Origin of the sequence: Photobacterium marinum (genome assembly GCF_000331515.1) — a bacterium.
Lineage (GTDB): Bacteria > Pseudomonadota > Gammaproteobacteria > Enterobacterales > Vibrionaceae > Photobacterium > Photobacterium marinum.
Genome location: NZ_AMZO01000006.1, coordinates 173,015 through 230,685, shown reverse-complemented (window position 1 = coordinate 230,685; position 57,671 = coordinate 173,015). Strand labels below are relative to the sequence as shown.

Annotated in this window: 47 protein-coding genes and 1 pseudogene (1 of these 48 cut by a window edge); 23 read left to right on the top strand and 25 right to left on the bottom strand. The window is 46.9% G+C overall.

Annotated elements, in window-relative coordinates; all coding sequences use genetic code 11:
• On the top strand, positions 1–1,855 hold the 3' portion of the coding sequence (locus C942_RS05580; protein WP_007463433.1) for a cytochrome c peroxidase. It extends 473 nt beyond the left edge of the window; 1,855 of the gene's 2,328 nt are visible here — the last part of the coding sequence; its start codon lies beyond the left edge, outside the window; the stop codon is at positions 1,853–1,855.
• A 70-nt stretch (positions 1,856–1,925) separates the two neighbouring features.
• Here the strand turns inward: C942_RS05580 and C942_RS05575 are convergent, their stop codons facing one another.
• Together C942_RS05575 and C942_RS05570 are read right to left on the bottom strand one after the other, a co-directional pair.
• Positions 1,926–2,840, bottom strand: coding sequence for a 3'(2'),5'-bisphosphate nucleotidase CysQ family protein (locus tag C942_RS05575; protein ID WP_007463431.1), 915 nt, complete (start codon positions 2,838–2,840; stop codon positions 1,926–1,928).
• Positions 2,837–3,841: a phosphotransferase gene (locus C942_RS05570; protein WP_007463429.1), complete on the bottom strand. Its 1,005-nt coding sequence runs from the start codon at positions 3,839–3,841 to the stop codon at positions 2,837–2,839. Before C942_RS05570 ends, C942_RS05575 begins: the two co-directional genes overlap by 4 nt.
• Positions 3,842–4,032: 191 nt before the next feature.
• On the opposite strand from C942_RS05570, the gene xdhA reads away from it, so the two are divergent.
• The 4 genes from xdhA to C942_RS05550 all read left to right on the top strand — a co-directional run bounded on the left by xdhA (position 4,033) and on the right by C942_RS05550 (position 9,983).
• Positions 4,033–5,475: a xanthine dehydrogenase small subunit gene (gene xdhA / locus C942_RS05565; protein ID WP_007463427.1), complete on the top strand. Its 1,443-nt coding sequence runs from the start codon at positions 4,033–4,035 to the stop codon at positions 5,473–5,475.
• A complete protein-coding gene (xdhB, locus tag C942_RS05560; protein ID WP_007463425.1) occupies positions 5,468–7,828 on the top strand; it encodes a xanthine dehydrogenase molybdopterin binding subunit in 2,361 nt (786 codons plus the stop codon). Before xdhA ends, xdhB begins: the two co-directional genes overlap by 8 nt.
• A gap of 68 nt (positions 7,829–7,896) precedes the next feature.
• The gene (gene xdhC, locus C942_RS05555) at positions 7,897–8,697 is read left to right on the top strand and encodes a xanthine dehydrogenase accessory protein XdhC (RefSeq protein ID WP_007463423.1); all 801 of its coding nucleotides are present in this window, start codon (positions 7,897–7,899) and stop codon (positions 8,695–8,697) included.
• Positions 8,694–9,983, top strand: coding sequence for a nucleobase:cation symporter-2 family protein (locus C942_RS05550; RefSeq protein WP_007463421.1), 1,290 nt, complete (start codon positions 8,694–8,696; stop codon positions 9,981–9,983). Before xdhC ends, C942_RS05550 begins: the two co-directional genes overlap by 4 nt.
• Positions 9,984–10,047: 64 nt before the next feature.
• On the opposite strand, the gene C942_RS05545 is transcribed toward C942_RS05550, so the two are convergent.
• Positions 10,048–11,097, bottom strand: coding sequence for an alpha/beta hydrolase (locus C942_RS05545; protein ID WP_007463419.1), 1,050 nt, complete (start codon positions 11,095–11,097; stop codon positions 10,048–10,050).
• A 539-nt stretch (positions 11,098–11,636) separates the two neighbouring features.
• Here C942_RS05545 and C942_RS05535 point away from each other — a divergent pair.
• The gene (locus C942_RS05535; RefSeq protein WP_007463415.1) at positions 11,637–12,098 is read left to right on the top strand and encodes a tetratricopeptide repeat protein; all 462 of its coding nucleotides are present in this window, start codon (positions 11,637–11,639) and stop codon (positions 12,096–12,098) included.
• Positions 12,099–12,254: 156 nt separating this feature from the next.
• On the opposite strand, the gene C942_RS05530 is transcribed toward C942_RS05535, so the two are convergent.
• From C942_RS05530 to C942_RS05510, 5 genes are all read right to left on the bottom strand, one after another.
• Entirely contained in the window at positions 12,255–13,025 is a 771-nt protein-coding gene (locus tag C942_RS05530) for an ABC transporter permease (RefSeq protein WP_007463413.1), read from the bottom strand.
• Complete coding sequence (locus tag C942_RS05525; protein WP_007463412.1) at positions 13,018–13,650, bottom strand: ABC transporter ATP-binding protein; 633 nt, start codon at positions 13,648–13,650, stop codon at positions 13,018–13,020. The genes C942_RS05530 and C942_RS05525 overlap by 8 nt, the downstream gene beginning before the upstream one ends.
• A gap of 193 nt (positions 13,651–13,843) precedes the next feature.
• Positions 13,844–16,501 carry a M14 family zinc carboxypeptidase gene (locus C942_RS05520; RefSeq protein WP_007463410.1) on the bottom strand — a complete coding sequence of 886 codons (2,658 nt, stop codon included), beginning with the start codon at positions 16,499–16,501 and terminating at the stop codon, positions 13,844–13,846.
• A 9-nt stretch (positions 16,502–16,510) separates the two neighbouring features.
• Entirely contained in the window at positions 16,511–17,950 is a 1,440-nt protein-coding gene (locus C942_RS05515; protein ID WP_007463409.1) for an ATP-grasp domain-containing protein, read from the bottom strand.
• Positions 17,947–18,945 carry an ATP-grasp domain-containing protein gene (locus C942_RS05510; protein WP_007463407.1) on the bottom strand — a complete coding sequence of 333 codons (999 nt, stop codon included), beginning with the start codon at positions 18,943–18,945 and terminating at the stop codon, positions 17,947–17,949. Before C942_RS05510 ends, C942_RS05515 begins: the two co-directional genes overlap by 4 nt.
• A gap of 180 nt (positions 18,946–19,125) precedes the next feature.
• Between C942_RS05510 and C942_RS05505 the strand changes: the two genes are divergently transcribed.
• The 3 genes from C942_RS05505 (at position 19,126) to C942_RS05495 (ending at position 24,188) form a co-directional block, all read left to right on the top strand.
• Entirely contained in the window at positions 19,126–20,244 is a 1,119-nt protein-coding gene (locus C942_RS05505; RefSeq protein ID WP_007463405.1) for a M20 family metallopeptidase, read from the top strand.
• A gap of 515 nt (positions 20,245–20,759) precedes the next feature.
• A complete protein-coding gene (locus C942_RS05500; RefSeq protein WP_007463402.1) occupies positions 20,760–21,986 on the top strand; it encodes a response regulator in 1,227 nt (408 codons plus the stop codon).
• Between the two features lie 369 nt (positions 21,987–22,355).
• Entirely contained in the window at positions 22,356–24,188 is a 1,833-nt protein-coding gene (locus C942_RS05495) for an ABC transporter ATP-binding protein (RefSeq protein WP_007463400.1), read from the top strand.
• Here the strand turns inward: C942_RS05495 and C942_RS24305 are convergent.
• Positions 24,144–24,539 carry a hypothetical protein gene (locus C942_RS24305; protein ID WP_051035732.1) on the bottom strand — a complete coding sequence of 132 codons (396 nt, stop codon included), beginning with the start codon at positions 24,537–24,539 and terminating at the stop codon, positions 24,144–24,146. The two genes, C942_RS05495 and C942_RS24305, sit on opposite strands and share 45 nt — an antisense overlap.
• A 263-nt stretch (positions 24,540–24,802) precedes the next feature.
• Positions 24,803–24,925 (bottom strand): annotated as a pseudogene (locus tag C942_RS25725) (helix-turn-helix domain-containing protein); the annotation flags it as partial.
• A 1,225-nt stretch (positions 24,926–26,150) separates the two neighbouring features.
• Here C942_RS25725 and C942_RS05485 point away from each other — a divergent pair.
• From C942_RS05485 to C942_RS05465, 5 genes are all read left to right on the top strand, one after another.
• The gene (locus C942_RS05485; protein WP_007463394.1) at positions 26,151–27,008 is read left to right on the top strand and encodes a hypothetical protein; all 858 of its coding nucleotides are present in this window, start codon (positions 26,151–26,153) and stop codon (positions 27,006–27,008) included.
• 15 nt (positions 27,009–27,023) lie between these two features.
• On the top strand, positions 27,024–28,166 hold the full coding sequence (locus tag C942_RS05480) for a cysteine desulfurase family protein (RefSeq protein ID WP_007463392.1): 1,143 nt from the start codon (positions 27,024–27,026) through the stop codon (positions 28,164–28,166).
• Complete coding sequence (locus C942_RS05475; protein ID WP_007463390.1) at positions 28,163–29,380, top strand: MFS transporter; 1,218 nt, start codon at positions 28,163–28,165, stop codon at positions 29,378–29,380. The genes C942_RS05480 and C942_RS05475 overlap by 4 nt, the downstream gene beginning before the upstream one ends.
• Positions 29,352–30,605: an ATP-grasp domain-containing protein gene (locus tag C942_RS05470; protein ID WP_007463389.1), complete on the top strand. Its 1,254-nt coding sequence runs from the start codon at positions 29,352–29,354 to the stop codon at positions 30,603–30,605. Before C942_RS05475 ends, C942_RS05470 begins: the two co-directional genes overlap by 29 nt.
• A 625-nt stretch (positions 30,606–31,230) precedes the next feature.
• Positions 31,231–34,074, top strand: a complete 2,844-nt coding sequence (locus tag C942_RS05465; RefSeq protein ID WP_007463385.1) for an AMP-binding protein — start codon at positions 31,231–31,233, stop codon at positions 34,072–34,074.
• A gap of 7 nt (positions 34,075–34,081) precedes the next feature.
• Here C942_RS05465 and C942_RS24995 read toward each other — a convergent pair whose 3' ends face one another.
• Positions 34,082–34,273: a hypothetical protein gene (locus tag C942_RS24995; protein ID WP_007463384.1), complete on the bottom strand. Its 192-nt coding sequence runs from the start codon at positions 34,271–34,273 to the stop codon at positions 34,082–34,084.
• 193 nt (positions 34,274–34,466) lie between these two features.
• Complete coding sequence (locus tag C942_RS05460; protein WP_007463382.1) at positions 34,467–34,769, bottom strand: hypothetical protein; 303 nt, start codon at positions 34,767–34,769, stop codon at positions 34,467–34,469.
• Between the two features lie 651 nt (positions 34,770–35,420).
• On the opposite strand from C942_RS05460, the gene C942_RS05455 reads away from it, so the two are divergent.
• The 4 genes from C942_RS05455 (at position 35,421) to C942_RS05440 (ending at position 40,233) form a co-directional block, all read left to right on the top strand.
• Entirely contained in the window at positions 35,421–35,621 is a 201-nt protein-coding gene (locus C942_RS05455) for a cold-shock protein (RefSeq protein WP_007463380.1), read from the top strand.
• Positions 35,622–35,696: 75 nt separating this feature from the next.
• The gene (locus tag C942_RS05450) at positions 35,697–36,569 is read left to right on the top strand and encodes a LysR substrate-binding domain-containing protein (protein ID WP_007463377.1); all 873 of its coding nucleotides are present in this window, start codon (positions 35,697–35,699) and stop codon (positions 36,567–36,569) included.
• A 598-nt stretch (positions 36,570–37,167) separates the two neighbouring features.
• The gene (locus C942_RS05445; protein ID WP_007463376.1) at positions 37,168–38,451 is read left to right on the top strand and encodes an FAD-dependent oxidoreductase; all 1,284 of its coding nucleotides are present in this window, start codon (positions 37,168–37,170) and stop codon (positions 38,449–38,451) included.
• Between the two features lie 243 nt (positions 38,452–38,694).
• Positions 38,695–40,233: a bifunctional GNAT family N-acetyltransferase/carbon-nitrogen hydrolase family protein gene (locus C942_RS05440; RefSeq protein WP_007463372.1), complete on the top strand. Its 1,539-nt coding sequence runs from the start codon at positions 38,695–38,697 to the stop codon at positions 40,231–40,233.
• A 2-nt stretch (positions 40,234–40,235) separates the two neighbouring features.
• Here C942_RS05440 and C942_RS05435 read toward each other — a convergent pair whose 3' ends face one another.
• Entirely contained in the window at positions 40,236–41,300 is a 1,065-nt protein-coding gene (locus tag C942_RS05435) for a DUF2955 domain-containing protein (protein WP_036798856.1), read from the bottom strand.
• Positions 41,290–42,471, bottom strand: a complete 1,182-nt coding sequence (locus tag C942_RS05430) for an HlyD family secretion protein (RefSeq protein ID WP_007463368.1) — start codon at positions 42,469–42,471, stop codon at positions 41,290–41,292. The genes C942_RS05435 and C942_RS05430 overlap by 11 nt, the downstream gene beginning before the upstream one ends.
• A gap of 244 nt (positions 42,472–42,715) precedes the next feature.
• Here C942_RS05430 and C942_RS05425 point away from each other — a divergent pair, with 244 nt between their 5' ends.
• Positions 42,716–43,003 carry a hypothetical protein gene (locus tag C942_RS05425; protein WP_007463366.1) on the top strand — a complete coding sequence of 96 codons (288 nt, stop codon included), beginning with the start codon at positions 42,716–42,718 and terminating at the stop codon, positions 43,001–43,003.
• Positions 43,004–43,084: 81 nt separating this feature from the next.
• Positions 43,085–44,092, top strand: a complete 1,008-nt coding sequence (locus C942_RS05420) for a helix-turn-helix domain-containing protein (protein ID WP_007463364.1) — start codon at positions 43,085–43,087, stop codon at positions 44,090–44,092.
• Between the two features lie 28 nt (positions 44,093–44,120).
• Here the strand turns inward: C942_RS05420 and C942_RS05415 are convergent, their stop codons facing one another.
• Both C942_RS05415 and C942_RS05410 read right to left on the bottom strand, forming a co-directional pair.
• Positions 44,121–44,639, bottom strand: coding sequence for a GNAT family N-acetyltransferase (locus C942_RS05415; protein WP_007463362.1), 519 nt, complete (start codon positions 44,637–44,639; stop codon positions 44,121–44,123).
• A gap of 64 nt (positions 44,640–44,703) precedes the next feature.
• On the bottom strand, positions 44,704–45,360 hold the full coding sequence (locus C942_RS05410) for an epoxyqueuosine reductase QueH (protein ID WP_007463361.1): 657 nt from the start codon (positions 45,358–45,360) through the stop codon (positions 44,704–44,706).
• Between the two features lie 202 nt (positions 45,361–45,562).
• Here C942_RS05410 and C942_RS05405 point away from each other — a divergent pair, with 202 nt between their 5' ends.
• Positions 45,563–46,483, top strand: a complete 921-nt coding sequence (locus tag C942_RS05405; protein ID WP_007463359.1) for a VirK/YbjX family protein — start codon at positions 45,563–45,565, stop codon at positions 46,481–46,483.
• 82 nt (positions 46,484–46,565) lie between these two features.
• Here C942_RS05405 and C942_RS05400 read toward each other — a convergent pair whose 3' ends face one another.
• Entirely contained in the window at positions 46,566–47,840 is a 1,275-nt protein-coding gene (locus C942_RS05400) for a metal-dependent hydrolase family protein (protein WP_007463357.1), read from the bottom strand.
• A 43-nt stretch (positions 47,841–47,883) separates the two neighbouring features.
• Positions 47,884–49,344 (bottom strand): pyridoxal phosphate-dependent decarboxylase family protein, encoded by a 1,461-nt coding sequence (locus C942_RS05395; RefSeq protein ID WP_007463354.1) that lies wholly within the window; start codon positions 49,342–49,344, stop codon positions 47,884–47,886.
• A gap of 180 nt (positions 49,345–49,524) precedes the next feature.
• On the opposite strand from C942_RS05395, the gene C942_RS05390 reads away from it, so the two are divergent.
• The gene (locus C942_RS05390; RefSeq protein WP_007463352.1) at positions 49,525–49,983 is read left to right on the top strand and encodes a DUF3429 domain-containing protein; all 459 of its coding nucleotides are present in this window, start codon (positions 49,525–49,527) and stop codon (positions 49,981–49,983) included.
• Positions 49,984–50,024: 41 nt separating this feature from the next.
• On the opposite strand, the gene C942_RS05385 is transcribed toward C942_RS05390, so the two are convergent.
• The 6 genes from C942_RS05385 to C942_RS05360 all read right to left on the bottom strand — a co-directional run bounded on the left by C942_RS05385 (position 50,025) and on the right by C942_RS05360 (position 56,102).
• The gene (locus tag C942_RS05385) at positions 50,025–50,516 is read right to left on the bottom strand and encodes a hypothetical protein (RefSeq protein WP_007463350.1); all 492 of its coding nucleotides are present in this window, start codon (positions 50,514–50,516) and stop codon (positions 50,025–50,027) included.
• Between the two features lie 300 nt (positions 50,517–50,816).
• The gene (gene melA / locus C942_RS05380) at positions 50,817–52,184 is read right to left on the bottom strand and encodes an alpha-glucosidase/alpha-galactosidase (protein WP_007463348.1); all 1,368 of its coding nucleotides are present in this window, start codon (positions 52,182–52,184) and stop codon (positions 50,817–50,819) included.
• Between the two features lie 10 nt (positions 52,185–52,194).
• Positions 52,195–53,178 (bottom strand): ABC transporter permease, encoded by a 984-nt coding sequence (locus tag C942_RS05375; protein WP_007463347.1) that lies wholly within the window; start codon positions 53,176–53,178, stop codon positions 52,195–52,197.
• Complete coding sequence (locus C942_RS05370; RefSeq protein ID WP_007463346.1) at positions 53,175–53,933, bottom strand: ATP-binding cassette domain-containing protein; 759 nt, start codon at positions 53,931–53,933, stop codon at positions 53,175–53,177. The genes C942_RS05375 and C942_RS05370 overlap by 4 nt, the downstream gene beginning before the upstream one ends.
• Positions 53,933–54,946 carry a sugar ABC transporter substrate-binding protein gene (locus C942_RS05365; RefSeq protein ID WP_036798853.1) on the bottom strand — a complete coding sequence of 338 codons (1,014 nt, stop codon included), beginning with the start codon at positions 54,944–54,946 and terminating at the stop codon, positions 53,933–53,935. The genes C942_RS05370 and C942_RS05365 overlap by 1 nt, the downstream gene beginning before the upstream one ends.
• Positions 54,947–55,169: 223 nt before the next feature.
• Positions 55,170–56,102, bottom strand: coding sequence for a LysR family transcriptional regulator (locus C942_RS05360; RefSeq protein ID WP_007463343.1), 933 nt, complete (start codon positions 56,100–56,102; stop codon positions 55,170–55,172).
• Positions 56,103–56,350: 248 nt separating this feature from the next.
• Between C942_RS05360 and C942_RS05355 the strand changes: the two genes are divergently transcribed.
• Positions 56,351–56,911 carry a cyclase family protein gene (locus tag C942_RS05355; RefSeq protein ID WP_007463341.1) on the top strand — a complete coding sequence of 187 codons (561 nt, stop codon included), beginning with the start codon at positions 56,351–56,353 and terminating at the stop codon, positions 56,909–56,911.
• A 93-nt stretch (positions 56,912–57,004) separates the two neighbouring features.
• Here the strand turns inward: C942_RS05355 and C942_RS05350 are convergent, their stop codons facing one another.
• Entirely contained in the window at positions 57,005–57,397 is a 393-nt protein-coding gene (locus C942_RS05350; protein ID WP_007463339.1) for a glycine zipper family protein, read from the bottom strand.
• Between the last annotated feature and the right edge of the window lie 274 nt (positions 57,398–57,671).

Here is a 57,671-nt window from a genome sequence, read left to right as displayed (position 1 = left end):
TGATGTCTCCTCTTCTCAAGGTGTCTTTGCCTCCACCTTTATTGATTTATCAGGAAACAGTTACCCGAAAGAATTTGATGATGGCAGCGAAAACTGTACAACAGATGCAGATATTTTCAGTATCAGCCATGTTGCATTACGAAAAGTCGAACCACGAAATACGCCGACGGTAATTAATGCTATTTTCAATTTCCGTAACTTCTGGGACGGCAGGGCCAATAACGTCTTTAACGGTGTCGATCCGTTCGGTTTGCGAAATAAAAACGCTCATGTACTCCGTTTTGATAAGAAAACCGCCAAACTGGTTCCTCACAAAGTAGCTCTGATTAACTCCAGCGCCGCCTCCCAAGCTGTAGGTCCGGTAGTCAGCACATTCGAAATGGCCTGTAAGGACAAAACATTCAAAATCACGGGCCGAAAACTTATCGATGCTAAACCTCTTGCTTTGCAAGAAGTCGATAAGTATGACAGCCGTCTGGGTACCTTGAGTGCTTATCCGGGCAAAGGCCTGACAACAACTTACCGCTCAATGATAATGAAAGCCTTCCACGATGATTTCTGGATGAGTAAGGAAATGACCGATGGCTTTACCCAGATGGAAAACAACTTTTCTCTGTTCTGGGGACTCGCCATCCAGATGTATGAAAGTACATTAGTGTCTGACGACTCTCCGTTTGATCGTTATATGGCAGGTGATTCATCAGCGCTCAATGAATCAGAGCTGAAAGGCATGGCTCTTTTCATTGGGAAAGGAAATTGTGCAAATTGTCACAGCGGTCCTGAATTATCCAAAGCGGCAACTCACCTGATAGGGGAAGAAGAGGAAGAAGGCCTGGTTGAAAGGATGTTCATGGCAGACGGCAACATCGCACTCTATGATAACGGCTTCTACAACATCGGCGTTCGACCAACGAAAGAAGACATTGGTCTTGGCGGAAAAGACCAATGGGGTAACTCATTATCCTTTACCGAACAAGCCAAAGAGATAGCCGCTGGCAAAAATGTACCTGACAACTTCCAGGTAGACCCGTCAACCTTCGAAGAAGGGAAAGGTATACCGGTTGATCCGAATGAACGAGATGCTGTATTTGGTTCATTCAAAGTTCCTGGACTACGTAATGTTGCGCTGACCGCCCCGTACATGCACAACGGCGGGATGTCATCTCTGTTGCAGGTTGTAAACTTCTACAACCGTGGCGGTAACCGCTTCGGCGATCACTCCAATGATTCAACAGGTTTTGACGGTAACAGCTCAACATCGAACCTGGATCCGGATATTCGCGAGCTGGAGCTAACCCATGAAGAAAAACTTCACTTGGTTGCCTTCATGGAAGCACTGACTGATGACCGCGTTCGTTGGGAGAAAGCTCCTTTTGACCGTCCACAGCTTTTCGTTCCAGTAGGCGGATTTGGTGACGAAAAAACCGTGACTGATGATGGTACAGGTCGTTCAGTTGAAGAATGGCTGGAGCTTCCGGCTATTGGTAAAAAAGGCCGTTCAGCTAAAAAGCTACCAGAGCTTAAGCCATTCCTTGGCGGCGGTGAAGTTGATGATCATGGCGAACCAGTGAAAGCCACGGTAGCTGTGGATGATCACATCACCGACTCATACCTTGGCGGCATCACAGTCAATGTTCTCAGCAATGATATTGCCGGTGCGCACCCAATTGATGCAGGTTCAGTTGTTGTCGTCGATGGGCCGGATGCTCGCTATGGTGAACTGACCAATAATGGCGACGGTACCTTCCACTATCGCGTGTTCTTAGTGAAAGACGCAACTTTCACTTATAAAGTGATGGATGAAAAAGGTAATGTCTCAAATGTTGCGACAGTAAACATCAAAGTAACGTTCTAAGAAATAATATTGGTAATCATTAAACAGGACGAGGCCTCACGGCCTCCGTCCTTTCATTTCATGACATGTCTTACTGGTCGCATTCCTGAGCCAGTTGCAGCACAGCTTGGTGGTTTACGCCGCTGCTGTAAATTGCCCCTTTGTGATTCATAAAGTTTGAATCTCTGCGATTCAGATCCAAGGATGCACCGAAAACATCTGTAGCACTGACGGCACCGCAAGCCTGAGCGATCGCCGCCGTCGCACTGAAGTCCCACAGGCTGCCACCGCCTTTACACGGCTTGGGTAGTTTGAAATAACAGGCAGGCGCATTTTCCATCACCCCAATCGCGTTCATCACCGCACCGCAGGTATTAACCACTTGCATACCATCCAAACCCTGTTGATGAACCAGAGCTTCGAGCTGTTCGATACAAACCGGATAGCGCGGATCAGACTGAAAACTGCGATCGACAAACAAGGTAAAAATACAGTTGTTCTCTTTGCCCAGCCAAAGCTCACCGTTTTTCAGCACCAGTCTTTTCTCCGGTGCATTAAGCGGATTAAGCGCTTGATAGAGATCCCCTGTCGCCGGATTGTAAATCACACCAAGCACCGGCCAGCCAGACTGCGCCACCAGAGCAATGGAAACCGCAAAACCATCTGAACCTTCAATAAAAGGCAAAGTGCCATCAAGAGGGTCGATACACCAGAAATGCGATTTTCTGAATCGGGCATGCCCGGAGACATCATTCTCGCTGGCATTTTCTTCACCCAATAGCGCTAAATCGTACTTTTCAATACCCGGCTCAAGTACTTCAAAAATGAGCTTTTGACTATCCAGATCAACCTGAGTCACTACCTGAGCGCTCAAACTGGTTCCGCCAGCTTTATGGTTAACTTGCAACTGCGTCCGGTCAAAGCCGGCGATAAATTTACCGGCTTTTAACGCGGCTTCTGTTGCCTGTTCAAGTAACAACTCAAGATCATCAACCATTAAAATCATAACAACACTCCCAGTTGCACCAGAGCCTGTCGGGTCAACGCTTCAGTATAGGGATTGATTTTCCAGTGATCCGGGCACCAACCTTTAACGAATCGTTGAAAATCGGCCCATGCCACGCAATAGAGCGGCCGCCATTCCTGCTCAACCTGATTCGGCTCAACCTGCGGCTGAAAGTCAGCCAGTGCTCGTTTTAGCTCATCGAAATAGTGATCCAACAGTGACGGAACACGCTGCGGGCATTCTTCAAACGGCACACTGCTGCTGATGAACAAAATCACGTCTTTCATTCCACAACCTTTACCGACATATTGAAAATCGACCGCCGCAACTTTGCTGCCGTCAGGAGTAAAACAAAAGTTCGCCAGCTTGGCATCACCATGAACCAGAGTCTGATAACGGCATTGCTTCAAAGACTGGTCAATCAACCCGGCGGCTTGTTTAAGAGGCTCATCCATCAATGCTTTCAGCTCATCAGGGCGGGTCTCCAGATGCCAATAGGTTCCGGTCTGCCACAATCCGTCAGGCTCAATGCCCAGGTGTTGTGCATGAAAATGTGCCAACCAGCTCAGACAGGCTTTTACCTGCACAGAGTTCGCAGCTTTGTGAACCTCACTGAAACCAAGTGTTCCGAGATCCTCCAGAACCAGTAAGATTTCCTCATCCTGCGCTTCAACAAACAGACAACGAGGCACCGGACACTCAGGTGCACACTGATTAGCAAACTGCTGATACCAGTTCACCTCAACCTGATAAGAATGCAATTTTCGCTGGTGAGAAAGAGCGGTATTCCATCCGCGCGGATGATTTTCCGGTTGAGGCAACCTGATGTGTTTTACGATCACTGACGCGTAGCGTCCACCAGTTAGGGTTGCACGAAATAACTCACCATAGCCCCCCCAGAGCGACTGGATAACTTGGGTTTGCTGTATGCTTTCGGCATCAACAGCCTGAACAACTTTTTGCAAGATCTCTGCTCGCAAAATCTCTGCCGGGATTGCCATGCTTTACCTTCATTTGTGAAAAACCGGATTTATGGAAAAACCGGAGCTGAAAAACATTGGTGACAGTGTACTAAACCTCGCATTTATCACCCATAAGATCTTCCACCAGTCGGCCTGATACTGCCCGTAAAACTGCCATACTTGTGTAAGTCAAAAATGAATGCCAACTAAGCCAGATCCAAGGAGTTCTCTTGATTAAGTTCTTACTCAACCATGAACTTCGGGAAGAAGAACAACTCCCGCCCGAAATGACGGTATTGAATTACCTGCGAACACAGATCCATAAAATCGGCACCAAAGAGGGATGCGGTTCAGGTAATTGCGGAACCTGCACTGTGGTACTGGGCGAACTGGTCAACGGCAAACTTTTTTACCGTGCGGTCAATGCATGCCTGGTTTTTGTTTCCGCCCTCCACGGCAAACAATTAATCACGGTTGAAGGGCTAAAAGAACAAGATGGCTCACTCCACCCAATTCAGCAGGCACTGCTTGATCATCACAGCTCTCAATGCGGCTTTTGCACACCAGGCGTAGCGATGTCGATGTTTGCGCTGTGTAAAAACACTCCCCGCCCTAAAAGGCAAGACGTTATCTCAGCATTGGCCGGAAACCTCTGCCGTTGTACCGGTTATCGTCCAATCCTTGATGCAGCACTATCGGCAGGTGAAAGGGCTCCTTTTGACGATCACTTTGACAGAAAGATGCAATCCACTGTCGGTATTCTCAGCAGCATTCAAAATGAGCCCGGCAGCATCGAACAGGACAATCGATTCTGTTATATCCCCACCTCCACCGATGAGCTGGCAAAACTACTCCTGATGGAGCCACTGGCAAAGATTGTCGCCGGAGGTACAGATTTGGCTTTGGAGGTCACTCAACGCCACCGTGAAATCGCTCCCCTGATCGATATCAGCCAGGTAGCTGATATGAAAAACATTATCGAAACAGATGATCAGATCATTATCGGAGCCAATGTCCCACTCAGTGACTGCTACGACATCCTTAAAAAATATTATCCCGATTTCGGTGCGATGCTCGACCGCTTTGCCTCACAGCAGATCCGCAATCTTGGCACCTTAGGCGGCAATATCGCCAATGCCTCTCCGATTGGTGATACCCCGCCGCTGCTGATCGCACTCGGAGCCGACATTACCCTGCACCGGGACATAGAATCACGGACACTGCCGATTGAACGCGCTTTCATGGGATATAAAAAAACCGCAGTTTTACCCTCGGAATTTATCGAAAAAATCAGCATCCCAAAACCAAACGGACCAAGTGAATTCCGAGCCTACAAAGTATCGAAACGCCTTGGCGACGATATTTCAACTGTCTGTGGCGGCTTCAATATCGGCATCGAAAACGGCATCGTCACTTCAGCCTGTATTGCCTTTGGCGGCATGGCCGAGATCCCCAAACGCGCCCGCCATTGTGAAAAAAAGCTCGTCGGCAATAGCTGGAGCCATGAAACCATCAACGAAGCAATTCACGCGCTGGATTCCGATTTCAGTCCAATTTCAGACCTGCGGGCCAGTGCCGCCTATCGTCGAGAAGTCGCCGCTAACATGCTCTGGCGCTTCTTCATCGAACAACAGCATCGCCAAACTGAAATCAGGGTGACCAATTATGGCTAGTCGCAAACATTCTCCCTCAGAGGCTGACAGCCTAGCCTCGGGAAGTGAGCAACAATTATCGACCGGCGTCGGCCACAGCGTCCGCCACGAAAGTGCCGTCAAACATGCCAGCGGCGAAGCGATTTATGTTGACGATCGCCCTGAGTTTCCCGACCAACTCCACCTCTATGCCCTACTCAGTCCCCATGCCCATGCTGAAATCACAAGAATAGATACCAGCCCCTGCTATGATTTTGAGGGCGTGGAAAAAGTAATCAGTGCCAGTGATATTCCCGGAGAAATCGATATCGGCACCATTTTCCCCGGCGACCCTCTCTTAGCTGACGGTAAAGTAGAATACGTTGGTCAGCCCGTACTGCTTGTAGCTGCCACTGATCCCGAAACAGCTTATTTAGCCGCTCAGGAAGCCATTATCGAATACCAGCCGCTTCCTGCAATTCTCGATATCAAAACCGCCCTGGCGAAAAATCACTTCGTTAACGACAGCCACTGGCAAAAACGGGGAGATGCGAAAAATGCGATTAGCAAAGCTCCCCATATTCTGAGTGGTGAAATTCACATCGGCGGACAGGAACACCTCTATTTAGAGCCCCATGCCAGCTTTGCTGTGCCAACTGAGGACGGCGGCATGGTGGTTTACGCATCAACCCAAAACCCGACCGATGTGCAAAAACAGGTCGCCAAAATTTTGGGCACTCCAATGCGTAACGTGGTTGTCGATACCCGCAGGATCGGCGGTGGCTTCGGAGGCAAAGAGACTCAGGCGGCGGGGCCCGCCTGTATGGCGGCTTTAGCTGCTCACCTCACCGGGAAGCCGACGAAAATCCGTCTTTACCGAACCGAAGATATGATGATGACAGGAAAACGCCATCCTTTCTGTAATCACTACACGGTTGGTTTCGACGATGATGGCAGGATCATAGGCGCTGACATCACACTGGCGAGCAACTGCGGTTACTCGCCGGATCTCTCGGCAGCCATTATCGACCGCGCCATGTTCCACTGTGACAATGCTTACTATCTGGGTGACGTCAGCATTACCGCCCACTGCTGCAAAACCAATATCGCTTCGAATACCGCCTGCCGTGGATTTGGAGCACCTCAGGCTATGGTCACCATTGAAACGGTTATGGACGAAATTGCCAGCAGGCTTGGCAAAGATCCGCTCGAAGTCCGCAAGTTAAATTATTACGACGGCGAAGGGCGCAATATCACCCACTATGGCCAGGAAGTAAGACATAACTTGCTAAATAAAATTACCGAACAATTAGAAACCAGCAGTGACTATCATGCCCGGCGCAAAGCAATCAGCGATTTCAACAAAAACAGTCCGATACTGAAAAAAGGGCTGGCGCTCACCCCTGTCAAATTCGGTATTTCCTTTACAGCCTCTTTCCTAAACCAGGCCGGTGCCCTGATCCATATCTATACCGATGGCAGTATCCATCTCAATCACGGCGGGACAGAAATGGGGCAGGGGCTGAACACCAAAATTGCCCAGATTGTGGCGGAAGAATTTCAGGTCGATATCAACCAGATCCAAATCACGGATACCGCCACCGACAAAGTGCCGAATACCTCGGCAACAGCGGCTTCCTCCGGTGCCGACCTAAACGGCAAAGCGGCACAAACTGCCGCCAGAGCGATTAAACAGCGCCTGATCACATTTGCCGGTGAACATTTTCATGTCGCAGAAGAACAAATCAGCTTCCGCAATGGATCAGTTCACATCGACAAGCAGGTGATGCCTTTTGCCAACCTGATAGCACTGGCGTACCTGCATCAGATTTCGCTATCAAGCACAGGCTTTTACCGCACACCCGGCGTTCACTACGATGAAAACACAGCACAGGGACATCCTTTTTATTACTACGCCTTTGGGGCCGCCTGCTCCGAAGTCATTATTGATACCCTGACAGGTGAATACAAAATATTACGCGCAGATCTGTGCCATGACGTTGGCTCATCGCTGAACCCGGCGCTGGACAAAGGTCAGGTAGAAGGCGGATTTATCCAGGGGGTCGGATGGCTCACATCAGAAGAACTCATCTGGGATAAGCATGGCAGACTAAGCACCAACAGCCCGGCCAACTACAAGATCCCGACTATTGCCGATATTCCCGTCGAATTTCGAACACAACTACTGGAGCATAACACCAACCCGGAAGAAACCATTTTCCATTCCAAAGCGGTCGGGGAACCTCCTTTCATGCTGGCGATCTCGGTGTTAAGTGCACTGAAAAATGCGATTTCCTATACTTCCGAAAGTGGTGAAATCCCTAAGCTCGATACTCCAGCAACCCCGGAACGCGTGCTGTGGGCGATCAAAAGTCTGCAAAAACCCAAGACATAACCCAGCCACTGTTACTGACCATGCAGATCTGCTTTTCTATTTAGGCTAACGGACTCAAGGATTTTGCTATGCCTGATGATAACTGGATATACGAACTCGCCAGTTTTTATGACCAGGGTCTGGCATGTGTGATAGTCACAGTGCTGGAAAACAGGGGCTCGGTACCAAGAGATATCGGGGCGAAAATGCTGGTCACCCAGGATTCTGTTATTGCTTCTGTCGGTGGCGGCCGACTGGAATTCAAGGCGATAGAAATTGCGCGGGAGATGCTGGAGGAAGGAGAAAACCAATTAAAACTGGAAACATTCAACCTCAGTGCCCGCCTCGGACAGTGTTGCGGTGGTATCACGACACTGAGTTTCGAACCAGTCGTCCGAAACCACTTCCATCTGGCATTATTTGGAGCAGGGCATGTAGCCAAAGCACTGATAAAAATCATTTCAACGCTGCCATTTCAGATCACCTGGATTGACTCGCGCAGCCATGTGTTTCCCGAACATATTCCAACAAGTGTGACAAAGTCGGTCAGTGATGATCCGGTTACCGAAATCAGCCAAATACCGACTGCAAGTTACTATCTGGTAATGACCCACAACCATCAGCTGGATTTCGAGATCACTAGAGCCATTCTCAAGCGCAATGACTTTGCTTATTTCGGTTTAATTGGCTCTGCGACCAAATGTGAAAGATTTCGTCACCAACTCAGCCAGAGTGGTTTCAGCCAGGAGGTAATAGATAAGATAACCTGCCCTGTCGGCCTTAATGCAGTCAAAGGCAAGCATCCGTCGGAAATTGCCGTCTCAATTGCCGCTCAGCTGATCGTTCATTACCAAAATCAACCTCAACACCAACAAATAAGCGACAAATGAAACTGCTTTATGGCCTCAATGATCTCCCGCCTCCCGGCCAGATGCTCATACTGGCCATCCAGCATCTGCTTGCATCTATTGGGGGCATCATGGCTGTTCCACTGCTCGTCGGCAGCGCCATAGGCCTTCCCTCCGACGAAATCATTACCTTAATTAATGCCTCGCTACTGGCATCTGGTATCGCAACCATCATTCAAAGCCTTGGCCTCGGCCCTATCGGGATCCGCCTGCCTGTCGTCATGGGCTCCAGCTTCGCCTTTATCGGCGTCGCCATTGCGATTGGCAAGGATGGTGGTGCCAACGGCATTATGGGAGCAGCACTTGTCGGCTCACTGATTGTCATAGGAGCAGGCTTCTGCATGGATAAAGTCCGCCAGTTGTTTCCCACACTTGTAAGCGGTGTCGTGGTCACTCTCATCGGCCTGACTATCCTCCCGGTCGCCGTCAACTGGATCGGCGATGCACCGGCCACCCATGCCGAATTTGCATCTATACCTAAACTGGCGCTGGCCGCCGTATCGCTCACCATTGTTATTCTTGTTTCGGTTTTCTGCCGCCAGACAGTTTCCGCAGCAGCTATTGTTACCGGCCTGGCAGGAGGCTATTTAACAGCACTGATAACAGGAATGGTTGAGCCGGAAGCTCTTTTCCAAACACCCTGGTTCAGCAGACCGGAGCCCATGAAATATGGTTTCTCGTTCTCCGTCGAAGCCGTTATCGCGATGAGCCTGGTATATCTTGTTGTGGTCGCTGAGGCCGCCGGTGACTTCATTGCGCTGGGCAACAACTGCCATGTTTCCGTCAGCGGCCGAGACCTTAAACGGGGAGTTACTGCCGATGGCCTGGGAAGCACCATTGCTGCACTGTTAACAGCAATGCCGCTGGCCTCTTTCAGTCAGAATGTCGGTATCGTTGGCATTACCGGCGTTGCCAGCCGATATGTGGTTGCCACCACCGGCGGATTGTTGATCTTAGCCGGCTTCATCCCCAAACTGGCCGCTCTGGCCATCACCATCCCAAAACCTGTTATTGGCGGAGTTGGCCTGATAATGTTTGGCATGATTGCCTATACCGGAATTCGGATGCTGATAAAAACCTCAGACACCAAACGCAACGCGCTGGTGATCTGTACCGGTCTTTCGGCGGGTTTATCGGTAACCTTTGAGCCTCGGCTGGTTCAGCACCTCCCCGATACCCTCAGCCCCTTGTTTCACTCCGGCATTACCACAGGAACAATCATTACCATGTTGCTAAACCAACTCCTCCCAAAGTCACCGGAATCATAAATTACAGCCATCTTTAATGACAAAAAGCGCGATAATCGCGCTTTTTGTCTGAAAATGCCGGATATCAATCTGACAATCGCTTACCATTACAAAGCGAATAGAGTCTGCTGTCTTTTCCATATCGACCCTTGGCAAAATCTCTCAGATAGTGGCAGTTCAGCAGGTGACCAGCCCCTTCCTTAAGATAGATCTGCCCGGTTGTTTTCTTACTGCCACCATTGATCACGCCGATACGGGCAACAAAGTCTTCATCATTAGCAAAGTGCTCACAGAAAGGCACATCATACTTAGTTCGATCCTGGTGCCATGGTGACGGGAATTCCGTATGTGCAGATGCAAAAGTGTAAACTTCCAATTGATCCAACAATGGATCGCCGGGGTGCTCATCAAGCAGCATACCGATCACATTCGACATAATGATGCCCCCCTGCGAATGTGCAATAACAACCACTTTGCACTCTTTCCTTCCAACAGACCCGGCATCTTTCATGTTTGCTTTGATTTTTAACAGCTGCTGCCAAATTTGCTCTTTAGCAGAGTGGGCTATTTCCGTTTTACGGCAGCTACCCCGACCGTTAAGTACCTCAACCAAATCATGAATAAAGCCGTTTGTCGGATTATGCAGAGCAGTAACAGGACGCTTAAAAATATCACTGATCATACGTGCATTAACCCTGGCCATATCCTCGTTGGTACCGATTCCGTTAAGGAAAAACCAACTTTCATTAGGTGTTTTATGGCTATACTTGCGACCTTCCTGAGGAAGCAGGGGAACAATCTGATCTTCTTTATCATCAGGCGTTTCATGATCAAAAAAGAAATTCAGCACAGCTTCCTTATGACTCAACTTACTGTCGTAAGATTTACTGTTGAGCTCACTGTCTTCCGCATAAAATGGACTCAAAGGATTACCCCCAAGTACTTTGTGCAGCGAACTGATTTCTGCCAACCCCTTCTGGAATTCAGTGAGCAGCTGCTTAGGTTTTGGGAGCCTGTTCTCCATGGAGGTTGCCGCTTTCTTCAGTCCGGCCCACCACAAATATTTAACTATCTTCTCCCCCATCCCTCTTACATATTCACTCTTACTGTTACCTTTTTCAGCCATGAAAGTCATACCTTTTTCCCTGTCAAAAAAGAAAACGAACCCGACTCATGGTGTAGTTCCGACACCAATAATCAGCGTACTCGTCAAAAAGTATAGTTAACACCTTGATTTCCGCCTGCTTTAGCTGAATACAAAACCAGAATCACAACATAATTGTTAACAGCGTCACGTAAGGTAATACGACATCGAATAAGTTGATCAAACTGCATCATTAAAGGCAGAAACAGCCAACCTGGACCATTAACACCGCTCAGGAAGCGCCAACAAGGCATTTCCACCACTAATTATTAATTTCATACTTATTCAAAAACACCCTCTCGGAGTAACATTACACCTTTCAGGCTGGTCAAAAAAGCAACAAACAAACCACAAAAGCGTGATGGCGATCACGTTTTTGGGGTTTGTTAACCGACTGAATTAAAGAATAAATAAAAAAATTAAAAAACTAGCATGTTGATTTATTATCAATTTTCAATAAAGGTGCATTTATTTAATGTGTTCATTTGTTCTGTTATTTTAATTTCTCGCTTTTAGGGGATGGATAAATCATGTCGAATAATGCACAAGAATTAAATCTGGCGGAAATTGAAGATCAGCTGCTGACTACTTCAATTTCAACTGAACTATTGACTACATTAAAAGAGTCTTCTGTTGAAAATGCAGAAGTTACTGAATTAATGTATCAATATTACCTAGGCTCTAATGACTATAAGAATGCGATCTATTTCTTAGAGCTGGGTGATAAGTTCAATGACAGCTACGCACAGCTGTGTCTGGCTTCGCTGTACCAGCAAGGCCAGTACTGCCCTCAGGACGACCAGCGCTCTCTGAGCCTGTTCGAGAAAGCAGCACAGAATGGTGAAGCGGAAGCACAGTACCAAATTGGTGCTACTTTATTACTTGACGGTAATAACCAAGAAGATATTGAGCAGGGTCTATATTGGCTGAATGAATCATTCCTGAATGGTAATGATGACTCAAAAGAACTGCTTGATAATTTTTACGCTTAATCAAAATATTATTAATTAGAAGACAATACAAAATACAGACTTAAATAAAACTAAGTTATTGTATTTATTCAGTCTGCCTGATTATTAAGAAGAGGGATTCATTATTTAATGAGTCCCTCTTTCTTTTATGTTTATAAACTTAATAATTTTAATTACTTATATTACCAGCTGACCATAACGGTTAAATGCATATCGACTAACCACAACCAGGGTTGTGGCAACTGACACTGCCGCAGCCATAAATATCGCTACCATTATCAGCAGTTGGTATTTCACTGCCAGTATAGGTTCTGTGCCACCAAGGATCTGTCCTGTCATCATTCCCGGCAAACTGACAATACCCAGTGTTGCCATAGATGCCAGCTGTGGTGACAATGCCGCTCTGACAGCAACCTGAATAAACGGCAACACAGGATTGGGCGCCCCAAGAGCCAGGTAAAACTGATACTCGTTCTGCTTATCCTTCAGGCCGCTATACCAGCGCTCCAGAGCCAGAACATTAGCGGTCAGGCAGTTACCCAGCAGCATACCGGCAACCGGGATCATGTACTGCGCCTGCCACCAAGGCTGCGCCTGAATCACACCGGCCAATAACAGCGGCAACACCAACAACAAAGCTGCAAGATGCCCGATGATCACCGCAGGTAGCACCTTTTTCACCTTCACTTCAGCCCGTCGGCAGATACTGAAACCGGCCACTAATATCATCACAGACAGCCACAATATATTCAGGCCCGGACTCTGAAAGGCAAATAACGCTTGCAGGTAAATACCAACCACCGCCAGTTGCAGTGTCATCCTCAGCGCAGCTTCAACCAGCGAACGCCCTAATCCCAACTGCCAACGATGAAATAACAGTAAAGGCAATAACAACAAAAGATAAAAGCCACCTAGTGCAAAATTGCTGATCTCTAACGCGCTATTCATGATGGCCACCCATCTGATGCTGATACTGGCAACTTTCCAGCCAAACCGGATCATGAGATACCGATACAGAAATTCTCGGCTCGGCTGTCAACAGCTCTATAACCCTGTCGCGACTGGCCGGATCCAGTGCCGATGTTGGTTCATCCAATAACCATACAGGCCGCTCCATCAACCAAGCCCGCGCAATTGCCAACCTTTGCTTTTCCCCGCCGGAGAGCTGAGAGATCAGCTTATCAAGGCTATGCTTTATTGCCAGTTGCTCAAGGATACGCTGACACTGAACATCACCCGGTGGCTGTGATGTCATAGCCTTAAGGTGCCAAGGTAAGCGAAGTACCTGACCAACAGTCTCCGCCCCCATTACCGGCTGTTGCGGTAAATAACAGAACTGCTGTCGCCACCATTTAAGCGAATCAACATCAATTGTTTTTCCCTGCCAGCTAAGTTTTCCGGTGGCAGGCGGCTGTAAACCAGCCAACACCAATAACAAACTGGTTTTGCCGCACCCTGACGGCCCTGATATCGCCAGATGCTGCCCTAGCCTTAACTGGCGGGTCAAATGCTCATGCGCACTATGCTCAAAACCAGAACCTAAATCATTGGCAGTCAGTATCTTGTCTTCCATATTCTGACTCTCATTCATACAACTACCCAGGAATATGCCCTACACTGCCAGTGTACGAGCCCTATTTTTATGATTCAAATTGATGATATTTCTATTCATAATTGATTTGATTAATACCAACCAAATATGCAAACAAAAAGCCGCCCGCATCATTGCGAACGGCTTTCAATTTTACGAACAGATCTTGCTGATATTAATCTCCGTTGCGGTAGCGCTTTTCTATCTCATCCTGAGCTTCAAACTCATCATAGACAACTGGCGTTACCTCATCGGCACTAAACTTCAGCGTTGCCGGTACAGAATAGTTCGGCACATTGTCATAGCTGAACACAGAGTAATATTTCGGGATATTAGCGTTGCCAAAGCGATCGAAAGTATAGCCGTCTTTACCCGCATATAACTTCACGCCGTCAAACGGTGAACGCGGTGGATGGAAGCAGTTTCGAACCACATAAAAACCGACAAAATCGTCCTCTTCCACATGATCCCAGGCCAACTTCACCAAACCATCCTGTAAGGTTGCCTGCAGGTTCTGTGGGGTCTCGAGCGGCTGCTTACGGCGTTCAATATACTCAATCACTAACTCGGGCCGTTGCTCGCTATCAAGCGAATGCCAGTTGACCAGCGCCTGTTTCTGGCGGGATGAAGACGTAGCACGAATGATTAGATTCACCGTCTTCCTCTCGCTGTGGAACTGCTCAAGGTGCTGCCTGGCCGAACTGTCGAACATATATAGCTGGCGCGGTGTTTTAGCCAAATCCTCGCTGCTGACTTCATAGCCGAGGAACTCGATTTTTTCGCGTTGTTTAACGCTGTCATAATCGGGATTCTCAAGCTCAGCGATTTCAACCGTAAACCGCATCGGCTGAGCCTCTTCCGGCAATGACTCGCTTTCAATAGCAAAGTAAGCCTGGGTGATCACTATATCTTTGGCATCACTGATACAAGACAGCGAGAACGCCATCTGTCCGAATACAGTATCCCCATGTTCATCAAAACCACATTGCAGCACACCCTGCTGAGGCTCGTTGCGGCTGATGGTATGGCAGTCTGTTGCCGCCAGGGCAACATGGTACGGGCGGCGGGTATAGATAAGATCCAGGCACGGCCGATAATGGATACCACCGCCGAAGCGACCATAACCAATATCGAACTGCATCATCTGGGAGTCATTACACAGCGGCAGATGATCCGGCCCCTGTATCCGAAGCAATAAGCGTCCTTTCTCCAGTTGATCCTGAACCAGCTGCTTCTCCATCGCACTGAAGCGCCAGTTCTTCCAGATCCCCTGAGTTAACTGATCGGAATCGATCGCATTCCCCAGAGTTTGCAGCGGTGTCGCCGCCTGGATCTCATCAAAGTTAGTAATATCGCTGATATCGTCCGGATTGAGGATCGAGACCGACCACTCACCATAGTTTTCAATTTTCGCCCCGACACGGTTCATCGGATACAGGGAGAACACCGCATCCTTGATGATCGCGTCCGATGGGATCCGATCGATATTGAAATCAATAACGCCGTAGCAGATCCCTTTGGTCTTATTGACGCCGATAAACAGCGAGTTATTGCCGAAATGCTCTGCATTATGCGCTTTTGTCAGCTCACCGACATAACCCGCCTGTTCCGGATTAGGGAACAGGGTAAAAGCAAATTCATCTTTTTCCAGGTTGGTCTTGATTTTCAGCTCCGGCGCAAACGGTGATTTGATCCGGCTGACCCGATCCACCTTACGCAGGTTGTAATAATAGCGGTGTCCGGACTTGAGCTGTTTGTCGGTATATTCATTCTGGGAAGTAATGGCGATCAGGTTTTCTCTTGTACAGTGATGCTTAGGCGATTCACTGCGGTAAACCTGATAGTAACAACCATCATCTTCGCTCTGATGATCCCAGCAAAGCACCGCCTGATTAGCTGATACGTCCTTAATGGTGAAGTTTTCCGGTCTTTTCGGCGCAAGATCTGAATAGTTTATCGCTGTTCCCAGCGCATAAAGCAATGCAGGTATATTTTCATCCACACTTTGCGACATATTGATCAGGTAATCCGGGATATTCCGGCTGCCGACTTCCACAACAGAAGACAAGATACCGCGATCGTAATAGTACTCACGGCCACTGCCGTGGATCAGGTTTGCCGGCGGCTTACCACGGTGGATACCGTACTGTCGCTTAGTAACCTTGTGGATCTCATTGGCCATGTTGGCACAGAGAATATTCAGATCTGTACCTTCAATCTCAGCCTCATGATTGAATTTATGAGCCGGGAAGAACACATTACCCTGGGAGTGGTAATCCAGCGCAATCCGGATATTGTCATGACTTTCCACAAAGCGCTTAATGGCCTGGGTCTCAGGCTCAGAAAACGCCTCAGGACCACCGTATATATTCGAGCGGGTGTCTTTTGACTGGCGGAAATTGATGCCGAAGTTACGGTTCAAATCCACTCCGAACGTACCGTCTCCATTGTCACGCCGATTCTTACGCCAGAACGAAAAGTGCTGGCGCGAGTACTCGAAACCGTCCGGATTGAGGCAGGGCACCATGTACAGCGTATTTCGGGTCAGTGCTTCCACCACATCAGGGTTGCTGGGGTAATTATCCAGCAAATGCTGGATGAAGTTTACCGCCAGTTCGATACCAATCCATTCTCTGGCGTGAATCGTTCCGGTATACAACAAAGCCGGTTTGAGATCGGCATAGGCAACATCCTGAGAGACCGTTACCATCATGATTGGTCGCCCTTCATGGGTATCACCGATACTTTGCATCCGAATCAGGTTCGGGTACTTCTCCATGGCCTTGGAGAGTAAATCAATCGTCTCCTGATACGACAAATATTGCTTCTTCATCGTTAATCCTTAACAAATCAATTCGCATTCGCTCCAGTTACTGAGGATAGCCTCAAGTTTCTTCTGTTTCAGATTTCTGAAACCAGTTAACTGTTGTGGTTCCTCATTCAGCGCATGCAACGTCCCTTCCACACCGAGCGTTTCAACAATTTCCTCTGCCAGTGATCCCCCTATTCCGCGCACCCCGCGAAAGAAAGCCACCAGCTCTTCCGGTTGTGGCAACACTGGTGTTTCTGTCGAGATCTGGCTGGCTTCTTCAGCTAAATCGCAACAATCTTCAATACCGCTGTCAGGCTGCTGGCTCTGGACTTGTTTTTGTTCAGTCGTACCTTTATCCGCTTCCTGCCGTTGAAGATAAGGGTTTGCCCCTCCGGTCGGATGCATACCCTGGAAGTTCCAGGCTTCACTTGGCCACTCTTCTCCTGAAGCCCTGGCAACCCGATGCAAAGCATAGTGCTCATCAGCTGGCGCATATTCACCGGTATCAGTTGAATAGCTGGCATGGCCGAAGGCAATATGGCGCATAGTACGAAGTAAAGATGAATCGATCTTGCCTATTTCTTCCCAGTTACGTTCAGCAAAGTATGGCTTAGTGAAGTGATCCGGAGCCATTAACCACATTAGGTACTGGCCAATCCAGTCACGGATATATGGGAAGGCGGCAAAAGCAGTCGCACACTCAAGGATCGAATACTCATCTTCAGTGCTGACCGCGATATCACAGGCCCAATATTCCGCATTTGCGGCTTTGGATACCCGCACAGCCAAATCCAACACCCCCTGAGGAACATCTTGGTAATCCATGCTGCCACCCTGGCTGGTATTGGTCAGCCACTCGCCTTCCGGCGGACGACGCCAGAAAGCACAAACCGGCTGATGGCCTACCAGCATCACCCGAATATCGGCCTTCATCGGCACGAAATCCTGAATGTATGCCGGGTAATAACGACGCTCAGTAAACAGACGTTCAGCCTCTTCGACGCTATCTATCTTATGAACGAAGTAACCGCCATAGTTTGACGGGCCGTAAGAACGTTTGACGATCTTGGGATAATCAGTGCTGCGCAAGAATGCCTGCGCTTCATCCGGCTGATAGAAGATCCGGGTTTTCGGGATCGGCAACTGATACTTTTCACAGAAGTGGGTGACGTTTTCTTTCGATTTATTGCTGAACTGGGTATCCAACGACGGAATAAACTTCACCTCAGGCAGCTCGCGAGCAATCTCACGGAAGGTTTCGTAGGCGGTGGCAGGAATATTACCAATCAGGACTTCGATCTTTTTACGCTTCACTTCATTGATGAAACGCTGCTTATCATTTCCCCAGTGATAAACGACCTGCTCGATCTTGTCTGGCCAACCTTTGAAATTAGATTTATCAAAGAAACGTAAAACATGATCAAGGTAGAGCATACCGATTTTCGGCAAAGGCTGCTTTGGAGAAATCATAGTACTTTTTCCTTAACGACTGAGCTTGAAGGGGCTGCAACTTCTGCAGGAGAGAATTCCATGGCTGACACTTCCGGGCGCACTTCGTCACGACGAGTAACGGTTCGCTCCATCAGATCAACCAGGTAAGCAATCTTGGTATCGTTGAAATTCAGGCCGGACTGTTCCTGATCCGGCGTCGCAAAGGCCGGAATACCATTCACTTCCAGCACCACATATTGTTGATGCTCGACATCATAAATAATGTCGACACCGGCCACTTCGAGCCCGGTTGCCTTAGCGGCTTTCTGCGCCAGCTCGATCACTTCCTGTGACGGTTCACGAAGGAACACACTACCGCCACTGGTGATATTGGTTTTCCAGCTACCAGGGCCAGCTTTGCGTCCATAACAGGCAACATACTTGTTATCGACAATGTCGATCCGATAATCAGTGAAATCGTTTTCAATTACCCGCTCAAGATAAAACTGAGGAGCGCCCTGCTCAGAAATATAAGGTTTAAGCAGATCCAGATCCCGCTCGTTTTCCAGCTTGATAATGCCCCGGCCACCCCAGCCATTAACTGGTTTGCAAATCGCTTTACCGTTCCAGAACCGCAGGTGCTCTTTCAACTCTTCGATATTGTTCTTATTACAAACAATGTGATCGGCTGTCGGTATGCCATGAGTTTTCAGAAGATGCGCAGTGCGAAACTTATCTTCTGTCAGTTCAAAAGACTGATAATTATTGATGGTCGGTATCATACTGCTAAGGGTCTGATACAGATAAACCTGAAACGGCCCCTGCTGCCCGGCGTTATAAGAGAAGAACAAATCCAGCTCTTCCATCGCATGGCCGTTACAGAAAATACTGCCGTTATTGGCCGACGCGTTGTTCAGGTCCAGCCCCGTAATTGCTTCAATGTTTCTTTCATTCAGCTTTTCCACAATCTTGCGCTCAATCTCTGTTCCGCCAGAGTTCTGATACATCCATAAACCGACACGATGGGGGGCCATGATTTACTCCTTAATCATCCGCACTTCAAAAATATGCCACGTGGGCATCCAAACGATTTCAAATCGGTATTAATATAGTTGCACATCATAGTGTTGCGCATTAGCAAGAACAGTGACCTGGGTGGAAATTCTCATCGACAAATGGGCGTGAATCGCAATTACATCGGAAGGAATCAAATTGTGAAACGTATCGACTTTTCAGACTTAAAAACGCTGGTTGAAATTAACTCATGGACTCAAAACAAAAAAGGCGTAGATGCCAATGGCAAACTAATGCAGAGCTGGCTGGAAGAGCTCGGCATGACGGCAGAGATCTTCCGGCGCGAGCGCATAGGTAACCATCTGTTACTAAGCAGTCCGGTCGTCGGTAACACACCCAGATTATTGCTGATAGGTCATTTAGATACCGTCTTCCCGCCAGATACTTTTGAGGGATTTCGCGAAGATGCAGAGTGGGTATACGGTCCGGGCACCTGTGATATGAAAGGCGGTAATTTTGTTGCCCTGTCAGCACTTCGCAACGTCTTTGAACAAAGTGGCAGCATTACCAATATCGACTTTTTACTGGTAAGCGATGAGGAAACCGGCAGCGACGACAGCAAACTGCTGACCAGCAAGATCGCCAGCGATTATGACGCCTGTATTGATTTCGAAGCCGCAGGGGAAGATCACGAGGTAGTTAATGGCCGCAAAGGAGTCGCAACCTATTGTATCGAACTTAAAGGCGTCGCAGCCCACGCCGGCAACCACTACGCCAGCGGAAAAAATGCCAACCTGGCGGCAGCAAAATTACTGATCACCCTGACAGCCCTGACAAACCTTGACCTCGGCAGCACTGTGAATGTCGGTTTGATTGAAGGCGGCACCAGCACCAATACCATTTCACCTTACGCAAAAATAATGGCCGAAGCCCGCTTTGCCGAAGACGGCGAGCAACAACGGATACTGGAAGCCATCCCGGCTCTGATTGACCAGCATGGTGTCGAAGGTGTCAGCGCAACCATCAGCGGCGGCCTACAGCGCAATGTCATGATGCCATCCAGAGCCCAGGCGGAATTTATCAATACCCTGGCTGATCTGCTTGGCTACCCGCTGAAAACCGAACAACGCGGTGGAGTCAGTGATGCCAACGTCACAGCCGGTGCAGGAGTACCAACCCTTGATGGCTTTGGCCCATTTGGTGACGGTGACCACACAGAATTCGAGCGCGCCTCCAAACAGAGCTTCGTCCGGCGGATTGATGAAGTGACTAAAATCGTTCACCATTACAATCAACATCACGGCAACCAGCATCACTGATTTAGCCGACATTAACGACACCAAAGCCCGTCAGATATCGGCGGGCTTTTTCTCTTCACAAAAAAATAAAAAAGGAAACGTTAATTATTTTAATAAAATTTCCAGAGATTAATCTGAATAACAATATAAATAACCAGGGATTAAATATCCCAACCAAAATAATTAGAGTTATTTCCCGTCAATACGACAAAATAATGACACCACTTAAAAACCTAACACCTAATTTGTCACTTATATGTTATTAAACCAATGGCTTATTGATGTAAACTTATACGCAACCAGCACAATATACACTCAACAAACAAAGCTTCAAAAGTGACAATAACTTATATTAACCACATGAAATAAAAGGGATTTGACTGGCAACCAAAGCAAATATATAGCAGTAAATCCAATCAATCTGCTCCAACCAATTGAAAATAAGAAGTTCATCAATTGTATCTGTCAAAAAAATGTCCCATAATGCGCCTTTCATTCGGATTTAGAATGAAGTAATGCCCATCAGGTAATGGTACATGGATAATAAAATATTAGTCGTTGAAGATAGCCGACCTTTCCGACGCATTATTGAAAGTGAATTAAGAAAAGCAGGATATACACCTGTTCTGACCGACAGTATTGCTGAAGCTGAAAAAGTACTGGATGAAAGTACTGACTTTCTGTGCGCAATTCTCGACTATTGCCTGCCTGATGGCCAGGACGGTGAAATCATCGATGTCTGCCTGTCGATGGATATCAAGGTTATCGTTCTGACGGCACTGATGGATGACTTAACCCGTGAGCGAGTGCTTGCTAAAACGGTTATTGACTATATTCCCAAAGACAGCCCGACCTGTATCTCCAGCATTATTCCGATCCTCAACCGACTGAAGCGAAATAATGAACATAAAGTTCTGGTTGTTGATGATTCAGCAACCGCACGCCGTTACCTCCGCAGTTTACTGGAACGCCAATACCTGACAGTCATAGAAGCCCGCAACGGCGATGAAGCGCTAGAGGTCATCAACAAAGAAAATGATATCACCCTGGTCATTACTGATTATTCCATGCCGGAGCGAGATGGTGTCAGCCTGGTCAAAGAACTGCGAAAAACTTTCCAACCCCGACAACTAGCTGTAATTGGCCTGTCAGCCAGTGATGAAGCTTCACTAACAGCTAAATTTTTGAAAGCCGGGGCAAACGATTTCCTAAAAAAACCATTTAATCAGGAAGAATTTTACTGCCGCTTGCACAGTACCCTGAACTTCCTTGACTCCGAGCGCCAACTCTATCATCTGGCAAATCAGGATTACCTGACAAAGACCTGGAACCGTCGTTACTTCTTTGAACACCATCTGGTGAAGAATTTCAAAGGACCGCGATGCCTGGCGCTGTTGGACATCGACTACTTCAAAGTACTGAATGATACCTACGGCCATCATATTGGAGATCTGGTACTCATTGAGCTGGCTAATACCCTGCAGCAGTATTTCCCTGATGCCCTGGTAGCTCGATTCGGCGGCGAAGAATTCTGTATCCTCTACGGCAACTCAGAAGACATTTTCTATCGTCGCCTTCAAGCCCTGACTCAGGATATCGCTGATACCGAGCTGACGTTGTTTGGCAATGCCATCCGTTATACTGTCAGTACCGGTGTTGTTAACGGCGATGCCAATATCCATGAGCTGATACGTCGCGCGGACAAATGCCTCTATCAAGCTAAGTCAGCCGGCCGCAACCAGATGGTACAAGAAAGCAACTGAGCCAGAGCCACGACAGGTGGCTTTTTATTACCTACTTTTCCCTACCTTCCATCTTGCCAATACGCCACAAAACGCATAATTTTCTTTTACGCAATGTACAGGCGAAATAATACTAGCCCGATACCAAAAAGTAGAATCAGGCAAGTTTCAGGCAGAATTGGTACTTAAGAAGTCTCCAAGTCAAAGATAAAATAATTGCCAATAGTGGATATTTTTTACCCAATGGCTTCTGATAAAGTAGTGCCATTCCTTTTGTGCTATGCCTGTTTCTTATAACCAGCAACGCAGGCATAAACACCTCTCCTGTTAACAATAAAGACATGGCTCTGAGAAGCCGATACCTACAAGCTCAACCGGAATCATCATTCTATGTATAAACTGTTTGAAAAGCTGGCTTCAGCATTTCCGCACCATGAACCCGAACAGCCGCCCGATAACCTGTTTGCGTTCCTGCGCCACTACACAAGGGGCTTTGAGTTGCCCCTCATCGCAATGGCAATCCTGAGTGCCCTCATCGCCATCGTTGAAGTCTCCCTGTTTGGCTTTATGGGCCAACTGGTAGATTGGCTGGCCTCACACAATCCCGACACCTTCTGGGCTGAAGAAGGCGGAAAGCTAATGGCGATGGGGCTTGTGATAGTCATTATCGTGCCGCTGCTGATTACCCTTCACTCGCTGATTGTTCATCAAACTCTGCTGGGCAACTACCCGATGTCAATCCGCTGGCTGGCACACCGTTACTTACTGCGCCAGAGCATCTCTTTCTACCAGGACGAGTTTGCCGGACGCATCGCCACCAAAGTGATGCAAACAGCCCTGTCGGTACGTGAAACCGTAATGAAACTCCTGGATGTGCTGGTTTATATCACGGTCTACTTCGGCTCCATGCTGGTAATGATTGGTAAATCCGATTACCGCCTGATGCTGCCGATGCTACTGTGGCTGGGCGCTTATATCGCTATCCAGTTTTTCTATGTGCCGAAGCTGAAACATGTTGCCACCGAGCAGGCCGATGCGCGCTCGATGATGACCGGGCGTATCGTTGACAGCTACACCAACATTTCAACGGTCAAACTATTCTCCCACACTAATCGCGAAACCGAATACGCCGAACAGGGCATGAGTGGTTTTATAGATACGGTGTACCGCCAGATGCGACTGGTCACCGGCTTTAACCTCTCGGTCGAAGCCATCAACTACGGACTGGTCTTTATTATTACCGGCCTGTCTATCTGGCTATGGACAAATGCCGCCATCACTATCGGCGCTATCGCCATTGCGGTCAGCCTGGCGCTGCGCATTAACGGCATGTCGAAATGGATCATGTGGGAAGTCGGTGGTCTGTTCGAAAACCTCGGTACCGTAGTAGACGGTATGAGGACTCTGTCTAAGCCGGTTGCAATTGAAGATAAACCTAATGCACCGGAGCTGATTGTTAATCATGGCGGGATCAAGTTTGATAATGTCAGCTTCAACTATGGCGAAGAAAAAGCTGTTATTGAAAAGCTAAAACTGGATATAAAACCCGGTGAAAAAGTTGGTCTTGTCGGCCGCTCCGGTGCGGGTAAATCAACCATGGTTAACCTGCTGATGCGATTCTATGACGTTGAATCCGGCACCATCAAAATCGACGGCCAGAACATAGCAGATGTCACCCAGGATTCACTTCGCGGACAGATCGGCATGGTAACTCAGGACACCTCCCTGCTCCACCGTTCGATCCGTGAAAACATCCTGTACAGTAATCCGGATGCAAGTGAAGCCGATCTGCTCAGGGCAACAAAACAGGCTCATGCCCATGAGTTCATTACCACATTAACCGACCCGCATGGCAATACCGGCTATGATGCACAGGTCGGCGAGCGTGGAGTAAAACTGTCCGGCGGACAGCGTCAGCGCGTAGCTATTTCCCGAGTACTACTGAAGGATGCTCCGATCCTGATCCTTGATGAGGCAACCTCAGCACTCGATTCTGAAGTTGAAGCCGCAATCCAGGAAAGCCTGTACCAGCTAATGGAAGGCAAAACAGTAATTGCGATTGCCCACCGCCTGTCCACCATCGCCGCTATGGATCGCCTCATTGTCATCGACGATGGCCGAATCATTGAGCAAGGTACCCACCAGGAACTGCTGGAAAGAGACGGCATCTACGCCCAGCTATGGGAACACCAGACAGGTGGCTTTATCGCCAGCGAAGTCTAGCCACTTGTAGCAATTCAATTTAAGTATCAGGCTCCCTTTGCGGAACCTTTTTTTATGGGGGTGCTGCATTCTCTGATTATTTGCCCCCCCATCTGCAGTGATGGTTTTAAAAGATAGCTTCGCTTTATTGATAAGTTTGATCACACGTTTGTTTAATGAATAGGTTTCGTCAAGTTGCCCAATAAGAGTATTATAGCCAGAGAGCCGTTCAACGAGTGTAACGATGCAGTGTTTGGTACCTCTCCCACAATGGTATTGATCTCCTATGTGCTTGGCGGTTATACGGCCACAACTATCTTTGGAACGATAGCGTTTCGACGTGTTTTCGATGCTTAGCGCAGGTGCTTCCATAGCAGATCGCCTTGCTTTCTATTGCTCCAAATATATTGGTAGAGGGTTTCATGACTCATCGTAGGTATCTGGTTTAGTTTGAGATAGCCAACAATTTGTTCCGGACTCCATTTGATAGCAAGTAAGGCGTCTACCATGACAAAACTCAAAGTGCTGAACTGCTGGTTACGGCGTGAGCGACTTCAGCGAGTAAATACTTTGGTGTTGGCAATAGCTGGTTGGTAGTAAGCGCTATGACGATTATCTCTGGAGTTTCTCTTAACCTCTCGATAGATGGTACTTTTGTGACGGCCAAGTGCATTCGTAATTTGAGGAGCTCTTAGTCCTTGCTTTCTGAGTGCAGAGAGCATATACCTTTCATTCTCAGTGAGTTGTTGATAATTCATAGCTTTTCACTTCCTAGCGGGAGTAAAGAGTAATGATAGTCACAACTCACTGTTTTTATTTCAGCGAATGTCACACTTACAATTTGAATCCAAGGCATATATTCAACAGCTAACCAAAATAAAAATTCGCCTATAATTATTGAGCTCGGTATTAATGGAATAATAGAGTATTATCTGAGCGATTCAACAGAGCCTAGAAACCAAGAAAACATAGATCAATATAATCAGGAAAATATAACAACCTACAAAACACACCTACTCATACTGTACACCTTGCTCTAGTAGGTATATATATTAAATCCCGTATACGGCTTAGCTATGATGCAATCAACTTGCGCATTATTTTGTAGTCGAACTTGATATTAAGTTTTATGATGACAATCATCATATTTAAGATTTTTACGCTCAATTTTTTAAGGAACTATTAACTGCAAACCCCTAGTTTTATTACCTCATTAATTTGATTTTTCAGCTTTCAAACTATATCTATATTGAGAATTAACTTCTGAATAAACGAGTCTGGACACTGCTAAAAAATTGTATTGCATTAAGAAAATCATCGGGTTTGTCGCAAACTAGAGTGGTTGGTTATGACCTTCACTAATATTCATCATTTCAAACATTAAGACCATCAAATCCACAGGCCGCCACTCCCAAGTATCACTCGCAAACATTTGAAACTAAAGAGATACATTCAGTTACTAGCATCATTGTTAACCACTCAACTTTGAACCGATGGGGCATTAAATACGTCCTCTTACTGGAGAACGGTTGGTTGGATGCTCAATGAAAGTACCTGTCACGTTGTCGTGAATCTGAGCTGACTCAGTTTTCTCACAAAACTGGTAAGGTATATAAACTTCAGCCAATGTATTTGAACTCGAAAATACATTAGACGACTTTAATATGTGAACACCAAATGACCGACAGTTACCTTGATAATCAGGATTAAAATTTCCATCCATCAAGTCAAATTACGCAATTTATCTTTCATCCCGATTTAGCTCTCTGAACTTATTTACATGAATTGCTTATATACAATATTATCATTTACAAAGTTCATTTATATATAATATTCTTATTTACAAATGTTACATATATATAGTATTGTTTTTAAGACATATCAGTCAGAGATAGAGTAATAACTAGCCCATCTTGAAATATATTCGTTCCGTATACTCGAGAACTAAGTACAAATCTGGGTTTTCCAACCCAAGGAAAAAGATTGAATAAATCCAAGGTTCCACAAATGAAAAATTATTATCAAACGCTTTTACAACAGATCGAAAACACATTAGATTTTGAACCTAAAAAGCCGGTCATTGTATATCTTGAAGCAGGTCATTTTAATCCAGCTTATGGGGCAGATGATTTCGCAAAAAATAGCTTATCTGATGCCATTCAATTTGGTACAAAATTAATCCAACAATATGGTAAAAAAATCCGTATCGTATTTGGCATCCTAATTGATGATTTAGGGCTGCAATGCGGCAGCGATGTTTGTGAGATCAACGCCAAACCAGCTGACACCGATAATACCCTTCCTCAAGAGATCGAAAGCATACTTGCAACTAGCAAGCTGATAAAAAGAGACAGGCTCTTACTTTTTTCAGAAAAAACGACTAAAAACCGCGCCATAAATCGACTCAAGAAGCGTTTAACTATAGGCGATAGCTCTATTCGTGTACTCACCCCCTCCGATGACGGGAAATCAAAAATCATGATGAAGTTAAACGAAACGGGTGAAGAAATTCTATTGAGCAATAAGCTTGATCATGTCTTTGGTATTAAGTGCCCTGGCATCATGGGACAGCACTATGATGATGTCTTATCTAAGTTGAAAGAGCGCTTTTTTGAGTCTTCCGTGTTTCACATCATTGACTGGTCAGAAATCATGGATGAAACAAAGGTGACGCATGGTGCCCGTGCATTTACAAACGTATTTAACACGTACGCCTCACCTAACGTCTTATCGGCAAGTGTCACGAATATTTTTTACATTGACGATGAAGGACTGTTAAGCAAACTCAACCATGAGGCTGCAATCACCTCTCCAGATTCACACATCACTTCAATTGCATAACGGAGAGAACTTGACATGTTATACCTAGACTATAACGCAACGACACCTATCGACCCATCCGTGCGTATGGCTATGCTTGATTGTATGGAACATAACTTCGCCAACCCTGCTTCAAAGACTCACATGATGGGGATCCGAAACGCGTTACTTTTAGAAGAAAGTCGTGAAGTTATTGCTGACCTTATCGATGCACCAAGTAACCACATCTATTTTACCTCGGGTGCTTCCGAATCAAACAACATGGTGCTAAAAGGTGTCGCCGACCACTTTTTGGGTTCAGAGCCTGTACATTTTATTGTGAGTGAAGTCGAACATAAATGTATTCTGAACCAATGCGAGTATTTAAAAAACAAAGGGGTTGAGATTAGCTACGCACCAGTAAACTCAAAAGGGCGTGTCGAGCTTGATTCAATTACTGCACTTGTTAGACCTGAGACTAAATTGATCTCCGTGATGGCGGCAAACAATGAAACGGGCGTATTGATGCCTATAAACGAAATCGCCCAATACTGCCAAGACAACAAAATACTTTTCCATACTGATGCAGCCCAGCTAGTTGGTAAGATGCCGTTTTCAGTGCAAACGACCCTTGTGGACTTCGCCAGTTTCTCATCACATAAATTTTATGGCCCTAAAGGGATCGGTGGCCTCTATTGCCGCAATAAAGCTATTTTGCTGAATAACCCACTTATACATGGTGGTGGTCAAGAATATGGATTACGTGGAGGGACGAGTAATCTACCGGCAATTATTGGGATGGCGAAAGCAGCCAAAATAGCGAAAGAACGCGTTGATAGCGACAGCAAAAAGCAAAAAGCGCTCAAGATTAAACTCATTGAAAACCTCAAGCATAGCGTACCAAACATAACGGTCAATGGCTGTACTTCCGCATCTTTGCCTAATACGCTGAACTTCTCTCTGTGCGGCATTAAATCGAGTTTTCTCATGAGCAAGCTCAAAAATAAAGTTGCGTTGAGTAGTGGATCGGCATGTAACTCTGAACAACAACTAGGTAGTCATGTGTTAAGCGCGATGGGGTTGGATGAAGATCAGATACAAAGTTCCATTCGATTGAGTTTTGGACGAGAGACTACAGCTGAAGAGCTCGATTCAGCGCTCCAACATCTCACTGAGATCTATCAGTTATCGCGCTCATGAGTTACGTTAATTCACTGTTGCTCGTTCGGCTGTTTACCATGCTGGCCGAGCAAATGATGGTATTTCTGGTGCCTTTTTATGTCTATAAACTCACAGGAAGTGTTGCAGCCTCTGGTCTTGCATTTGCGGTTGAGTTTATCCCTAGACTCGTTGGCGTTGCCATTTCACCCAATGTTTTGAATCGATGGAAAGAAACCTCAACGCTTCGTGTACTTGAAGGGTTAAAGTGGTGCGTGTTGCTCGCCTATATCTTCTTACTGACGTTATTTACCGAGCAAAACACGGCTATTGTATTTCCACTGATTGCTGGTCTCTTCGGCTTTTTGGCTGAGCTGGCCTTTCCTGTGCTTGAAAAACATTTGGGTTATGTGAGCACACACATCTCAGGTACCAGTAAAGAAAGTATTTTTTCTAAGCAGCAATCGGTCGATACCGTTGCGATGGCGTTAGGGCCGGTCATTTCTGCACTGCTTGTTGGTTTTGCTTCACATGTTCAGATGCTGATTCTATTTTCTATCTTGCAGTTTTCCTCTTTTGCTTTGCTGACTCTCGCCATGAAAAGCAATCAGAAGAAATTGGCACAGATCGAGCTGCCAACGGCACAAGAACAAAAAGCTTCTTTATACCAGGGACTCTGTTTAATTCGACGTGAGCGACGCCTTTTTGAGGCTTTTGTAATTGGTTTTTTGCTCAATTTAGGATTGGGTATCTTGCTTCTAAGTTCCCAAGACTATTTGGTAAAGCGACTGGGAGTCGCTGGCGAGACGTTCGGCTTATTGTTAAGTCTTGCGGGAATAAGCTGTGCAATCACGTTGTTTTACATCGATAAAATCACGAAAAAGGTGCGCTTAAAAACGCTGAGTACCTTCTGCATGTTGGTCAGCGCACTCATTTTAGTCATCATCGGCACAACGGGTAGCTTCTATGTTTACTGTGTGATGTTCATTCTGTTTTTTATTTCAGACAATATCTTTGCAGTCTATATTCGCACCCTGCGCTCAGCGCTTTTTGATGGCAAAAATCTTATTTCGGTGCTGGGCTGTATGATCGTGCTTTTCTTACTGGCATTTCCATGTGCTGGAATCCTTGCCTACTTCCTTGGCGACTGCACCGTCGATATTACCCTCCCAGCCATTGCGCTATTAATTTTTGTCACCGCATTCATTTTTAAAGGAATTAAATACCATGAAAATCGCGCTACTCACCTTTCATAATTTTTTAGATCTCGATATTGCGAGCTATTTCAGTGAATTTGAAGCTGAACTTTGGATATTTACTAGCAAAGCCAATGACAATGCCTCCTCGCTTGCAAGGGTTTCAGAGTGTGCCAAAAGCGTGCGCTGCTATGACAATTACATGAACAATGGCCTTGTTGCACACGACATTCTCGATGAACACAAAAACGAACCATTTACGCATGTACTGTATTTGGGAGAAGATGATGTATTACGCGCGACTCGCGTGGCCAATTACCTTGGACTCCCTTCACATTGTTTCGAAACAGCCCTTGCGTTTAGAGACAAGTTCATTATGAAGAGCCATCTCAGCACATGTGCTGAGATTACTCTCCCGGCGTTTACGGCCATTCAATCCGATGTTGCATTGATTGAGTTTGTAAACCAAGTTGGCTTTCCGGTTTTTGTTAAACCAAGAACCTCTTCAGGCTCCATGTTCGCAAAAAAAATTGCCAACCTTGCCCAATTAAGAAACTTGCTCGAAAACGATTTATCGAGTCGTTTGCAAGATTGTGAATATCAGAGTGACCTAATTGCTGAATCCTATATCGATGGGGACATGTATCACGTTGATGGTTTCATCGGCACTAATGGTGAAATTGAATGTCTATTTCCGTCCAAATACCTGTCGAGTAATCTTCAGCTAGAAGAAATTAAACACAATCATACACTGATGTCCGTTATGTTAGATCGGGAAAACCCGTTTTATGAACGACTCATCGAGCAAACAACGCGTGCACTCTATGCATTGCCTAAAATTGAGAATGTTCCGATTCACGCTGAGTTTTTTGTAAAAGAAAATGGTGAAGTTATTTTTTGTGAGGTAGCTTGTCGCACCGGTGGTGCAGGTGTTAATCAAGCTATAAAGCATGCAACTGGTTATGATTTAAATAAACGTTATATTAATGCACAACTTAGCTTTCCCCTCCCCAAAGTAGAGGCCTTCCCTTTGATTGGAGGTTGGGGATTAATTAACCCAAGTAACCATACTCTCCCTATTGTGCCAACAGCTCAAGATTTTGATTTTCTATCTGAAATACAGTTTTTCTATGAGGCCGGTAGCCGAGTAAACAACAAGGAATTTAGTGGCTCGAAAGTAGCTAAAGCCATCGCAACTGGGGACACAAGCCAAGAAGTACATGAGAAATTGACGCGAGCTTATCAGCTGTTCATGGAAAAAAGCCAAGCCTACGAAGAATACTAAGTGGAATAAAGAGGCTGGGGTGCAACGGAACGAAAAGATATGATATATGATTTTGTTGTCATCCCTGATATCAAGTCAGAACATTTACTGTAAAAGTTCTGACTTAACCTGACAGTTACCAACGTTAAAATGGTGGCTGTCAGGTTAAATTCGGTTCAAACATTTCTCTTTTGATACCATTTACCATCTTCAAGTGTAGCCTTCGTCATTTAACAGAACCCCCTTCCCTTGATGCGTACGCTCATTATTGCACTTTTCAAACCAAGCATTTAAATCAGCTGAAGTGCACCAATATCACCGTAAAGTTTCTTACAAAAAGTGACCTAATCAAATTCATAAATACCGTTTGTTTGGGGATGCCTAACCTTGGTTTTAATGTTTAATATCATTTATTACAATGATAAAACTGATAATTATTTTGTTCCACTTCACCACAATTTTTATGCCAATCCCAGGCAGAACAACCACCAGAGCAAAACGGCTGACTTCTCAAAGCCGGTAATCATTCTCAACGCTTAGCTGCAAAATCCTGCCGTCTGGCTGATTTTAACTACAATTCAATCAGGTACTGGTCGCAATTTCTGTGCGCTCCGACAGCGCCATTCTCTGTTGCAGGATGCTTGCTATGACGGTCAACCCCCAAAGCCTGAAAACCGAAAAACCCGAACAGACAGCCGAATCACTATTAAAGATGATTGAAGAGCTGGTTACAGAACTGCGGCAGGGAGAACCGCCTCCAGCAACACTGAACCTCGACACCCGACTTGATCAGGACCTAGGGTTTGACAGCCTGGCCCGAGCCGAGCTTATTCAACGAACTGAGTCCCAATTTAGCATCACTCTTCCCGATCAAACTCTGGCAACAATAGAAACACCCCGAGATCTGCTGAGAGAAATATTGCAGGCGAGCAATCATCACTTCAGCACCCTATCGGAACAGACCATTCAGCAAATCAAGCTTGATGTGGTGCAGTCCGCACCGGAACATGTTGAGACCCTCCAGCAGGTACTCGACTGGCATGTCAGCACTCACCCCGACCGACCGCACCTCTATGTCTATCAGGATGCTGAACATGTTGAAGAAATCAGTTACCGGATGTTGAAAGAAAAAGCCCTGCAAATCGCCAGCGGACTGGTTGCGCAGGACATCGCCCCCGGTGAGTGTGTCGCAATTATGCTGCCCACCAGTAATGACTACTTTTACAGCTTTTTCGGCATTTTATATGCACGGGCGATACCTGTTCCTATCTATCCCCCGGCGCGGCCTTCTCAGATAGAAGATCATCTCAAACGTCACGCCAACATTCTTCATAACGCCCAGGCACGGCTGTTAATCACCGTCCCCGAAGCTAAGCCACTTTCCCAACTACTGCGGATGCTGGTTCCTTCGATCAAAACTGTTGTGACCCTTCCTGAACTGCTCCACTGTAAAGAAAAACCGGATGTCGGCGAAGCCGCAAAATCTGATATCGCATTTCTGCAATACACATCGGGAAGTACCGGCCAACCCAAAGGCGTTACCCTGACTCATGATAATCTGCTGCACAATATCCGGGCGATGGGTAAAGTCGTAGGAGCCAGTTCAGGTGATGTCTTTGTCAGCTGGCTACCGGTTTATCATGACATGGGGCTGATCGGAGCCTGGTTCGGCAGCCTGTATCATGCAATCCCGCTGGTGATCATGTCGCCGCTGGTCTTTTTGTCCAAGCCCCAGCGGTGGCTTTGGGCTATCCACCGTCACCGCGGCACCCTATCCCCGGCACCTAATTTCGCCTATGAGTTATGTATCAACAAAATTGACGACAGCGAACTTGAGGGACTGGACCTCAGCAGCTGGCGTCTGTCATGGAACGGCGCAGAGCCTGTCAGCCCGAGCACCATCAAACGTTTTACCGAGAAATTCGCCAAATACGGTTTCCGTCCCGAAACCATGTCTCCGGTCTACGGCTTGGCAGAATCATCCGTCGGGCTGACCTTTCCTAACGAAGTCAGGCTGCCGAGAATTGAAAAAATTCAGCGTGAACCTATGGTTCGTTTTGGCCGGGCAATTAAAGCCGCAGATAACGATACCGACCCTATGCAAGTGATAGGATTAGGCCAGCCACTACCGGCTCACCAGATCCGCATTGTTGATGAATTCGGACGGGAGCTGCCGGAACGAGAAGAAGGCACCCTACAATTTAAAGGCCCATCTGCCACCCAGGGCTATTACCATGATGAAGAGAAGACCCGCCAGCTCTATCACGGCGACTGGCTCGATACCGGTGACCGTGCCTTTACTATCGGCGGCGAGCTGTTTCTCACCGGGCGAACGAAAGACATCATCATCCGAGCCGGTCGCAATATCTATCCTCACGAACTGGAAGAAGCCGTCTGTAATATTAAAGGGATCCGCAAGGGTTGCGTCGCAGCCTTTGCCAGCCATGACCAGCATTCTGGAACAGAGCGATTAATTGTACTGGCCGAAAGCCGGCAGACCGATGAAATCAGCCAACAAGCATTTAAGCAGCAAATTAATAATCTCTCAGTCGATTTACTTGGCAGCCCTGCAGATGACATAGTTATCGCTCCGCCCCATACCATACCCAAAACATCAAGCGGCAAAATTCGTCGTGCGGCCTGCAAGGAGTTGTATGAACAAAACCAACTCGATATTCGCCAGCGCGCCGTATGGCAGCAAACACTGCGCCTGATCCAGGCTGGTATCCGTCCGCAATTAAAGCGCTATTCACGCATTTTGCTCGATTTCGGCTACGCCGCGTATATGTGGCTGGTCATGGCAATATTAGCGCCCGCGGTATGGGGGCTGGTTGCGATTACTCCCAACCGCAATTGGAGCTGGGCTATTACCCGCTTCGGGGCAAGGGCTCTGATAAAACTGACCGGAACCAAACTCACCGTGCAAGGAGAGGAAAACCTGCCAAAAGGAGAGCAACCCTTTATTATGGTAGCCAATCACTCCAGTTATCTTGACGGACTGGTCATGACTGCCGCGATTGACCTGAACTGTCGTTTTGTCGCCAAATCAGAGCTATTGAAAAACCCGTTTGCCCGGATATTTCTTTCTCGACTAGGGGCCGAGTTTGTAGAACGCTTCGATGTACAAAAAGGCATTATTGATGCTAAACGGATTGCTTATAGTGCCAAAGATAACCAACCGTTGTGCCTGTTCCCAGAGGGCACTTTATACCGAATGGCGGGTCTGCATCAGTTCCACATGGGCGCCTTTACGGCGGCCACTGATGCCAACCTGCCGGTGATCCCTGTTACCCTGTGCGGCACCCGCTCTAAGCTTCGCGATAAATCCCTGTTTCCAAGAAGAGGAGATGTCAGCGTAACCATCAGTGAGCCGATTTATCCAAGTGGTGAAGACTGGAGTGCGGCACTGGCATTGAGAGATAAAGCAAGAGGAGAGATCCTGCGCCACTGCGGTGAACCGGATCTGGCGCATACGCCTCCTATGCGCTAACTAGGCCCTAATGCGGCAACTGATCAAGTCGAACGATTGGAAAGACCTGGTTATGCCGCTCAAGGGTTCGGACAAATTCAAACTGCTGGCGCATTGCATGTCCTTCACGAAATTCGCTTAAGGCGTGTTCTGGTTGAGAAACGGAGGCACAACCACCTATCAGCCAAAGCAATCCAAATAAAACAAAAAATCTCGACATAACACCCACTTACCTCTCGCAACCCAAAGGTCACTATAAGCCGCTGTCAGACTGAGGAAGAACTATATATTCTTAGTTTAGATGGCCTGTTTCAGATGTGGAACTGATGTATCAGAAGAGGGGAATACCTTAAAAATGAAAAGGCAAGAAGCGTTTCCTTGCCTTCGAAGCAGTAACTAAGAGTAACTGAAATTTAAGAGCGGTTTGACGGGATAAACGCTTTTGTTGACGTTGAGTTACCTTCATTATCTGTAGCTTTAATTGTCACTGAACGTGCAGCCTCGCCGGTGCTATAGACAAATACTCGACCATTTTCAGCAGTTGTATAGCTTTGTCCATGCAGGGAAACCTGAACACCTTCCTGTGGCATACCCGCTTTTTCAACGATAACCCAAGCGCCGTTTTTCTGTGGTGTTACATCAAGCTTCAAATCTGCCATTGCAGTACCCGAAAAAGCAGCAACACCAAGCATAATTCCTAAAATTGACTTTTTCATAACTTCCTCACTATCAACTGTTGTTTTGTTTAATTACGCAGTGTGGCTGCGTCTTGATATAAAGATTAGTTGTGATACTGCTCACACTCGATAACGCATTTTGATTGGAGATGTTCGAAAAAACTGAGCAAGAAATAAACAACAAATCAGGTCAGAGGGGAGTGAAATACAATAATTTCGCGTCAGGGAAAATAAATTCAAGTTAAATAAAATGAGTTTTTTTCATTAAAATTCAACAAAAAGGAACGATGTACGAGCAATAAGGCCAAATAGATCACACTTTTGTGCAATCAGGCTATTTACAACAGTCTGTTTTCTGTTTAGTGTTTTTAGGTCTGGAACTCAGACCTGACAGTGATTTTCGAAGAACACTCCTCACTTCCGTCAAAGTAAGAAGACCTCCCAAAAAGATCATTCAGATGATTTCTTTCCACTGCCATCGCTAACGTTGCAGGCGATATTGCAGTGATGAGCTAATGAGTAGGGTGAACTCTTAGCTGTGAAGAAATAAAAGGTCAATGGGTTTCAAGAACATCAGCCACTGAAGAAAACGTGGCTGGATTGTATTTGTACTCAGATTGATAGCCACAAACATGAAGACTCGGTGCCATTGAGCATGCAGAGCATGATTTGGGCAGAAAGGAAAATATTATGACTTCACAAACCGGTATTATCCGTAGTTTTAACCCAAAAGAAAAAACAGGCCTGATCACTTGTGATCTAGGCGGTGACATTCGCTTTGAAGCAATCAGCATCCGTGGCAAACACGCACCGGAATCTGGCAGCCTGGTAGAGTTCACAATGGACGACTCCAAGAGCAAACTTCAGGCCGTCGATATCCGTTTTATCTGATTTCACACTCGCTATTACTTCTTAGTTAATTAATAATCACCACCATATGAAAACAACTGTTACGTGGTGGTAATAATGTACAACTGGGAAGGTGTCAGTGAATTTGTCGCTGTGGCTGAAGCCGAAAGCTTTACCGCAGCGGCAAAACGCCTTGGCATATCAACCGCACAGGTCAGCCGACAAATCAGCGCGCTGGAAGCCCGGCTTGCAGCCAAACTGTTTTATCGCACAACCCGCAAAGTTTCAGTCACGGAAGTTGGCCGTATTTACTACCAGCACTGCCGCCAGATACTGGACGGCCTGGAAGAAGCAGAACGAGCAATCACCAACCTGCAAACCACCCCTCGTGGTCTGTTAAAAATTACCGCTCCGGTTACCTATGGCGAAGGCACCATAGCCCCGTTAATCAACGATTTCATGCAAAAGTATCCTGAGCTGGAAGTTCAGCTCCTGCTATCAAACCAGAAAGTTGATCTGGTTGATGAAGGCTTTGATCTGGCAATTCGCCTCGGCAAACTGGATGATTCCAGCATGATGGCGAAAAAGCTCGGCTCTCGAACCCAGTATGTTTGTGCATCAGAAAAATACCTGGCGACTTATGGTATTCCCCATTCATTGTCTGAACTTGAACACCACAACTGCCTGCCCGGTACACTTGACTACTGGCGTTTTCTTGAAGACGGTAAACCACGCAATATCAGAGTCAAAGGCCGCCTGAGCTGTAACAGCGGCCATGCTCTTACCGATGCCGCACTCAAAGGACTCGGTATTGTCCAACTACCGGACTACTATGTTCAGGGCTATATCGATAATGGCCAGCTAATCCCGCTGCTTACTCAGTTTATGGAAAAAGATGATGGTATTTGGGCACTGTATCCGCACAACCGCCACCTTTCTCCCAAGGTCAGGATGTTAGTCGATTATCTTGCCGAAGCCCTTAGCAGCTAAAAACAATCATCATATAAGTATGTTTAATTACAAGCACAACTACCCGCCAGAACACTCATACTGATGATTTTGTAAGAAACAGTTAATAATCAAATAAATAAGAAGAAGCACTGTTGATGTGTATGACCTTAAACCATTACAATAATGTGAAACACCTTGCTTAACATGGCTAATTGACCAATAGGTATATGGCACATGGAATGTAACTGTACTCAGCTAGTGCGAATAAAGCGTAGCTTCTGGCAACGCTTGTTTTACAAATCAATCCATCGCTGCAAAGACTGCGGAAAACAATTTAAGCTATAGGTCAGGGTTTCATCCTATTCCCCCTTCACTGTCCTTTTGCTTTTGTGTTAGATGAATTGGTAATCTGAAGCCTCGTTAAACATAATTTGTTTGACGAGGCTTTTCTTATTCTGCATCAACAACTCTCGGGTTACGAACCTGCCCTCGTTGATCAACCTTTACCTTTCACATTTCCTGACACTAGGGTATTACCAGTTAATCTCCAATGCCGTTCGACAAGAAGTTGCAGTATAGTAACCTTCCATTATTGCCCTGATTATCAATCAGTTCCTTTTTCATGGAGAGCAACAAGATGCCAGCAGACCTCCACTCATCTTATGATGCCATCGTTGTCGGAAGCGGCCCGGGCGGAGCGACTATTGCCAGAGAGCTAACTCATCAGGGCCAGCAGGTATTAATTCTGGAGTGGGGAAACAATACTCCGCTTAAAGGATCCTTCTGGCAAATGGCACAAATGGCGGCAATTCCGGGAAAGAGTGCCTACGTGACTCGCGACTTGTCACTGCTTATTCGGGGAATAACCGCTGGCGGCAGCTCGGCTATCAACTATGCCGGAGCAATGACACCACCGATTGATATGTTCCGACAATACGGTGTCGACTTAACTGTTGAAGTTGATGAAATCGCAAAGGAGTTACCCATTAATCCACTTCCGGAGCACTTAATGGGGCCGGTAGCTAAAGCCATCAGCCATGGTGCTCGTGAGCTGGGCCTGAAATGGGACAAGCTGGATAAATTCATTGATATCAACAAATGCCAGCCACAATGTCACCTTTGTGCTTATGGCTGCCCGACAGATGCAAAGTGGACTGCCAGAGATTTCCTTGACGATGCAGTTTGCCATGGAGCCACACTACTTACCGGAGCTAAAGTGACCGAAGTACTTACGCACGGTCACAAAGCGGTCGGCGTTAAATTCCGTCATAAGGGCCGAATAAACTCCGTCTTTGCTGATAACATCATTTTGGCTGCGGGGGGAATTGGCTCTGCTCAAATTCTTCAACAAACCGGGATCAAAAAGGCCGGACAGCAGTTCTTCATCGACCCGGTAATTGCTGTCATGGGAAAAGTAAACGACCACTTCCCAGACGGTGAAATTCCGATGGCAGCCGGTCTTCACCTGCCGGATGATGGCATTTTGCTTTCTGATCTCAGCCTGCCAAAACCTTTTTTTCATCTGTTTACAGCTCAGGTCGGGAAGTTCGGAAATATGCTTTCTGCTAACAATACCCTGTCAATCATGGTTAAAGCAAAAGACGAACCCAATGGCGTCATCGGTGAGAAATGGATGAGCAAAAAACTGGGTGACAGCGATAAGCAGCGCTTGGCAACGGGCTCTGAAATTGCTGAGAACATTTTGCGCCAAGCCGGTTGCAGCCATATTTACCGCACCCATCATTTTGCAGCTCATCAGGGCGGTAGCGCTAAAATTGGCGACGTGGTCAACAGTAATCTACAAACGGAATTTCAGGGACTTTATGTTTGTGATGCATCTGTCATTCCTGAAGCATGGGGGCTTCCGCCGACCTACACTCTGCTTTGTCTGGCAAAACGACTAGGCAAGCATCTCGCATAAGCATTACCCTTCAGCTTTTTGTGTTGACCATGAATGTGAATTTTCCACATTCATGGTTTCACCTCCCCATCCACTTTTCCTCATAACACTTTCCATCATATTCAATTACCTCTCAGATCTCACTCAACTTACAGGAAAAGCACAAATTTTGTGCCAGACTTTGTGATGGTTACAAACAAGACTCCCCACAAAACCAATCGGGGTAATGCGGTTGGTAACAACAGCGATAAGGAGAGCATTAGCATGGAGAGCAACACTCCCCTGCTGAACATACGCAACATCCAATCAAGTGATTATCCTGAGCTAGCTACTCTCATGGATTTGGTGTTTCATGATGTGGGCGGGGCATGGCCACGGATGACAATCATGGATCTCATTCACCAGTTTCCGGACGGCCAGATCTGTATTGAAGACAGCGGGAAAATTATCGGTGCCGCACTCACCATCAAAGTTGACTACAACCGTTTTTCACTCAGTCACACATACACTGACATCATCACAGAACAAAATGTGATTCAGCACCAGGCCAGCGGAGATGCTTTGTACGGCCTTGATGTCTTTGTGCATCCTGATTATCGGGGGCTACGGCTTGGACGACGCTTGTATGAAGCGCGTAAAGAGCTTTGTCGTAACAACAACCTTAAAGCGATCTTAGCTGGTGGCCGTATTCCCGGTTATCACAACGTCGCTGATGATATGTCTGTCCCTGAATATGTCGAAAAAGTGAAGCGCAAAGAGCTTCATGATCCCATTTTGTCGTTCCAATTATCCAACGACTTCGACGTAAAGCGCCTGATGAAACATTATTTACCCGAGGATACAAAATCCAGCGGCTATGGCACCCTACTGGAATGGGACAATATCTTTTATGAAGAAGAAATGCCCTCGGTTATCAATACAGAAAAGAACCTGGTGCGACTCGGTTTGGTGCAATGGCAGATGCGGGCAATGGTGTCTGTTGAAGATCTAATGAATCAGGCTGAGTTTTTTGTCTCTTCGCTCTCCAATTATCACGCCGACTTTGCCCTCTTTCCCGAATTTTTCAATGCACCACTAATGGGATTACAGAACGAAAAAACATCCGTCGAAGCCATCCGCTTTTTAAGCGAATTTACCGAAGACATAAAGCAACGCTTTTCCCAAATGGCGGTCACCTACAACATAAATATCATCGCAGGGAGCATGCCGGTTCTCAAAGATGATCGACTCTATAATATCTCCTATCTCCTCCATCGTGACGGTTGTATTGATGAGCAGTACAAAATCCACATTACCCCACATGAAGAACGGGACTGGGTCATTGACGGTGGAGAAAAAGTGAAAGTCTTCGATACCGATTGCGGCCGCGTCGGAATACTCATTTGTTATGATGCAGAATTTCCCGAGCTTGGGCGTATGCTGGCAGAAGAGGGCGTGCAGATCATCTTTGTTCCATTCTGGACCGACACCAAAAACGGCTATTTACGAGTCAGGTTATGCGCTCAGGCAAGGGCGATAGAAAATGAATGTTACGTGGCTCTCGGTGGCAGTGTCGGCAACCTACCCCGGGTTGATAACGTCGATATTCAGTTCGCCCAATCAGCGGTATTTTCACCCTCCGATGTCTACTTCCCTCATGATGCCACCATTACCGAAGCCAGCCCGAATACCGAGATGATCATATTTGCCGATGTCGAACTCGACAAACTGAAATACCTCAATACCGAAGGTTCAGTCACCAACCTTCGCCACCGCCGTTTAGATCTCTATGGCGGCTTTACCAGACCCAAAAACTCAACCTAAAGTTAAATATCAGCCTTGCTGGTTGCACCACAATGTAAATCCACCAGCAAGGCAACGAATATTAAGTAGATACCGGCCATAGAAATCTGGCCAATACGGGTATAGAAACTGACATCAATCGCTTTATCGCTTCCGGAGATCACAGCACCAAAAACGACCAGCATCGCAGAAAAAATACCGGCATAAATCGGTGCTTTGCCCGGTTCAGTGCAAATTTTCTGCCCGAACAACAGGCTGAACAACGCCATCATGGCAAGCAGAAAAGGAAACCAGGGTACGGTCACCAGCAACTCATAGGCAATAACAGCCAAAATCCCGCCAACCAAATTGGTTAGTAGCAAAAACAGACTAAGCTTAATACTCTTCGGACAGCTTAACTGTAATGACAAAATCCCGATAAACGCCATCGTCAGCAGCGCACCATTAATCTGGAAGTAGTAGAAATAAGCAATGACAGGAAAACTGATAGCCAGTGCCTTCAGCGCATTACGGACACGTTCTGCCTCATAGGTTCTTTCTGTATCACCACTTGCAGCCCCCTGTTCGGGGTTTACAGCTGACCACATCGCCAGACTATCAAGATCCGGTAACAAGCTATGCATCAGCCAGAAAATCAGTACAGCACCGCATCCGGAAATCATCAGTCCCTTACCAAGCATCAGAGCTGCTGCTGGGTGAATAACCCCCATATACGGTACTAACAACACTGTGATCATAAGAATAGTGGAAAAGAAATTCCATTTCGGATTCTGAAACAGGTAATAGGCCCAGAACATCAGCAAACCGACCAACAGCAACAGAATCAACGGATACTGAGTCACGCCATTACTAACCGCCATTGCGATCAGCACGGTTACCACCATAGCCAGAAATAGCTCATCAAAGGTTTCTTTGGTCGGTTCCGGTCTGTCGGCGAAAAACTTAGCCACAAACACCGGCATCACATAAGCAAAAGTCCAGTTAATGCCATATGCCAGCAACATCGCCAGAACCACACCCAACGCATACCTCAAGATCCGGCGGGTCAACAATACCTGTTGAGCCTCTGGCAAGATATTAACGGACATAAGACATCCAGCTGATCAGACGAATCCAAAGCTTGCCAAACAGGTTCATTACCGACGCCTCATCGGTGTAAACCATCACGTCTGCCTGACCACCGACTCGTAACAGGCCGTGGGGGACATCCCCTTCAAAACGAACCATTACAGGAAATCGCTGGGTCTGGCGTAACCAGCCAGTCTGGTTCGCAACTGTCGCTAATTGCCCGGATTGCTGCGCCTGTCCCCAGTTCACGCCATAATCAATACTGGCTATACGCCCGTGGAAAATATCACCTGGCGCATTATCCAGAGCAATCTCAACCAGATCACCGGACTTCATATTGCCCAGGCTGTTCTCACGATAATAAGCTTCGATCCAACTGTCTTCACCGGATACAAACGTCATCAGTGGCTGTCCCTTACTGGCATAAAAGCCTTCATCAAGGCGAAAGTTAGACACCCCGCCCATCGCCGGAGCACGAATAACAGTTCGCTCCAAATCCAATTGTGCTTTTTGCAGTGCCAGCAACGCCGCCTGCATTTCGGTATTCTCCTCACCAAGCTTACCAAGCTGCTTTTTCGCCTGAGCCAAACCAGCCCTGGCGCTGTCTACCTGAGCCCGGGCGTGAGCTATGGCTGCTCGGGTTTTATCCGCTTCTGCCTGAGTCACAATGCCTTTATCAGCCATCGTCAGCACACGCCCGGCCTGTCGCCGGACGTTTTCCTGATTTATCAACGCATCAGATAATCTGGCCTGAGCCGCTTCTACCGAAGCCGTCTGAACACCAATCTGTTTACCTGCCAGCTCCAAGCCCTGTTCAGCCTTTTTTACCGCAATCTGATAATCCGTCGGTTCAATCCGGAATAAAGCATCTCCAGCCTGCACTAACTCATTAGGTGTGACATTCACTTTATTGATCACACCTGATACTTGCGGAGCCAGCGGTATAACATTTCCTCTCACCCTTGCCATATCAGTAGTCGGGATCACCCTGTCGGCAACAAGATAAAAAAGAAACAAGCCGACACACACAGCCAGCACCACTAGAGTAATGGCTCGGGGAGTCAGATGCTTATTTGATAGCTTGCCTGAAGCACTTTCAGGCTTTTTCGTTTTCTCATCAAAAGCGACAGGTTCATCGCAAGCCACTGAACGGGCTTCAACCGGGGTAAACTCAGGATCTTTTTGGCTCATAACGACCTCATCAGATTAATCGTACGCCGCGATCTTAAATCGAAATAGAATTTCTTTTTTACCATTTCACGCCAAAGCATAATTTAAACAAACCACGAAATAAACAATAAAACATTTAAAAACAACAACTTAAATAAAAATACATTCAATACACCCAATGTGGCGCAAAATGATAAGTTTGGTTTTGTGTGTTTTTTATACTTCATCTCGTCAGCAAGCAAACCAACATTAAGCGAGAAGTGAAATGAAAAAGATCTGGGCCAAAATTAAGCAATTCCTGTGTACTCCATACGGTAAGGCTTATCTGGTTTTCATCACCCTGACTAAGCTTTACCTGGTATACAAATGGGCATTGGATTATGTGAAGAAATTCGGTGGAGAACTGTTTGAGCTTATTGGCGCATCTGTAACAATGGGCGAGCAATTCAGTGCCCTAAGTTTTACTGCTGTATGTGGTTACTACACGATAGAAGCTATCATCAGTATTTTCCGCAGTTCGCCTAAAAAATCCCGACAGGCGACTCAGGCATAATTTCAGTAGCTGCAGGGATGCAGCTGCAACAAGCAGATACACAGGTATACTATTGATACCAGCCATTTCCGGAGTAAAGGAATGACCCCAGGCCAACTGGTTCCGTTAATCAAAACGGCTCATGCAGCAACATTAGTCGAAATGCTCAAACATTTTGAGGCTGATATCTATCCACTCCTCAAAGCCGCCGGACTGCCTGAGGATATTATGCGGACCCGCCATGAGTTTCTTCCTGAAACACCGGTTAAACATTTACTGGCGCTGATGGCAGAGCGCGCCGATCCCCAGTATTACGGCGATCTACTGCGTACAGCCAACCGTGAATACTTCATTCCGAAAATGCTCCGCCATCTCCGAAGTCCCGAAACCTTGGGAGAGGCAATAGAGCAAATGAAAACAGCCGTCCGTCATGAGTCACCTTCAGCGACGATCAGTATCGAGTACTTCAACCACACGCCGTGGTTTTGTCGGTTTAAAGATAAAGAGGACACAGAAGAGTTTTTATGGGCCGAAATCTTTGCTGTTCTATTCCTGATTGAGTTTATTCGCTTACTCAGTAAAACAGACTGGCAACCAACATGTATTGCTATCCAGTCAAAGAAAGCCGATAAGCTGGCCGAAATACTGAACAACCCGAAAACTGTGCTGTACGCAAACCGAAATTTGGCCGCGATCGAACTTTCAAGCGAATTGATGGCACTTCCGCTTCATCTTCCGGCCAGTTTTACATCTCAAGTATCCCGAGAGGATGATCCCAAAGCGCTAAACTTCCTTGAAACTGTCTATTTAGCACTGGCACCGTACCTTTCCCGGCAGTCGCTATCCTTACAGCAGGCAGCCGAAATACTGAACACCAGCGCCCGTACGTTACAACGCCGTCTGGCAGAGGAAAATACCAGTTTCAAAAATGTCAGAGACAACATCATGCTGGCGACGGCCTGTCGGTTAATGGAAAACGGGCAATATTCACTCACCGATATTGCCTCTGAGCTGGGTTATGCTGATATTGCCCATTTCTCAAGGGCATTTAAAAAGCTCACCGGGTTTCCTCCTAAAGATTACCGCAAGCGATTTCTGGCTAAAGCCTAGCATCTGCAAAACGGATAAAAACCAAACCCTACTGACACGTAACCCAATACTTCGCAACCAGACAAGGGAAAAAACGCCCCATCACGATCTGTTCCAGCACTCCACTGTTGGCTTCGATCACCTTTCTTGATGCAATATTGTCTTCATCTGCGGTGATCAACACCTTTTCCAGTCCCAATTGCTTAGCTTTGACCAGACCATGTTTAAGCATTCGGGTGCCATAGCCTTGTTCACGAAAACTCGGCGCAATGTCATAACCAATATGCCCGCCTTCATGAGACAAAAAAGGCGTTTCAATGTGATGCCGGATCCGTAGCACGCCAACCATTTTCCCTTTCTGATTTAAAAACCAGTAATGATTACAGGGAACATATCCCTCTGGCAGATTCACTCCTCTCGATTCATCAATCAGAGACTGAACATATTTCGAAAATGACGAACACGCGGGTTCATAAAATTCTGCATTCGGAGCATCAAATCGCTTGATGTCATCGAGAAATGCCAGAAACACATCCTCATATTCACAAGAGGGGGAAACTAACTCCATGTAACAATTATCCTTTATATTTTTATATTCTTACCGAAAGCGGATTTTCCCTGATTTTTTCCTATTATTCATCGTCAAAACTGATCAGCGAACGCCCTTTTTCCTTACGCCATTTATTACTGTCTCTCAGGCTGTAAGCACAACCACAATATTGCTGATTATAAAAGCCTATTTGCTTGAGCAAACTGTCTTTTCTTGCCGATAAGCCACCTTTACGCCAGTCCTGATCCCAATACTGGGCAATGTTACCTGTCAGCGAGGCTGCCGTCTGTCCGGCCTGTCGAATCTGATTAATATCTTTCCAGCGAGAGCTGGCTAAAGTTGTCGTAAAGTGAGTAAAACAGTGTTCTTTAGCGTAATTTGCCGTCTTTTCCATCCGCAGCTGAAAACAATGCAGACAGCGCTTTCCTCGCTCAGGTTCATGCTCGTAGCCTTTCATCTCCCTGAACCAGGTTTTCGGATCGTAATCCATATCGACAAAATCCACCCCAAGCACCTCAGCAAAACGAATGATCTCGTTTTTGCGCTTCAAGTACTCCTTTTCAGGATGAATATTCGGATTATAGAAAAAAATCGTCGGCTGAATACCGTGGAATAAACACGCTTCGATCATGGCACTGGAACAGGGAGCACAACAGCAATGCATCAGAACATGCTGACGCTCACTTGGAGAGGTTAAATCTTTCTTCGGGCTATCACCGAAATCATCAGGCAAACGCATGCTTGTTCCTGTTTTTCATCAAAATGTAAATAATCCGCCAAAACCAATACAATTCCATACATATTAATACAGAAATATCTCACTGATTTTATTGAATTTATATTTAAAGGTAAAAAAAATATTCCTATAGCAGATTTTCACTCTGTCACATTTAAAAAAACGGTGTATCATTTAGAGAAAAGTAAAAATCTGGAAGTCTATTTTGAGTATTATCAATTACATATCAAGTTTGCCACAACTTGCCAATAAGGTTCACCCTAACTCAAGAGGCATCAATAAGATCAGAAAAAATGCCCGTTTCTGCCTATGGGGACTGACCTACAGCAAGACCTTGAAAACTATACTCGAAGTCTTTAATGACGAAAGATTAAAGCCTGTACTGGACAACAGCCCGGATATTATCGAAAAGCCTTTAAAGCCCTACCTCTGCGTAAACTGGTCACCGACAGAGCGCGCCAGACATCTGAGGGATCACTATCAATTTATCAGTGAAACTTTCGGTTCGCACGCCGCAGAAGTGACATCACAAACAGGTATTACGCTACTGACGTTTAAAGACTCGAATGAAGCACAATATCAAATTCACTTGTACTGTGGTGCAAGCCGTGAAGGCGGATTGGGTATCCAATTGGTTAATGATAAAAACCAAAGTGTTTATTCATTAGCCTTCAATATATCCGGTACAGAGCAGCGGACAATGTACATCGGTATGGTTCAAGGACCCACTCCACTCATATCCGATAGACCGATGCTGATCAGAACTCTGACTCGTTCACTACATGGTTTACGCACAAAAGCGTTAATGATCGAAGTGGCGCTAATTCTGGCAAGAATCTGGGGAGTTGCTGAAGTTAAGGGCGTATCTAACAAGGGCCATATTTATCAGGCGCTGAGATATGTCGGCTCGAAGCGCAAATCTGTTACTTTTGATTATGACGATTTCTGGACTGAATACGGCGGCGAGCCGATTAGCAAATACCTATTCAGTGTTCCGGTAAATCCGCCACGCAAAGATCCATCAACACTGAAAAAGACCAAGCGAAGACTTTACACTAAGCGTTATCAGTGGCTGGCAGATGCAGAACAGGCCATTAATGATAACCTTGCTGTAATTAACAAATAGCACGGTAAACGGAATAACAATCAAGCCGGTCAGCATATGCTGGCCGGCTCTTTATAGCGATAGTTCAGGCTAATCAGCAGCTTTACATCTCGCGGGTATCCTTGAAGATTTCACCGCCCTTAATCACGACCTGAATGTTGTCCGGGTTGGCCAGGATGTCCAAATCATCAACCGGATTTCCACGAACAAACAACATATCAGCGTAAGAACCTTCACAAACCACACCGATATCACCTTCCGGGTACGGATCCAGTAAACCTGACAACTTCAGCAGCTCACCGGCATCTGATGTCGCCTGTTTCAGGCCTCGGAATGAACCAAAGTATTTCTTACGGGCAGAGAACTCAGCATTCTGCTTTGCATGTACCTCTGGTGTTCCAATCAAATCAGTACCGAAGGCACATTTGAGGTCATATTTCTCAACTAGTTCTGCCTGTTTCAGCAACCCTTTACCGACACGCTCCGTTTTTTGATAAAGGATTTCGCTGTCGAGCGGGATTTTACGGTTGGCGATGAGCTCTGCTGTCGCATATTGCGGCACAACCCAGACTTCTTTATCCAGACACAAACGGGCAATATCGTCATCCATGAATGTGGCATGCTCGAGGGATTTTACCCCTTCCTCAATAGCAATCTTCATTGCAGGACCGGCATGGATATGACTACAGACGTACGAACCGTAATTGGTCACCGTTTCCACAATCGCCCGCAGTTCTTCTCGTGTGTACTGAATCGTGTCGAGCGGATCAAATAGTGAAGATGCACCGCCACCACCGAATATTTTGATTTGTGATGCGCCCATGAAAATCTGATCACGGGTTCGTTTCAGACACTCGGGCACGCCATCAGCCAGCACCAGATGTCCCTGACGCATAAAGCTGGAATCGTCTAATCCTTGGTTGAAGTTCGAACGCTGAGTTCGATTCTGACGGTAATCCGCATGACCACAGGTCTGGGAGATACCGGCATAACTCGGGTAGATACGTGGCCCCGGTACAAAGTTGCTGTCGATACTTTGCTTCAGTCCGTAACAGTTACTACCGACATCACGCACCGTGGTAAAACCGCGTTCCAGCATCTCACGGGCAATAACCGTAGATCGCACCGCCACTTCTTCTGCGGTCATGTTATCGATAGCATTAAAAGTATCTGAAAGCGCGATATGGGTATGCGCATCAATCAGTCCTGGGATTACCGTATAACCCGCAGCATCGATTACCCGATCATATTCCATTGCCGGGTTGAGCTGATGGCTGATCTCACTGATCACACCATCTTCAACACTGATGAAACATCCCTGCCTGATAGCCTCATTAATCCCGTCAAACAATGACACATTCTGAATTAGTACTTTCATAATCAATCTCCGGTCATAACGTATTTTTTGCTTAAAGCCAGGGTTATTCGCACAATGCGGCAACATCATGCTGCTGACACTTTTCCAGCTCGATATGGTAGGTTTCGATGATTTTCTCTGCTGTTGCATCAATATCCTCTTCAGAGGTGTGACAGTTAAGCACAGAGAACAACATGGTCTTCAGCCCCTTGTAGCCGGACGTCGACGGATAGCAGAAACCATCCTGTTGCAACTGGTGTACAACCCGTTCGGTCAACCGATTTCGGAATTCATCCCCTCCCTTACCGAACTGAGCGGAGAATCGGTTAGAAACAACATCATTGAGAATGGTGATCCCGTCTACCTCACGAAGCCTGTCGGCCATCTTCATCGCCATCGCGCAACAATGATCAAGGTGTTCTTCAATTCCTTGTCTGCCGAGCGCTTTAATAGCGGCATAAACAGGTACTCCTCGAGCCCGGCGTGATGCGGCAATACCGAAATTGACGGCATTGCGATCCGGCTTGGCTATCGCATCAGTCAGGTAGGCTCCCATACTGTTGCCACCCATAGCTTCTGCCAGCAACGCAGCATCACGGACAATCACCATGCCGCTATCATAAGGCATGTTGAACCACTTATGACCATCGGTATCCCAGGAATCCGCTTTTTCGATCCCTTTCAAAAGATGCTTTTGACTTTGGCTGGCAGCAGACCACAAACCAATTGCACCATCGACATGGAGCCAGGCATTCGGGTGGGCCTGCACACAAGCAGCAATCTCTTCAAACGGGTCAAAAGCCCCTGAATCAATACAACCGGCCTGCGCGCACACTAATGTCGGGCCATCGCATTCTGCGAGAATTTCCGGTAGGTATTGAGGAAGTATTCTCAGGTTGCTGTCGGTCGGAATAGTCTTAATATCGCTCTCGCCAAGGCCAATCATCCAAAGCGCACGTTTAATGGTGGAATGGATCTGATCGCTGACCACGACATGAATACGCGGAGCTTCATAAAGTCCTTTTTTGGCCACATCCCATCCCGCCTTTTTGAGCAGGCTGTTACGGGCAGTAATCAATGCGGTATAAATCGCTTCCTGCGCTCCGGAAGTAAAACCGACACCTGCTGTTTTCGGCAGACCGAGCAGCTCCAGCATCCACTCGGCCGCGGTTTCTTCAGCCACTGAGGTTGCCGGGCTGGAAACGTAATAAGGTACATTCTGATCCCAGGCACTTACCAACCAGTCTGCAGCAAGGGAAACCGGGAAAGTGCCACCAATGGCGTAGCCGAAATAACGGGGGCCACCTGACGCTATCAGGCCTTTCTCAATATTTTCTGCCAGTTCATTAAGCACTTGTTTCGGGTCGCCTGATTGCTGTGGCAACTTTCCGCCAATGAGTTCGCGCAGCGACTCAGAACTAATTTTTTGATCGATTGGTCTTTCCGGCAAAGACTCCAGATAATCAACCGCACGAGAAAGGGAACAGTTAAGCAACTCACTGTATTGGTTAAATTTATGGGTCATGGCGTATCTCTCTGTTGATGACTATGTACACCCCATAAATTAAAGATTCCCCCCGAATTTATTTACCATTTCGCGCCAACAATAAAATAGCCAGAAGAAGGAAAGTGAAGTCAAAAAGACCCAAAACATCCTTCTGCTATGCTTTTCATATCGCTAAGTGAGAATTGTGCGGAGTACGCCATGAACCAATCGCCAGACAAAATCATGTCACGCCTTGCCTACCTCGGATTATTGCCATTTATCATCAGCATTCTGTGTATCTGGGCTGACAAAACCCTGTTCGGACTTAGTGCCCAAAAGGTATTCATCGCTTACAGTGCGGTGATATTGAGCTTTCTGGCCGGGATCTTGTGGGGAAACGCGATCGACCACATCAAACACAAGTTAAGCCGTAATGCTTTAATCCTGAGTAACCTGTTTGCGCTGATCGCATGGGGAGTTCTGCTACATTCACCGGAAAGCTATGTAATTTCAGTACTGGTACTTTTATTCGGCTTTGTCGCGGTGTGGTTTGCTGAAATGAAGATCCGTGAAATAGAAAAAGAAGGAAAACCAGAAGGTTACCAGCCGATGCGTAACCGGCTGACAGGGCTAGTCGCCCTGATGCACCTGATGCACCTGATGGTCATTGCCAGCTAATGACGCCTAAACTGGCAATGACTCTATTTTAGACAATCTAATTAGCCGACAAAGGTGAAAATAATCGGCTTCATTGATTGAGGGTGGACAATCTGAAGTTCTTTGTCAGAGAAGCTTTTCACTACAAGGTGACCACTTTTAGGGATGAAATGCTTAGCGGTTCCAACTACGTGATGCGCTTTAAACGCCTTCCCTGTGATCTTCAATGCGCCAGTTACCGCCCCTTCGGAATGGTCATTGGCATGAGGGTTAATTGAAAGAACGAACCCGCCGTTGCTGTTTACTTTCAACAAGTAATGAAATTCAGGGTCATGCTGAGACTCCCACGTACCAACTGGCATTGGCACATCATCCAGTGTCGCGTGAAACTCATACAAGTTTCGGTATTCATCACTCTCCGGCTTATACATAACCGACAAGAACTGGTATTTCTCATGCTTCTCTTCTTGCGCCTGATCCACATCATGCAAGATGAAATACCCCACTCCGGCCAGAACTGAACAGGCTAACAAAAACTGAATAAAACGGATCACAATGGCTCCTTTCGATATCCGTTCAAAACAAGCAAATCAAACGCACCTGCGAAGTGGTAAATCCGCGTCAGGTGGAACAATGCATACAGCGGACAAGAATGCCACAATCAGGCCATTAGCAGGTATATGCAACACTATGACACCATTATTTACCAGCTCCTGAATTAACTTTAATCCACATAAATTTATATGCAAAACAACACACTACAAAATAATGAAACTTTGATTTCAAACACCACTAAACCAAATAAGGCAGCCATAAAGGCTGCCCTGTATCGAAAAATAGCGAGTGTTAATTATTCAGCAATGATTAAATTGTGGTAGCCAGTGTCGCTGAGCTTCAAACAGCTCATTAAACATGGCGTCAATCTGCTCAAGGGTACAAACCGCAGCAGTAACCGGATCTAACGACAACGCATAGCGCGCCGCATCCAGGTTGTGAGTAAGCGCTGACTCAACAATCAACTCCTGAACCGCAATATTGGTCTTGTTCAGGCTGGCACACTGCATCGGTAAACGCCCCATTTGCTGAGGCTGTAAACCTCTGGCATCAACCTGGATTGGCACCTCTACCACACAGTTTTCCGGCAAGTTTTCAACCAACAACCCTCCCGGCTGATGATTTGGTACATTACCGTTAATCCGGGTTCGCTCCCCACTGACCATGGCATTTATCAGCTTGGGCGCATTAAGCATGTTAGGTGCAATCACGATTTTCTGGCTACCGGCCAGCTGAGCATCAATTTCGGCCTCACCTGCAGCATGTACTTTTTCTTCAAGCGCCAGCAAGTTCCAGCGTTGTGGCAAAAAGTGATTAATCATCGCTTCATTCTTGCGGAAATAAGGCAGGTAGTCGCTGCAATGCCAGTGATTTTCAGTACACCAGTGACCGAAGAACTTCAGCACTTCACAGCGAACAGCATCGGCCTGGTACACTTTGGGGTTTCCTGCCATTTCACGGAGCTTAGGTAACAGATCTTTACCATTCGCCGTCATTCTGGTGATCCAGGTCATATGGTTGATACCGGCAAATTCATAGTCGATATGTTCCGGCACCTCATGATACATCAACCGTTGCCAGCGTTCCGGGGTCGACGGATGTTCAACCCAGTCACCTTCGCCAAGGTAACCGGCCAACTGTGCGACCGTATATCGCACACCGTAACAAAGCCCGACAGACTTAACCGGACTATAGTCTTTCGCAGCCCAGGTAAGCGGAGCCAGTGGGTTGGCATAGTTAATAAACAGGGCATCAGGACACAGGGTTTCCATATCACGTAAAATAGAAAGCATCGGCGGAATATGGCGTAAAGCGCGGAATATGCCGCCCGGCCCCATAGTGTCCCCAACTTCCTGAATGACACCGTATTTAGCCGGAATATCCATATCCAACCGCCATGGTTCCAGCCCGCCAACCTGAATGGCATTAATCACAAAATCAGCATTCGTCAGCGCCTGACGACGGTCTGTTGTCATCATCACCTGAACACGAAGGCCTGCCTGATCAATCATCCGGGTAACAAGCTCAAAACTTCGCTTGAGAACCTGACTGTCAATATCCATCAACACTAGCACAGCACCGTCAAGGGCCGGATAGGAAAGCAGCGCCGAGGTTATCTGGCGAGTGAACATCACACTGCCAGCACCGACAATTGTTATCTGTGTCATAAGCAAATCCTCAGGAAAGCAAACGTCGCCACGATCCCATATGCTGCTTCAGCAGCATACTGTGAACCATAAGCGAAACCAAAATAGTGATACCGTAAATAAGCCGGGTCCAGAAACCGGCCAGACCGGCGCTGATAATACCCGCTTCAAGAATGCCGATAATGCATGCACCGAACAGCGTTCCCATGAGCGTACCTCGACCACCGAGTACCGACGTCCCCCCGATGAAAACCGAGGCAAACACCAGCAACATGTAACCCTGTCCCTGGTTCGGCCACCAACTGCTCATCTCCAGGCTGACAAAAACCCCGACCAGCGCAGACATTCCCCCCATCAGCATAAACAGCAACATGCGGGTTCTTTTGACCGGTACACCCATAACCTGCGAAGCCTTCGGGTTATCACCGATAAAATTGATGTTATCGCCGAACACATGATGAGAAAGCAGAGACCATAGCAGAGCTAAAATCAGCAACGCCCACAGCACCTGCGCCGGAATAACATCAGCAATCCGCCCGACCATAACGGAGTGCAGCCAGGTTTCACGCACCTGCGGAATGCTCAGAGCAACGCCGTCGGCCAGCACAGTTGTCAGGCCGCCCAAGAAAAACAGCGTGCCGATAGTGGCAATGATTGATGGGATACTAAAATAGACCGCCAGCACACCATTCAGCACCCCACAAGCCAGACCGGCGGCAACGGCACAGCCCAACGCCAGTAAAGGCGATCCGGTTGACTCAAACGTGACAGCGAAAACATAACCGCCCAAAGCGACAACAGCCGGAAAGCTCATATCGATTTCACGGGCAATCACCAACAAGGTCAGGGCTAATGCCAGCATGGCAGTAAAGGGAATGGTCGACATGAAGGCGATATAAATACGACCATGAAGAAACGTTTCCGGACTAAACGCAGTAAAAATGCTCCAAAGAGCAACCAGGATAAGAGCTGTCAGCACCGGAACCCGGTGACGTGAGACAAAATGATAATTCATAAAGCCCCCTGTCCAACAGCATCCAGCAATGCCTGCTGCAACGATGACCGGGTCATTGCGGATTTGCGGTACTGAGCCACAATCTTGCCACGATCCATGACTACAAACCGATCAGCAACCCGGTAGGCATCGTTCATATTATGGGTGATCAATAAACAGGCTCTGCCCTGTTCACGAAGCTGCTCGACAAAGCTGAGCACCTTTTCAACTTCTCCGACAGAAAGCGCAGTAGTTGGCTCATCCAGAATCACCACCCGGGCATCAAACAGCATTGCGCGGCCAATCGCCAATCCCTGACGCTCGCCTCCCGACAGCAAGCTGACCGGCGCTTCGATATTGGCACCGACCCCGCGAAAATCGAGCGTCTTCAATAAGCGGGCGGCACGGCGGCGCTCTTCCCGGTGATCAATAAAACCAAAGCGATTACGAAGATGACGCCCGACAAATAGGTTACGCCATACACTCTGCTGCTCACCGAGGGAACCGGACTGATAAACGGTTTCTATCCCTAATCGTCGAGCCTGCTGTACCGAATATCTGCTGGCTGGCACCTGATTACCACTAATGCGTAATTCGCCATGATCAATGTGTTCGGCCCCGGCAATCAATTTAATAAGGGTTGATTTTCCGGCTCCGTTATCACCAAGCAGGGCACAAACTTCGCCAGAATGAAGGGAAAAGTGAATGTCTTTCAACGCATGAACCGGGCCGAACCATTTGTTCAGCCCGTTCAATTCAAGTACCGGCAAATCCATTAACGGATGCCTTTTGCTGCCAGCGGTGCAATGAAGTTAATGTTGTCGCGACTGACAAACCCGGCACCGGTATTGATATCCAGACCGGAAAAACCATAGCGCTTACTCAGCACAACCTGAACCACTGACAGGTATCCCATCAGATATGGCTGGCTGTCAGCAACTAACTGGACGTAACCAGTTTTGATCGCATCCGCGGTCGCTGGCGACAAACTAAAACCAGCCACATACAGTTCCAGTGGACGCACGCCGGCATTACGCAGGAAGTTCCCCATCTGCGCAGTCAGCGCACCATGATCGACCATGATCAATTTCACATCCTGATGGCGAGCCAGGTAAGCCGTGATCACATTGCTTCCTAGTGACGGATCTTTATCGGTTTCCGGTGAGATCTGCAGGAAATCGACCTTGATACCCGCTTTTTCCAACGTCGAGATCAACCCTCGGGTTGAATCACTGCGCTCAGCGATATCTTTGATGCCCCAAACCATGGCACGATCTCCCGGCTTGAACTGGCCCCGTCTCAACGCCTCATTAGCTAGCGAAATACCGCGGGCTGCATTGCTGACACCGACATAACCAAAACCAGCACTTTGGTCCTTGTTCATAACAGCCGGTAATGCCGTATCCACTGACGTTACCTGGATACCTTTACTGAATGCTTCGTCCACCAGCGGAGAATAAGCACTGTCCCCCGGATGACCCATCACCACGATCCCGGTCGGCTTAGCCGCCAGTGCCTGCTTAAAGTTCTCGACCATCTTCTGCGGTTGCCAGTCAGAATACATAACACGCAAATCAACCCCGAGATCTTCGGCCGCCTGAGTAGCCCCATTCTGCACCACGGTCGCATAAGGACCACCAACAGGCCCTCCGACATCAAACCATACCGACATGTCTTTACCGGACTGAGCGGCCATCGCATCAGTCATCCCCAATGTCGCAACAGCAGACAATAACAAGGCGCAAGCCGAGCTCCGTTTTCGACGGGTTAAAACGCTACCGAGATTCATTATGCTAATACTCCTAACTGGCATAAATACTAATTGCGCATGATACTCCAGAGTTGGCCTTTTAAAATCAAAATAAAGTTTTGTTTTTGAGTGTTTGATAAATGGTGAGTTGTCAAAATATGAGCTTGCTCTCAAATGTCAGACAAAAAAGCCCGCACCATAATTCGGAGCGGGCTTAATTACGAATAAAATTAAATATTACCAGCTAGTTACGAGTAATAAACTAGCTGCGAACTTCACCATTCACATTGCCGATGATAAGTTCTCGTAACCAACGATGGCCGGGATCATGTTCAAAATGATTGTGCCAAAGCAGAACATAGTTCCCCGGAACCACATCCACCGGCACATCACGAGTTATCAGATCAAAATGCTTTGTCATTTTTACCGCATAACGGGCCGGAGCCGAGAGGATAAGATCACATCGCTCACAAAGGCTCATAGCACTGTAAAAATCAGTCATGTTGACCGCGATATCACGACATAATCCATCAAGAGCCAGCACTTCATCAAGCAGCCACCTGTCGATCCCGCCGAATGTCACCTGAAGGTGCCGGTATTTCAGGAATGCCGCTAAATTCCACTCTTCCTGTAGCAAAGGGTGATCTTTCCTGAACAAGCAAACCGGATAGTCACGCACCAGTTCGACATAATTCAAATCCTGGGAAATATTTTTGACATGCAATGGCGAACGCTCATCCCACTCACGGCTGCAAATCGCCATATCAATTTCGCACTTAAGCAGCTTCTCCTTGCTTTCATGGTTCCAGGTCTGGCTGTTCAGGCTGACATGAGGTGCCTGACTGAGCATAGACGGCATGAAAAAAGGATAAGTCAGCGAATAAGCCGTTTCTACCAGATGGATCCTGAACTCACGAGTACTCTGTGCGGGCTCAAAAGCCTCCGGGCGGGTAAATTGCTCCAGCTGCTGCAAGATCTGATGCAGCTCAGGCGCCAGCTGTTTTGCCCGTGGCGTCGGACGTAGCCCATGTGCAGTACGCTCAAACAAAGGGTCATCAAAAGTTTCCCGCAATTTCGCCAGCTGTTTACTGACAGCCGACTGGCTGAGGTACAACCGCGACGCAGCCGCAGTCACACTTTGCTCTTCCAGCAAAACTTCCAGTACTTTAAGCAAGTTATAGTCGAAATGATTCAAAAGCTTACAACCTGATAATTAACGCCGGCCACTGTTAGCCAACAAGCCAATAATTCTCATTATATTAAGCTGTTTCAGTAAGTTATTAAAATTCACCTCATCAATCTATTTCTCATAACAGCGAAAATATGATGAATATCAGGCACTACTGACGGCGTCCTATTTTTGATGTTTTTAGTTCTTATGTTTGTAATGGTCAAATCTATTCCTCCCTACAATGGCGGCATCACTCAAAGGGAGACTTAACTATGACAAAAACATCAATCAGCATCGAAATCACCGAATCTCACCCGGCCTACCAATGGGCAAAACGCCAGTCTGATTCCGTGAATGCAATGGGACACATCGGCACCCATATTGACTGTTACACCACAACGCCGGAACAACACCGATACACCCCGGATGCTGTCATGCTCGACTGCTCTGATTCAATGCCGGACATCAAAATCGTTTCAGCAATGCCGCTGAAAGGTAAAGCACTAGTGCTTTACACTGCCAACCTTGAGAAGAACGGTTATGGCAATAACGCATATGGCAAACAAGACACCGCCCTGCATAGCGATGTCCTTGATGCCATTCTGGAAAAAAGTCCGGCTTTTATTGTTATCGACAGTTACGGCATCGGCGCCCATGGCGAGCAGCACAGAAACTTTGATGAGCGTTGCGAGCAACACAACTGCTTTGTCATTGAAAACGTTGCCCTCACTCATGCCATGATGGATACGCTGACGGCACTGGAAATCGAGTTCGACACCACATCAGCGTCAACCGGCAAACGCTGTGAAGTTATCGCCGTACTTAGCAAATGAATTGATTCTTAAAATACAGACAGCCCGCATAATCAAACTATGCGGGCTTTTATCTTTCGACTTTATACCAGTCAGACAGTCACCGATACGTAATTACTTATCTAGGTCGTAGACAACATATCCCTTGTTATCCAGACAACGACGAAGCACTTTGGCCTGAACATCTGTCGCATCATTAGCACCGGACAGTGCACCTGCACCACCACCAATTGCGCCACCTGCAACAGCGCCGACAGCAGCACCGCCCAGACCATCATCCAGACCACCAGCAATCGCACCGATAAGAGCCCCGCTTACAGCACCGTTCTGTGCTTCAACCTTCGCCGACTCCTTCTTATCAACTTTCTCGGCATAGGCCTGGCAGTAAGCAAAATCCTGTTCATACTGAGCCGGATCTACATTGGTCATATCAACAACCGGTTTTTGCTGGTAAGCACAAGCAGATAATAAAGTGGCCAGAGTGGCAGTAACCAAAAGCTTTTTCATAGAATGATCTCTCTATTTCTTATGGGGAGCAGGAACATGTTCCGGCTAACCAGAGTTACCAAACTCTCATGCAGCCAATTGGTCCCTGTCATAACGATGTTTTTAATCTGGAATAAATGTACACTGTTTTATTTTTACTACCCATCTGATCTCTGTACGTTTTTGTACAGAGTAAACACCTGCGATGACAAAAGAATACAAAGTGACTTAACCGGGAGACTACATCGGCTACGATGCCAACCAGCTTTGTCCCGTCGATATTTATCAGGCGCAA

Coding starts and splice junctions, on each gene's coding strand:
- C942_RS05435 (WP_036798856.1), bottom strand. CDS start 41,300: ATGTCCGTTAATATCTTGCCAGAGGCTCAACAGGTATTGTTGACCCGC.
- C942_RS05365 (WP_036798853.1), bottom strand. CDS start 54,946: ATGAATCTCGGTAGCGTTTTAACCCGTCGAAAACGGAGCTCGGCTTGC.
- C942_RS05470 (WP_007463389.1), top strand. CDS start 29,352: ATGAAAATCGCGCTACTCACCTTTCATAATTTTTTAGATCTCGATATT.
- C942_RS05500 (WP_007463402.1), top strand. CDS start 20,760: ATGGATAATAAAATATTAGTCGTTGAAGATAGCCGACCTTTCCGACGC.
- xdhC (WP_007463423.1), top strand. CDS start 7,897: ATGCCTGATGATAACTGGATATACGAACTCGCCAGTTTTTATGACCAG.
- C942_RS05395 (WP_007463354.1), bottom strand. CDS start 49,344: ATGACCCATAAATTTAACCAATACAGTGAGTTGCTTAACTGTTCCCTT.
- C942_RS05410 (WP_007463361.1), bottom strand. CDS start 45,360: ATGCGTTTGCCTGATGATTTCGGTGATAGCCCGAAGAAAGATTTAACC.
- melA (WP_007463348.1), bottom strand. CDS start 52,184: ATGACACAGATAACAATTGTCGGTGCTGGCAGTGTGATGTTCACTCGC.
- C942_RS05495 (WP_007463400.1), top strand. CDS start 22,356: ATGTATAAACTGTTTGAAAAGCTGGCTTCAGCATTTCCGCACCATGAA.
- C942_RS05475 (WP_007463390.1), top strand. CDS start 28,163: ATGAGTTACGTTAATTCACTGTTGCTCGTTCGGCTGTTTACCATGCTG.
- C942_RS05515 (WP_007463409.1), bottom strand. CDS start 17,950: ATGATTTCTCCAAAGCAGCCTTTGCCGAAAATCGGTATGCTCTACCTT.
- C942_RS05400 (WP_007463357.1), bottom strand. CDS start 47,840: ATGAAAGTACTAATTCAGAATGTGTCATTGTTTGACGGGATTAATGAG.
- C942_RS05545 (WP_007463419.1), bottom strand. CDS start 11,097: ATGACTTTCATGGCTGAAAAAGGTAACAGTAAGAGTGAATATGTAAGA.
- C942_RS05430 (WP_007463368.1), bottom strand. CDS start 42,471: ATGAGCCAAAAAGATCCTGAGTTTACCCCGGTTGAAGCCCGTTCAGTG.
- C942_RS05575 (WP_007463431.1), bottom strand. CDS start 2,840: ATGATTTTAATGGTTGATGATCTTGAGTTGTTACTTGAACAGGCAACA.
- C942_RS05425 (WP_007463366.1), top strand. CDS start 42,716: ATGAAAAAGATCTGGGCCAAAATTAAGCAATTCCTGTGTACTCCATAC.
- C942_RS05455 (WP_007463380.1), top strand. CDS start 35,421: ATGACTTCACAAACCGGTATTATCCGTAGTTTTAACCCAAAAGAAAAA.
- C942_RS05355 (WP_007463341.1), top strand. CDS start 56,351: ATGACAAAAACATCAATCAGCATCGAAATCACCGAATCTCACCCGGCC.
- C942_RS05450 (WP_007463377.1), top strand. CDS start 35,697: ATGTACAACTGGGAAGGTGTCAGTGAATTTGTCGCTGTGGCTGAAGCC.
- C942_RS05530 (WP_007463413.1), bottom strand. CDS start 13,025: ATGAATAGCGCGTTAGAGATCAGCAATTTTGCACTAGGTGGCTTTTAT.
- C942_RS24305 (WP_051035732.1), bottom strand. CDS start 24,539: ATGGAAGCACCTGCGCTAAGCATCGAAAACACGTCGAAACGCTATCGT.
- C942_RS05375 (WP_007463347.1), bottom strand. CDS start 53,178: ATGAATTATCATTTTGTCTCACGTCACCGGGTTCCGGTGCTGACAGCT.
- C942_RS05390 (WP_007463352.1), top strand. CDS start 49,525: ATGAACCAATCGCCAGACAAAATCATGTCACGCCTTGCCTACCTCGGA.
- C942_RS05415 (WP_007463362.1), bottom strand. CDS start 44,639: ATGGAGTTAGTTTCCCCCTCTTGTGAATATGAGGATGTGTTTCTGGCA.
- C942_RS05510 (WP_007463407.1), bottom strand. CDS start 18,945: ATGGCCCCCCATCGTGTCGGTTTATGGATGTATCAGAACTCTGGCGGA.
- C942_RS05440 (WP_007463372.1), top strand. CDS start 38,695: ATGGAGAGCAACACTCCCCTGCTGAACATACGCAACATCCAATCAAGT.
- C942_RS05460 (WP_007463382.1), bottom strand. CDS start 34,769: ATGAAAAAGTCAATTTTAGGAATTATGCTTGGTGTTGCTGCTTTTTCG.
- C942_RS05350 (WP_007463339.1), bottom strand. CDS start 57,397: ATGAAAAAGCTTTTGGTTACTGCCACTCTGGCCACTTTATTATCTGCT.
- C942_RS05445 (WP_007463376.1), top strand. CDS start 37,168: ATGCCAGCAGACCTCCACTCATCTTATGATGCCATCGTTGTCGGAAGC.
- C942_RS05525 (WP_007463412.1), bottom strand. CDS start 13,650: ATGGAAGACAAGATACTGACTGCCAATGATTTAGGTTCTGGTTTTGAG.
- C942_RS05420 (WP_007463364.1), top strand. CDS start 43,085: ATGACCCCAGGCCAACTGGTTCCGTTAATCAAAACGGCTCATGCAGCA.
- C942_RS05465 (WP_007463385.1), top strand. CDS start 31,231: ATGACGGTCAACCCCCAAAGCCTGAAAACCGAAAAACCCGAACAGACA.
- C942_RS05480 (WP_007463392.1), top strand. CDS start 27,024: ATGTTATACCTAGACTATAACGCAACGACACCTATCGACCCATCCGTG.
- C942_RS05550 (WP_007463421.1), top strand. CDS start 8,694: ATGAAACTGCTTTATGGCCTCAATGATCTCCCGCCTCCCGGCCAGATG.
- C942_RS24995 (WP_007463384.1), bottom strand. CDS start 34,273: ATGTCGAGATTTTTTGTTTTATTTGGATTGCTTTGGCTGATAGGTGGT.
- xdhB (WP_007463425.1), top strand. CDS start 5,468: ATGGCTAGTCGCAAACATTCTCCCTCAGAGGCTGACAGCCTAGCCTCG.
- C942_RS05520 (WP_007463410.1), bottom strand. CDS start 16,501: ATGAAGAAGCAATATTTGTCGTATCAGGAGACGATTGATTTACTCTCC.
- C942_RS05570 (WP_007463429.1), bottom strand. CDS start 3,841: ATGGCAATCCCGGCAGAGATTTTGCGAGCAGAGATCTTGCAAAAAGTT.
- C942_RS05535 (WP_007463415.1), top strand. CDS start 11,637: ATGTCGAATAATGCACAAGAATTAAATCTGGCGGAAATTGAAGATCAG.
- C942_RS05370 (WP_007463346.1), bottom strand. CDS start 53,933: ATGGATTTGCCGGTACTTGAATTGAACGGGCTGAACAAATGGTTCGGC.